Source organism: Malacoplasma penetrans HF-2 (genome assembly GCF_000011225.1).
In the GTDB taxonomy this organism is placed as follows: Bacteria; Bacillota_I; Bacilli_A; order Mycoplasmatales; family Mycoplasmoidaceae; genus Malacoplasma; species Malacoplasma penetrans.
In genome coordinates this window covers 1,038,087-1,095,757 of the sequence record NC_004432.1, presented here as the reverse complement: position 1 = coordinate 1,095,757, position 57,671 = coordinate 1,038,087, and the positions used below count along the sequence as shown (strand labels likewise).

At 26.3% G+C, this 57,671-nt stretch carries 39 protein-coding genes (2 of these 39 cut by a window edge); 34 read left to right on the top strand and 5 right to left on the bottom strand.

The window, feature by feature from the left end; all coding sequences use genetic code 4:
- The 17 genes from gap to proS all read left to right on the top strand — a co-directional run.
- A protein-coding gene (gap, locus tag MYPE_RS04215; RefSeq protein WP_011077639.1) for a type I glyceraldehyde-3-phosphate dehydrogenase crosses the window boundary here: on the top strand, window positions 1–731 show its 3' portion. 271 nt of this gene lie to the left of the window's left edge; 731 of the gene's 1,002 nt are visible here — the last part of the coding sequence; its start codon lies off the left edge, out of view; its stop codon occupies window positions 729–731.
- 22 nt (window positions 732–753) lie between these two features.
- On the top strand, window positions 754–2,169 hold the full coding sequence (locus MYPE_RS04210) for a phosphoglycerate kinase (protein ID WP_011077638.1): 1,416 nt from the start codon (window positions 754–756) through the stop codon (window positions 2,167–2,169).
- A gap of 183 nt (window positions 2,170–2,352) precedes the next feature.
- Entirely contained in the window at window positions 2,353–3,165 is an 813-nt protein-coding gene (locus MYPE_RS04205; RefSeq protein ID WP_129374570.1) for a Bax inhibitor-1/YccA family membrane protein, read from the top strand.
- A gap of 247 nt (window positions 3,166–3,412) precedes the next feature.
- A complete protein-coding gene (gene tmk, locus MYPE_RS04200; RefSeq protein WP_011077636.1) occupies window positions 3,413–4,057 on the top strand; it encodes a dTMP kinase in 645 nt (214 codons plus the stop codon).
- Between the two features lie 9 nt (window positions 4,058–4,066).
- Window positions 4,067–4,894: a DNA polymerase III subunit delta' gene (locus tag MYPE_RS04195; protein WP_011077635.1), complete on the top strand. Its 828-nt coding sequence runs from the start codon at window positions 4,067–4,069 to the stop codon at window positions 4,892–4,894.
- A gap of 2 nt (window positions 4,895–4,896) precedes the next feature.
- The gene (mnmE, locus tag MYPE_RS04190; RefSeq protein WP_011077634.1) at window positions 4,897–6,231 is read left to right on the top strand and encodes a tRNA uridine-5-carboxymethylaminomethyl(34) synthesis GTPase MnmE; all 1,335 of its coding nucleotides are present in this window, start codon (window positions 4,897–4,899) and stop codon (window positions 6,229–6,231) included.
- 10 nt (window positions 6,232–6,241) lie between these two features.
- The gene (locus tag MYPE_RS04185; protein WP_011077633.1) at window positions 6,242–7,024 is read left to right on the top strand and encodes a TatD family hydrolase; all 783 of its coding nucleotides are present in this window, start codon (window positions 6,242–6,244) and stop codon (window positions 7,022–7,024) included.
- Window positions 7,025–7,099: 75 nt separating this feature from the next.
- Window positions 7,100–7,753 carry a hypothetical protein gene (locus tag MYPE_RS04180; RefSeq protein ID WP_011077632.1) on the top strand — a complete coding sequence of 218 codons (654 nt, stop codon included), beginning with the start codon at window positions 7,100–7,102 and terminating at the stop codon, window positions 7,751–7,753.
- Window positions 7,746–8,459: a hypothetical protein gene (locus tag MYPE_RS04175; RefSeq protein WP_011077631.1), complete on the top strand. Its 714-nt coding sequence runs from the start codon at window positions 7,746–7,748 to the stop codon at window positions 8,457–8,459. The genes MYPE_RS04180 and MYPE_RS04175 overlap by 8 nt, the downstream gene beginning before the upstream one ends.
- 151 nt (window positions 8,460–8,610) lie before the next feature.
- Entirely contained in the window at window positions 8,611–11,025 is a 2,415-nt protein-coding gene (dnaX, locus tag MYPE_RS05460) for a DNA polymerase III subunit gamma/tau (protein ID WP_011077630.1), read from the top strand.
- A gap of 6 nt (window positions 11,026–11,031) precedes the next feature.
- Window positions 11,032–11,316, top strand: a complete 285-nt coding sequence (locus MYPE_RS04165) for a YbaB/EbfC family nucleoid-associated protein (RefSeq protein ID WP_011077629.1) — start codon at window positions 11,032–11,034, stop codon at window positions 11,314–11,316.
- A gap of 2 nt (window positions 11,317–11,318) precedes the next feature.
- Window positions 11,319–11,924, top strand: coding sequence for a toprim domain-containing protein (locus tag MYPE_RS04160; protein WP_011077628.1), 606 nt, complete (start codon window positions 11,319–11,321; stop codon window positions 11,922–11,924).
- A 158-nt stretch (window positions 11,925–12,082) separates the two neighbouring features.
- Window positions 12,083–14,251 (top strand): hypothetical protein, encoded by a 2,169-nt coding sequence (locus MYPE_RS04155; protein WP_044891300.1) that lies wholly within the window; start codon window positions 12,083–12,085, stop codon window positions 14,249–14,251.
- Between the two features lie 59 nt (window positions 14,252–14,310).
- Complete coding sequence (locus tag MYPE_RS04150) at window positions 14,311–15,015, top strand: LemA family protein (RefSeq protein WP_044891299.1); 705 nt, start codon at window positions 14,311–14,313, stop codon at window positions 15,013–15,015.
- 155 nt (window positions 15,016–15,170) lie between these two features.
- Complete coding sequence (locus tag MYPE_RS04145; RefSeq protein WP_011077625.1) at window positions 15,171–16,544, top strand: DEAD/DEAH box helicase; 1,374 nt, start codon at window positions 15,171–15,173, stop codon at window positions 16,542–16,544.
- Window position 16,545: 1 nt separating this feature from the next.
- A complete protein-coding gene (locus tag MYPE_RS04140; protein WP_011077624.1) occupies window positions 16,546–17,292 on the top strand; it encodes a YebC/PmpR family DNA-binding transcriptional regulator in 747 nt (248 codons plus the stop codon).
- A gap of 1 nt (window position 17,293) precedes the next feature.
- Window positions 17,294–18,706, top strand: coding sequence for a proline--tRNA ligase (gene proS, locus MYPE_RS04135; RefSeq protein ID WP_011077623.1), 1,413 nt, complete (start codon window positions 17,294–17,296; stop codon window positions 18,704–18,706).
- Between the two features lie 3 nt (window positions 18,707–18,709).
- On the opposite strand, the gene MYPE_RS04130 is transcribed toward proS, so the two are convergent.
- Genes MYPE_RS04130 through MYPE_RS04120 form a run of 3 tightly spaced genes read right to left on the bottom strand, consistent with a single transcriptional unit; the run spans window position 18,710 to window position 20,598 of the window.
- Window positions 18,710–19,375: a hypothetical protein gene (locus tag MYPE_RS04130; protein ID WP_011077622.1), complete on the bottom strand. Its 666-nt coding sequence runs from the start codon at window positions 19,373–19,375 to the stop codon at window positions 18,710–18,712.
- On the bottom strand, window positions 19,362–20,075 hold the full coding sequence (gene rsmG, locus MYPE_RS04125) for a 16S rRNA (guanine(527)-N(7))-methyltransferase RsmG (RefSeq protein WP_011077621.1): 714 nt from the start codon (window positions 20,073–20,075) through the stop codon (window positions 19,362–19,364). Before rsmG ends, MYPE_RS04130 begins: the two co-directional genes overlap by 14 nt.
- 4 nt (window positions 20,076–20,079) lie before the next feature.
- Window positions 20,080–20,598, bottom strand: a complete 519-nt coding sequence (locus MYPE_RS04120) for a hypothetical protein (RefSeq protein WP_011077620.1) — start codon at window positions 20,596–20,598, stop codon at window positions 20,080–20,082.
- A 275-nt stretch (window positions 20,599–20,873) separates the two neighbouring features.
- On the opposite strand from MYPE_RS04120, the gene MYPE_RS04115 reads away from it, so the two are divergent.
- Both MYPE_RS04115 and tyrS read left to right on the top strand, forming a co-directional pair.
- The gene (locus tag MYPE_RS04115; protein ID WP_011077619.1) at window positions 20,874–21,674 is read left to right on the top strand and encodes an aldo/keto reductase family protein; all 801 of its coding nucleotides are present in this window, start codon (window positions 20,874–20,876) and stop codon (window positions 21,672–21,674) included.
- 31 nt (window positions 21,675–21,705) lie between these two features.
- Entirely contained in the window at window positions 21,706–22,941 is a 1,236-nt protein-coding gene (gene tyrS, locus MYPE_RS04110; protein ID WP_011077618.1) for a tyrosine--tRNA ligase, read from the top strand.
- A gap of 68 nt (window positions 22,942–23,009) precedes the next feature.
- On the opposite strand, the gene MYPE_RS04105 is transcribed toward tyrS, so the two are convergent.
- The gene (locus MYPE_RS04105; protein ID WP_011077617.1) at window positions 23,010–23,789 is read right to left on the bottom strand and encodes a DUF6856 family protein; all 780 of its coding nucleotides are present in this window, start codon (window positions 23,787–23,789) and stop codon (window positions 23,010–23,012) included.
- A 134-nt stretch (window positions 23,790–23,923) separates the two neighbouring features.
- On the opposite strand from MYPE_RS04105, the gene miaB reads away from it, so the two are divergent.
- The 11 genes from miaB to pyrE all read left to right on the top strand — a co-directional run bounded on the left by miaB (window position 23,924) and on the right by pyrE (window position 42,640).
- The gene (gene miaB, locus MYPE_RS04100; RefSeq protein WP_044891298.1) at window positions 23,924–25,384 is read left to right on the top strand and encodes a tRNA (N6-isopentenyl adenosine(37)-C2)-methylthiotransferase MiaB; all 1,461 of its coding nucleotides are present in this window, start codon (window positions 23,924–23,926) and stop codon (window positions 25,382–25,384) included.
- Between the two features lie 169 nt (window positions 25,385–25,553).
- Window positions 25,554–29,141 carry a hypothetical protein gene (locus tag MYPE_RS04095; protein ID WP_011077615.1) on the top strand — a complete coding sequence of 1,196 codons (3,588 nt, stop codon included), beginning with the start codon at window positions 25,554–25,556 and terminating at the stop codon, window positions 29,139–29,141.
- 105 nt (window positions 29,142–29,246) lie between these two features.
- Window positions 29,247–32,771: a hypothetical protein gene (locus tag MYPE_RS04090; protein ID WP_011077614.1), complete on the top strand. Its 3,525-nt coding sequence runs from the start codon at window positions 29,247–29,249 to the stop codon at window positions 32,769–32,771.
- A 91-nt stretch (window positions 32,772–32,862) separates the two neighbouring features.
- Window positions 32,863–36,432, top strand: coding sequence for a hypothetical protein (locus tag MYPE_RS04085; RefSeq protein ID WP_044891297.1), 3,570 nt, complete (start codon window positions 32,863–32,865; stop codon window positions 36,430–36,432).
- A gap of 346 nt (window positions 36,433–36,778) precedes the next feature.
- Complete coding sequence (pyrR, locus tag MYPE_RS04080) at window positions 36,779–37,300, top strand: bifunctional pyr operon transcriptional regulator/uracil phosphoribosyltransferase PyrR (RefSeq protein WP_011077612.1); 522 nt, start codon at window positions 36,779–36,781, stop codon at window positions 37,298–37,300.
- A complete protein-coding gene (locus tag MYPE_RS04075) occupies window positions 37,300–38,202 on the top strand; it encodes an aspartate carbamoyltransferase catalytic subunit (RefSeq protein ID WP_011077611.1) in 903 nt (300 codons plus the stop codon). Before pyrR ends, MYPE_RS04075 begins: the two co-directional genes overlap by 1 nt.
- A gap of 8 nt (window positions 38,203–38,210) precedes the next feature.
- Window positions 38,211–39,491, top strand: a complete 1,281-nt coding sequence (locus MYPE_RS04070) for a dihydroorotase (RefSeq protein ID WP_011077610.1) — start codon at window positions 38,211–38,213, stop codon at window positions 39,489–39,491.
- Window positions 39,492–39,575: 84 nt separating this feature from the next.
- The gene (locus MYPE_RS04065; RefSeq protein WP_011077609.1) at window positions 39,576–40,373 is read left to right on the top strand and encodes a dihydroorotate dehydrogenase electron transfer subunit; all 798 of its coding nucleotides are present in this window, start codon (window positions 39,576–39,578) and stop codon (window positions 40,371–40,373) included.
- 3 nt (window positions 40,374–40,376) lie between these two features.
- Window positions 40,377–41,297 (top strand): dihydroorotate dehydrogenase, encoded by a 921-nt coding sequence (locus MYPE_RS04060; RefSeq protein WP_011077608.1) that lies wholly within the window; start codon window positions 40,377–40,379, stop codon window positions 41,295–41,297.
- 1 nt (window position 41,298) lies between these two features.
- The gene (gene pyrF / locus MYPE_RS04055; protein ID WP_011077607.1) at window positions 41,299–41,994 is read left to right on the top strand and encodes an orotidine-5'-phosphate decarboxylase; all 696 of its coding nucleotides are present in this window, start codon (window positions 41,299–41,301) and stop codon (window positions 41,992–41,994) included.
- 16 nt (window positions 41,995–42,010) lie between these two features.
- A complete protein-coding gene (pyrE, locus tag MYPE_RS04050; RefSeq protein WP_011077606.1) occupies window positions 42,011–42,640 on the top strand; it encodes an orotate phosphoribosyltransferase in 630 nt (209 codons plus the stop codon).
- A gap of 336 nt (window positions 42,641–42,976) precedes the next feature.
- On the opposite strand, the gene MYPE_RS04045 is transcribed toward pyrE, so the two are convergent.
- Complete coding sequence (locus tag MYPE_RS04045; RefSeq protein ID WP_011077605.1) at window positions 42,977–44,230, bottom strand: ATP-binding protein; 1,254 nt, start codon at window positions 44,228–44,230, stop codon at window positions 42,977–42,979.
- Window positions 44,231–44,512: 282 nt separating this feature from the next.
- On the opposite strand from MYPE_RS04045, the gene MYPE_RS05830 reads away from it, so the two are divergent.
- The 4 genes from MYPE_RS05830 to MYPE_RS04025 all read left to right on the top strand — a co-directional run.
- Window positions 44,513–44,914 carry a hypothetical protein gene (locus MYPE_RS05830; protein WP_011077604.1) on the top strand — a complete coding sequence of 134 codons (402 nt, stop codon included), beginning with the start codon at window positions 44,513–44,515 and terminating at the stop codon, window positions 44,912–44,914.
- A gap of 203 nt (window positions 44,915–45,117) precedes the next feature.
- Window positions 45,118–48,867 carry a lipoprotein 17-related variable surface protein gene (locus MYPE_RS04035; RefSeq protein WP_011077603.1) on the top strand — a complete coding sequence of 1,250 codons (3,750 nt, stop codon included), beginning with the start codon at window positions 45,118–45,120 and terminating at the stop codon, window positions 48,865–48,867.
- Between the two features lie 236 nt (window positions 48,868–49,103).
- A complete protein-coding gene (locus tag MYPE_RS04030; protein ID WP_011077602.1) occupies window positions 49,104–53,438 on the top strand; it encodes a lipoprotein 17-related variable surface protein in 4,335 nt (1,444 codons plus the stop codon).
- Between the two features lie 177 nt (window positions 53,439–53,615).
- A protein-coding gene (locus tag MYPE_RS04025; protein ID WP_044891295.1) for a lipoprotein 17-related variable surface protein crosses the window boundary here: on the top strand, window positions 53,616–57,671 show its 5' portion. It continues 288 nt past the right edge of the window; 4,056 of the gene's 4,344 nt are visible here — the first part of the coding sequence; its start codon is at window positions 53,616–53,618; the stop codon falls past the right edge of the window.

Below are 57,671 nucleotides of genomic sequence, written 5' to 3'. Positions count from 1 at the left end.
TTGATATTGTTGTAGAATCTACTGGTAGATTTGTTGATGAAGAAGGTGCATCTAAGCACTTAAAAGCTGGAGCTAAAAAAGTAATTATCTCTGCTCCTGCTAAAGGAAACATTCCTACAGTTGTTTACAACGTAAACCACCAAACACTTAAAGCTACTGACAAAATTGTTTCAGCAGCATCATGTACTACAAATGCATTAGCACCAGTTGCAAATGTATTAAGTAAAGAATTTGGTATTAAATGAGGATTCATGAACACAATCCACTCATATACTGCTGATCAAAGATTACAAGATGCACCTCACTCTGATTTAAGAAGAGCAAGAGCTGCTGCAATGTCTATTGTTCCAACATCTACTGGAGCTGCAAAAGCAATTGGTTTAGTTTTACCTGAACTTAACAAAAAAATGCATGGTATGGCATTAAGAGTTCCAACTATTACTGGTTCATTAGTAGACATTACTGTTGAATTAGAAAAAGATACAACTGTTGAAGAAATTCACAAGGCTATGAAAAAAGCTGCTAATGAAACATTAGAATATTGTGAAGATCCAATTGTTTCTACAGATATTATTGGAAATACTCATGGTTCAATTTTTGATCCAGGTTTATCAATGGAATTAGAAACTAATGGAAAGAAAACTTTCAAATTATTTACTTGATATGACAATGAATACTCTTATGTTGCTCAATTTGTAAGAGTATTAGAATACTTTGGGAATCTTAAATAATAATTTTTAGGGATATTTAATAATGGAATATAATAAAAAAATTGTTACTGACCTAACAGATTTAAAAGGTAAAAAAGTAATTTTAAGATGTGATTTCAATGTTCCAATTAATAAAACATCTGGAGAAATTACAGATTACACAAGAATTGATGCTGCTTTACAAACAATTAACTATTTATTAGATAAGGGTGTAAAACTAATTGTTTTATCTCACTTAAGTAGAGTAAAAACTCTTGAAGATATTTCAAGTGGTAAAAAAAGTTTAAAAGTTGTTCATAAAGCTTTAAAAAACAGATTACTTGGTAAAACTGTTTTATTTGAAGAAAATAATAGAAACAAAGACTTACCTAAAATTATTGATGGAATGGAAGAAGGTTCATTACTTCTTTTAGAAAACACAAGATATGCTGATGTTAATGAAAAAGGTGAAGTTGTAAAACTAGAATCTAAGAATGATCCATCTCTTGGTAAATTCTGAGCTTCATTAGCTGATATTTTTGTAAATGATGCTTTTGGAACAAGTCATAGAGCACATGCTTCAAATGTTGGAATTGCTAAAAACATTAAAGAATCTGCAATTGGGTTCTTAGTAAATAAAGAATTAGCAAAATTATCAAAAGCTGTTGTAAATCCTAGAAAACCAGTAGTGGCTATCTTTGGTGGTGCAAAAGTTTCAGATAAAGTTCCTTCAATTAAAAATATTGGAAAATTTGCAGACAAAATTTTAATTGGTGGTGGAATGGCTTTTATTTTCTTAAAAGCTAAAGGATTTGAAATTGGAAAATCTTTATATGAAGATGATCAATTAGAATTAACTAAAGAATTACTTTCTGAATTTGGTAACAAAATTGTTTTACCTGTAGATGCAGTTGTTGCTGATAGTATTAAAGCTGCTAAAGGTAAAAGATATGACATGGAACAATTCCCTGCTGATTTAGCTGGATTTGATGTTGGTAAAAAAACAATCAAATTATTTAAGAAAGAATTAAAACTTGCTGAAACTGTTATTTGAAATGGACCTTTAGGTGTATTTGAAAATGATGCTTTCAACAAAGGTACTTTAAAAGTTTGTAAGTACATTGCAAAAATCACTGCTAAAAAAGGATGTTATTCTGTAATTGGTGGTGGTGACTCTGCTGCAGCTGCTGCTAAGTGTGGAGTAACTCATAGCTTCTCTCACATTTCAACAGGTGGTGGAGCTTCATTAGAATTCTTCTCTGGTGTTGAATTACCAGGTGTTGCTTGTATTAAAAATAAAGGTGAAGAAGGAAAAGTAGAAGCTGTTAAAGAAAAAACAACTACAACAACAGAATCTGCTTCTAAAGAAAAATCTTCAACAGCTAAAACTGCAAGTAAACCTGCAACTTCAAAAACAACTGCTGCTAAAAAACCTGCTGAGAAAAAACCAGCAGCAAAGAAACCTGCAGCTAAAAAATAGTTGTTATACTTAAACAAATTACATAAATGAAATTGGAACTAAGGTTCCAATTTTTTTTATTTTTATAAATTAAAGTTTTTATTTGTTTAATGCTATATAAGCATTCAAATATCCTTGATAGTTTGATTAAAGTAATATAAGTTATATAATATAGATTATAAAAAAAGGAAGGGTTTTAACATGATGAATAAAGGTTATTTTGCATCATCTAACAATAATGCATATCATGTTGAAGGCTACAAAACCACTAAATTAAAATATAACAAAAAACAAATGTCAGTTTTAAACATTGGTATGCTAACTGCAGGTTTAGGATTTCTATATGTTGCTGCAATCGGTTTCATTTTAGAATATGCAGTCTTTCTACCATTGGGTAATGAAATTTCTCAAGTGATGTTATTAAGTTTTGCTTCAGTGGGAATTATTGTAGGTTCAATCATGTCTATGATTTGAGCTTTTAGAGTTCATAAAGCATCCTTAGCATTTGGTCTAATCACCATATTAATATATACAACTGCATATGGAATAGGGTTTGGATCTCTATTTGCATATTTACAACAACAATTTGAAAACCAAGGTTTATTACTAATTATGTCTGTGTTTGGAATAGTTGGTTTAATATTTATTGGTACATTTGCAGTTGTAAAATTAATGAGTTTAAAAGCATTTGTAACATTCTCAAAAATTGTAATGGTAGCAAGTATTTTTGGATTCATTGCTATGATGGGACTTATTATTGCAAGTATCTTCTTAGTTGGAGAAGCTTATAGAACAATTGCTATTGTAGTTTCAGTAATTGGAATTCTAATGGCTGTATTATTTTTAGCTTATGATTTATGATTAGCTCAAAATATGGACAAGTTCTATGTTGAAGAAGGTATGAATGCTAAAATGGGGTTATTTATAGGATTCCAAATCTTAATCAATCTAATTATGATGTTATTTTATTTACTAAGACTTGTAGCTTTACTAGCAGATAACAGAATTGGTAAATAATAAACATTAACAAAAAATAACAAGGGAACAAAAACATATATCTTAAATTAGGGTATCAAAAGAATTTTCATAATTCTTTATAGATATCCTAATTTTTTTATGTTGCTAATTTTTCTTTTAATTACTAAAAAAGCAAAAAAATTAATAAGTCTAAAAAATTTAAAAAGTATCTTTAATGATAAAGTAAACAATTTTATTTATATAATTTTATAAGACTAAAAATATTTATACATAATGGATTTTTTATATGCAATTAGATAAAGGATTATTTGTAGCATTTGAAGGACCAGATGCTTGTGGTAAATCTACAGTTAGCAAATTGGTTTACCAAAAATTAATAAATTTTTTTAATAACAAAGATTCTGTAATTTTGACTAGAGAACCAGGTGGTACTGAAGTTGGGGAAAAAATTAGAGAGATACTTGTCAATTATGATATTGATCCAAGAACTGAAGCTTTACTTTTTGCAGCTTCTAGAACTGAACATGTTTGAAATGTAATTTTAAAAGCAAAAGCAAATAAGAAAATTATTCTATGTGATCGTTTTATTCATTCTTCTTTAGTTTATCAAGGGATTGTAAAAAACTTAGGTTATAAAAACGTTTATAAAGTTAATCAATTTGGAATCTCTAAAATTAAACCTGACATTGTTTTTTACTTTTCAGCAAATCCTAAAGTGTTATTAGAGAGAAAAACAAAAGATAAAGACCGAGACATTTTTGATAGATTAGACAACCAATATGCACAAGAAGAAAACTTGAAAAAAATAATTGGAGGGTATTCTTCAATTCTTCAGTTTGATAACAGAAATGTGATTAGGTTGGATGCTTTAAAACCTGTAGAAGAATTAGCAAATAAAATTTGTGCAACTATTCTTGAAAGAGTGAGATAAATTTTAAATATGAACCATAATGAAAAGATTTTAAAAAGTTTAATAAAAAATAAACCAAGTCCACTTTTATTAGAAGAGTCAACTGCTAGTTTTACAATGAATTTTATTTATGATTTTATGAAATCAATTTGTTGTACTAAAGCAGAAAGTTTTTGTAATACTTGTGAATCTTGTTGAAAAATTACAAGAGGTAAATATTTTGATTTTCATTTAATAAACACTTATAAAGATTCAATTCATAAAGAAGACTTATTGAGTATTATTAATAAACTTTCATATCCTTCAGTTGAAAAATATGGAAATAAATTTTTAATAATTTATGGTATTGAAAATGTAAATAAGCAAATTGCTAATATGCTTTTAAAAAATATTGAAAACCCTAGTAAAAATACTTATTACATTTTTGTTACAAGAAATCACAACAACATTATTAACACAATTAAAAGTAGATGTGTTTTCTATAAGATTATTAGTGAAGAAAAAAGGTTTATTAAAGAATTGGAAAGCAACAAGATTGACCAAAGATATTTTTCTTATTTCTTACTAAACTTTTATTCAATTGATGAAGTTTTAGATTTTTATAATAATGAAACTTTTTCTAAGATTGTTAATGTTTATGAAACTTTAATTAATGACAAAAATAAATTAATCTCTATTCATAAATCTTTAATAAGCTTTAAAACTTTTTCATATTATGAAATTGCTAAATTATTATTTTTGCTAGAACCTAAAGTTTCTCCTGAAAATAAAGAAAAAATTTATCATTTAATTAGTAGTCTAAAATACAATTTAAATAAAACTTTAGTATTTAATGAAATACTTTCTATGTTGAAATAATTATGAATGACACAATAACTGCAATTGCTACACCAAATATTAATTCTGCAATTTCTATAATTAGAATTTCAGGTCCTAATACTTATGAAATAGTAAGTAAAATTACAAAAAAAGAAATTACTAAAACTGGTTATACTTTTGTTAAAGAATTTATTTACCAAAATGACTTGATCATTGATGAAGTCATTATTTTAAAATATGTAGCACCTAAAAGTTTTACAGGTGAAGATTTAATAGAAATTAATTGTCATGGTGGTGTTTTAATTACTAATAAAATACTAGATTTAATTCTAGAATCTGGTGCTAGATTAGCTGAGAATGGTGAATTTACTAAACGTGCTTTTTTAAATAATAAATTAACTTTAAGACAAGCGAACTCTATTAATAATTTGATCTTCTCTAAAACTGATATTGCAACTAATTTGTCATCAAATGGAATCATTAATAGTAACAATGATTTCTTTTTAGATATTAAAGAAAAAATCTTTTACTTAATTGGAAAAATAGAAGTAAACATAGATTATCCAGAATATGAAGATGTAGAACAAGTAACTGCTAAAGAATTTAATTTAGAAGTTAAAGAGATCATAGATAAATTAAATAAAACTATCAATGACTTTAATAAAGTAAGTTATTTATACAATGGTTTAAATGTAGTAATTGTTGGTAAACCAAATGTTGGTAAATCATCTCTTTTGAATTCATTAATTAAAAAGAATAAAGCAATAGTTTCTGATATTAAAGGAACTACAAGAGACTTAGTAACTGAATCTATTAATTTAGAAGGATTATTATTAAACTTTATAGATACTGCTGGAATTAGAGAATCAAAAAATAAAATAGAAAATATTGGTATTAAAAAAACAATGGCATCTATTAAAGAAGCAGATTTGATTTTGTTTTTAATTGATGACTCCAAAAAAATAGATAAGAAAGAAAAAGAAATTTTAAATTTAATAAAAAATAAAAATTACATAATTGTAAAAAATAAATCTGATTTAAAAGTAAATGCTAATAGTGAATTAAAAGGTATTAGTATTTCAGCATTAAAAAAAGATGTTAAACCTTTAGTTAATGAAATAAAAACTAATTTAAAACAAGGTGATTTTAATATTGCAAATAATTTAGCAATATGTTCAGATAATGAATTAAAAATAATTAAACAAGTTTTATTAGTATTAAAAAAATCTTATGCTAATTCTTTATCAGGATTTCCTTTAGATTTATTAGTTGAAGATTTAAAAGTAGCATATGAAAAAATATGTACAATAATGGGATTATCAGAAGATTTAAATATAATAGATAAAATGTTTAAAAATTTCTGTTTAGGAAAATAAGGATTTTAATATGATCAAATATTATGATACTCACAGCCATTTAAACATGGATGTTTATGACAATGAAATTGAAGAATGTATTAAGCAATTAAAAGAAAACCAAACATTTACTAACTGTGTAGCTTATGATTTTAACAGTTCAGTAAAAGCAGTTGAATTATCTAAAAAATATAGTGATTGTATGAAAGCTTGTGTTGGGATTCACCCAAATGATATTGAACAATATTTTGGTGATAAAGATATTTTTAACAAGTTAGATAATTTAATAACAAACAATAGAAACCATATTGTTGGAATTGGTGAAATTGGTTTAGATTTTTATTACAGCAGTGAACTTAAAAAAGAACAAATTCATTTTTGTATAGAGCAAATTAAATTGGGGGTTAAACATAATCTTCCAATTATGTTTCATTTAAGAAATGCTTTTGAAGATATCAAACCAATTATTGAAAATTTTAAAGATATCAAAAAATTAATTCATTGTTTTTCTTCTAACTTAGAAGAAGCAAAATATTATGTTAGTCAAAAGTGTTTTATATCAATTCCAGGAATTGTTACTTTTAAAAATGCTTTATCTTTAAAAGAAGCAGTACAATGAATAGATATTAATTGTATGGTTACAGAAACTGATTCTCCTTATTTGACACCTGTTCCTTTTAGGGGCAAACAAAATTATCCTCATTATGTAAAACACACAGTAGAAGAAATTGCAAAATTAAAAAATCTTGAAGTTGATGTAGTGTCTGAAAAAGTATTAAATAATGCTAAAAATTTTTTTGGAATTAATTTTTAAATTAAGTTTTATATATAATTAATTAAAAAGTGAGTTTTAAAAAAAGACATCATTTTTATAGAAAGTTTATATCCTATGATTGATTTAAGTAATAAGGCACTAGAAAGAAAAGATGATTCTGTTAGAAGAAAAACAGAAAATCAAAAGTCTAAAAATTTAACTACCAAAAGAATTGAAAATACTGCTACTAGAAGAATAGAAATAAAAAAATCACCAATTAACAAAAAAGAATTTACTTCTAATTTTGTTTATTCACGTAGGTTTCCAATTTTTATAGTTTCATCAGTTTTATTTCTTTTATCTTTTGGGTTAATCATTTTTGCAACTACTAGCATCCCACAAGAGAATCACTTAAACAACTTAATCTTCTTTTCTATTATTACAGCTATTAATTTAATTATTTGTATTGTTTTAGGCATTGATCTATTTAGATTAATTCCTAATCATGATTTAAATATGGATGATGAAGATGACAGAAGTAACTACACTTATGTAAGAATATTTTGCTTAACTAAGTTTATTGCTGCTTCATTTGCTTTAGTGGTTTTATTATCAATAACTATTTCATTAGGTCTTTTGAATAGTCAGTTATCTTCACTTCATTTAACAAATAAAACTATTTATTATAGTGCTGCAATTTTATCAATGATATTTAACTTTGTTTCAGTGTTTACAAATATTCTTTCATTTGTAGAATCAAAATTTAGTAGAGGAATTTTAAATGAATAATAATAGACCTTGAAATAATCCATCAAATAACAACACCAATAAATCACAAGGAACCTTTAAACCAGTTAATATAACTAATACTGTAAAGGTTACTAGAGATTCTAATAGTGAAAATACTCCAACTACTGGATTGGACAGTGAAAACCAAAGATTATTAGATTCTGTAATTGGTAAAGTTAGAGAATACAAACCAATGTCATTAGATAAATGACTTATAGTTTCTAAAATAATGTTGGTATCAATTATTGCTTTATTCATATTAAATCTATTAGTCTTTGCATTGATGCTTTTTTATTCAATGTTTCAATTATCAATAAAAATGGATTTTAGTAATAGCATTGGTGTTTGAAAAGACTATTATTATTTTGGAATTTTCTCTCCACTCTCAATAGCTTCAGTAGCAATCACTTTAATCAATTTAGGTTTATCAATGGGATTCCATTTTATCTGTTTAAAATACGATGATAATCCAGATAATAGTTTAAATGTGGTAGTTGGAAGATTATCATATTACAACAAATGAAATCTGTTACTATTTATATTCTTTATCTCCCTTTATGCTTTTATGCTTGTTGGGTTTTATGCAGCTTTTTTTGATTATGGAATTCCTTTAATTATTATTACTGCTGTTTTAATATTTGGAATATTTGTTGCTAGATTTATTTTTATAGTTCTAATGGGAATTTATTTCTTTAAAAAACACTAACTTATAAATCATAGAAATTCTAGAAAGTTATTTCTAGAATTTTTTATTTTATGAAATAGCTATAATTATCAGATTTTGATAATTTAAAACTTTAATTAATAGTTATTAATTTGTAAATTATAATTAACATATTGAAAATAACTATATAAATATGAACAATAAAATAGCTTTCTATCGTAAATATAGACCTAATTCATTTAATGAAATAATTGGTCAAAAATTTATTATCAAAACTCTTTCAAATTCAATTATTAAAAACAAACAAAGTCATGCTTATATCTTTTCTGGTCCTAAAGGGGTTGGAAAAACTTCAATAGCTAAAATCTTTTCTAAAGTATTAAATTGTTTAAATCTTAAAGATGGAGATTGTTGTAATAATTGTAATAACTGTAATCTGATTAATCAAAATCAAGCTGTTGATATTGTTGAATTAGATGCAGCTTCTAACAATGGGGTTGGAGAAGTTAGAAATATTATTGATACTATCAATTATTTACCAAGTGTTTTGAAATACAAAGTTTATATAATTGATGAAGCTCATATGCTTTCTAATGCTGCATGAAACACTTTTTTAAAATTAATAGAAGATCCACCAAAGTATTTAGTTTTCATTTTTGCAACAACTGAATCTTATAAATTTCCACCAACTATTATTTCAAGATGTCAAAGATATAATTTCTTAAAACTAAATAATAGTGAATTAAAAGAATGTTTGAAATCAATTGCAAAAAAAGAAAAAATTAAAGTTGAAGATAATGCTTTAAATAAGATTGCAGAACTTGCAGATGGTTCATTAAGAGATGCATGTTCATTAATTGATCAACTAGATTCTTATACAAACTCTGATATCAAAATAGAAGATATTTATAATGTTTTTGGAATCTTAGATGTAAATGAAAAAATCAATTTACTTAAATCTGTTTGAAATAGTAATGTAGAACAAATAATAAATAAAATTAATGAATATGAAGTTAAAGGAATTGATTTTTATCAATTATCAATTGATCTAATAAATCTTTTATATGACAAACTAGTTTATGAAAGAACTAAAAATGTTTCATTACTTAAATACCTTCCAAGTGAACAAACTAATTTTTTGGAACTACAACCTAAATTTATTATTAAATGCTTAGAAGTATGACAAGATAATTTAAATAAAATAAAAACTTCTTCTAATCCTAAATTCTACTTTCAATTATCTTGTTTTGAATCTTGTAAGTTATTTGAATTTGAGTTTGATACTAATCTAACAGCTAATTCATATGTAGTTAAAAATGAAACAGAACTTAAAGAACAATTAGAACAAAAAGTTAAACCAACTAAGAAAGAAACTGTAAAAGTTGAGTTAACAGAAAAAAACAAACCAGATAAATTAAAAGAAGAAATAAAAGCAGAAGAAATAAAAGTTAAACCAAGTAAAAAAGAAGAAATAGTAGAAGAAAAAGTTATAGAGCAAGAAAAAGAAAATAATTCTGCTCAAGAACCTATTTTAGATACTAGTAACTTCAAACAAGTTAAATTATCTGAAAGTATGAAAGTAGTTCAGATTAAAGGTAAACCTGAAGGGAAAAAAGAGGTTATTGAACCTCAAAATAAAAAAATAAATATTGTTGATAATTTTGTAGATAACTTTGTTCAAGTAGATCATTTAGATAAAGATTCAGATATTTTTGATGAGTTTGGTATAGTTGGTAAAAAATCAAAAGCTAAAACAAATAAAGCTAATAAACCTAAAGAGGTTATAAAAGAAGAAGTTATTGAAAAAGAAATTGTTAAAGCACCTGAAGTGGTTGTAGAAAAAACTGAAAAGAAAAAACCCAAAACAAAATCAATTGAATCTTCTTCAGAGCAACTTTCACTTTTTTCTTTTGATAATATTGAAGCTGATTCACCAACTGATTACTTAGAAGAACAATTTGAATCTATTGAAGAAGAAAACATAACAGAAGACTCAAATGTAAATACTAAAAAGGGCAATGTTGATCCAACTAAAGAACCTATAGAATTACCTAAAGATAAAAAAGAAAATAAAGTTGAGAAAAAAGAAGAAATTGCTAAACCAATTACACAAAGTGTTAATAAAGTAAAAGAGGAAGAATCTTTTAAAGAAATTGATATTGATGAAGCTTTTTTAAAGATTGCAGTTAATAGTAACAATAGTGAAAAAGAAAAAGTTAATAACTTCTTTAAAAGTATTAAAGACTCAATGCCTTCAAATTCATTTGAATCATCTATTAAACAAATGGATAGACTTATTGTGGTTTCTAATAATGGAATAGCATTTTCATCAGCAGATGATTTAGAAATTGAAAACATTAATAAAATTAATCAATCATTAGAGTTTTTAGAATATTTAAAAAATAAACTTAATAAAGTTTATTTAGTTATAGCAATAACTAAAGACCAAGCAATTAAAGTTGGGAATGAAATTAGAAATAATAAACTAAGTCCATCTAATACAAAAGATGTAGATATTGAATTTTTAAATACTAAAATTAAATCTAAACCAACAGCAAAAGATTTAGTTGAAAGTATGTTAAGTGAATTAATAATTGATGAGGAGTAATTAATTATGAATATGCAAAAAATGTTGCAACAAGCAAAAGCTTTACAAAGCAAAATGGAAAAGAAGATAAAAGAGTTTGAACAAGAAGAGTTTGAATTTGTTTATCAAAAATCTATTACTATTCAAATTAAAGGAAATTATGAAATTATCAAAATGGATATTAATAAAGAATTAATAGATCCTGAAGATAAAACGATGTTAGAGGAAATGATTTCAGAAGCTATTAATGAAGCAATTTCTGCAATTACTGAAGAAAAAGAAAAGATTACTAAAGGTGCAATGCCATTTTAATTATGAAACCAAAAGAATTTGAATATTTTGTAGAAGCACTAAAAAGTTTACCTACTATTTCAAATAAAAATGCTTCAAAAATTGCTTATTTCTTTTTAGAAGCAGATGAAGTTTTTTATAGTCAATTTTTAGATAGACTAACTAGTTTGAAATCAAATATTAAATTTTGTTTAAATTGTAATAATCTAACTTCTGATTCTCTATACTGTGATATTTGTAATACTGATAGCAGGGATAAAAATAAATTATGTATTGTTTCATATTTAGAAGACTTAGAAAAAATTGAAGCTTCTAATAGTTTTAGTGGATTGTATTTTGTTTTAAATACAGAAATAAAACATAAGGATTTAAAAACTGCTAAAAAAATAAATTTAGAGAAGTTAGAAAACATGATTAATAAATTCCATGTGAGAGAAATTCTGATTTGTACTAACATGACAATTGATGGTGAATTAACTTCTTCTTACATTAAAAATTTTATTAAAGAAAAAAACTACAATATTGATTTATATCGGTTAGCATTAGGTATTCCAATGAATGCTTCAATTGAATATATTGATTGAGAATCATTAAAATACTCAATTGAAAACAAAAGAAAAATTGACTAAGTGATTTATCATATTTAATACATTAACTTTCTTTGCTTACTTAGTTAAGTAATGCATTAAGAAAGTTTTTATTTGTTTAACTTTATCAATAAAGGTTTATGATATTACTAACTAAATCAAAATTTATATTTTTATTTTTTATATTAAAAGGGAAAAAAATGAATTCTGAAAAAGATAAAATTTTATTAAGTGAAACTAAAGAAGTAAATAATGAATTAGAAAAAGTTGCTTATCAAGCTGAGCAAATTACAGAACTTGATAATGGTCCTGTAAAACAAACTGAAGCTCAACCTAATCTTAATAACAATAATATTAGCAATGCTGCAATTGCAGGTGCTGCTATGAATATGGTTCAAAATTTTATTGTTAATCCAAATGAGAAAAATAATCAAAATGGGTTAAATAAAAATTCTTCTGCAAGTCCAATTAAAGAAAGAAATCTTACAATTAACTATTCAGCAGTTACTAACAATCCTATTGAGATGTTTTACAATCACATCAACAACACAATTGGAACCGTGTTTGATGATTATTTTGCTATTAAGTTTAATCAATATAAGGGTGTTGTAAAAAAGACATATGAATTAGACTTACAAATTACTGATTTAGAAGGTTCAATCATTAATAAGAAAAAAGAACTTCAATACACAAAAAGAAAATGAATACATGCATTATTCATAATTAGTTTTGTATTTATAATTGGTTTATTTTTCTTTAAAAAATATAAAGCTAATTTAGCTATGATTAATCAATTTAAAGAATTTAAAAATCAACAAGAAAATAATATTTTAGACACTTCTAATAATAGATTTGCATTAATGCATTCATTACTATCTACAATTACTTTATATGACTTGTATAAATATACATTTGAAAGATATGGGTTTAAAATTTCTGAATTAATTCCAACTACTAGAATTTTAAAATTATTAGATAACAAAAATAATATAGATGTTAAATGTGGTATTTCTGGTTTATATAAAAATACACCTTTCTATGATGTTTTAGTTAGAAGTTTAGCTTGAAGAGAAGTTACAACTAGTAGATCTGAATCTTTCCCTTATACTTCATATGAAACAGTAACAGATTCAAATGGTAAAAGAAGAACAGTTGCAGTTACTAAATATGAAACCTTAACAGCTTACCACCACGAAAATACTCCATTTATTGATGCTGATAATGTTTTAGTATTTATGACTCATTATGAACCACAATTACTTTTTTCCACTAACAACAAAAAACCAAACAAATATATTGAATTAGAAAATAAGAACTTTGTAAAACTTTATGGTTTAGATGTTTCTGGTGATGCTAAAAATGATATTTCTATTCAGCAAAGAGTTAATCAATTCTTTACTATTAAAGCACAAGAAGATTATTTAAAATGATTGGACTTAAATGGTAAATATACTTTTGACTTCTTCAAACTAAAAGACTCTTTCAATATATTTAATACTTCTCATGATATTTTTCCATTAGAGGCTGCAAATCACTTTATTGAAGATATTAATATCTTAGAAAATAATGCAGAAGTTAACTTAGATGTTTTATGTAACAGAATTAAAGATATAGCATTTAACTACTTTAACAAGATTATTAAAATGTTACAGTTACCTTTATTATCTCCTGCAATCAATCGTGAATGATATAAACACAATTCAAATAACTATACAATTGGTAACAATTTGAGTGAAGTATATGATGATGTAGATAATATTTCTAACTTTGATTCAAACTATAATGCTTTAAGATTTTTAGATCCTAAGTTCTTTTGATTCAATACAAACAAAAAACCTACTAAACCAATTTGATTTAGATTAAATGAATCAGTAAAAAATAAAAAAGATATTATTCACTTTCACTACAATATGAATTCTTATTGATCTGAAACTTTAATAGATTATGTAACAGTAGTTGGGATGCATGTTGGTACAAAAGTAATTGGTGTACCATATGAAAAATTCTATTTCTTTACTGAAGAAAAATTCTTATCTAACTTATTTGCTAATAATAAAAATGTTCCAAGAATTTATATTACTCCAAATGTTAGACACCTTATTGGTAAAGGGACATATGAAAACCAAGAATTTGTTAATCTAATGATTCAAAAAGGAATTTGATGTAGTAACCCAAATTGATTAGAAAATTTCTCAAGAACTAAACAATTAGTAACTATCTCAGATAAATTAAATGAATATAACAAAGATGCTCAATCTTCAATTGTAATTGATCAATATGGGTTCTACTTTATATCAAATAATAAAGATACTAAAAATGAATTTGTTGAATCTATTTTATTAGAACTTAAATCGATATTTAGTATGTAACTATTTATTAAAAATTAATATAATAATATTGTTTCTATAAATCTATGAAAGGAATAAAAATGCTAGTAGATACAAGAATACCACAAAATCCACAAGGGTTTAATTTAAACGTTGATAATACTCAAAGAGTAGCTAAAGCTTCTGCTGCTCAAAAATTTGGATGAATTCTATTAATCATTCTAACTTTTTCAGTAATTTACTGAATTAGTATTTCTTGAAAAAACCAATTCATTGATTCTCAAATGAGAATTAATGAAGCATCAAGTGCAATCCAAGTAAACGAAGCAAAAAGAAGAGATACATTAATTAAACTTTTAGAACAAACTAAAGGTTATATGAAACATGAAAGAGAAACATTAGAATTAGTTACAAAATATAGAGGTGGTGTAGCTAATAGTAATGAAACTTCAAAATTAGATAACCAATTATCTCAATTCATGATGAATTTAAATGTTCAATATGAACAATACCCACAATTAAAAGCTGATGCTATTATTACAGAATTAATGAGTACATCTCAATACTTAGAAACTGAAATTGCTGCTTCTAGAAGACTATATAACCAAAAAGTAACTTCTTTTAATGCTGAAATCTTCATGTTCCCTAAAATTGCTGTAGCTAGTAAAATTGGATTAGCAACATTCCCTATGTTCCAAGCTTCTGCAGTTCAAAGACAAGATGTTGATATGTCTAGTTTAACAAGTTACAACACTCCAACACCTGCACCTGCAAATGGTGGTTCAACTCCAGCTGTTGTTCAATAATATTTAAAGAATTTTAAAAATCAAATTAATGCTTAAAAGTATTAATTTGATTTTTTTATTTGTCTTTAACATAGATATTGTAAAATTTATTTTTGGTTTAAAAATTAATCAATATCTTAACTTATAAATTATTATTTTATAGATAGGTTTAAATCATGATAAAAGAATTTAAAGATTTTATACAAACTACACTGACTAGTGAGATGGATATTAAAGAATTGAATGTTTTACAAACAGAATCAATTCCAATAATTAATAAAGACAAAAATGTTGTATTAGTTTCTCAAACTGGGACTGGTAAAACATTATGTTATTTACTACCTATTTTAGAAAATATAAATTTAGATTCAAAAGAACTTCAAGCAGTTATAGTAGTTCCAACAAAAGAATTGATTAGACAAATCACTAAGATTCTTTCTTTTTTTAAAAAGCATAATAACAAACTATCTTATTTATCTATTGTTAATAATGCTTCAAATGTAGATTTTGCTTTAGAGTCTAAATCACCTAATCATCAAATCATAGTTTGTTCACCAAGTAAATTTAATGAATTAACAAAGTATAAAACTTACGTTAGATCTTTACAATACATAGTTCTAGATGAAGCAGATATGACTTTAGATCTAGGTTTTTTTGGATTAGTTAATCAGGCATTTAGTTCACTTAAACATATTAATAACATAAAAAAGATTGCAACTTCTGCAACATTACATGAAAGCTTATCTGTTCAAGTTTCTAAATTTTTCAAAAACTCTATCATCATAGATAAAAGCAAAAATATTTGAGAAAACCCAAATATTAAACATTATGTAATTCATTACAACCACAATGAAGATAAAAATAAAATGTTGTTAAACATTATTAAGAAATTAAATCCATTTTTTGGAATTGTGTTTTGTAATACTAAAAAAGAAGTTGATGCTTTATATGATTATATTTATCAAAATAAAATCCCAGTTTTAAAATTACATAGTGGTTTAGAAAATAGACAAAGAAAAAACATCTTTAGAGAAATTAAAGAAAACAATATTAACCTTTTAATAGCAACAGACCTTGCATCTCGTGGTGTGGATATTGAAGGTGCTAGCCATGTTATTTCATATGATTTACCAAAAGAAGATTTGTGATATGTTCATAGAGCTGGAAGAAGTGGTAGAAAATCATATAAAGGTGCTTCTTATGTATTTAATGACAGTAATTCAATTTATCAAATTGAAAGATTAAGTAGAAAAGGAATTAGATGAAATCATTTAAAATACTACAAACACAATTTAAATGAGTATCAATTCAAATTTAAAACTAGAGTTAAAAAAGAAACTAAAGTTGATTTACAAATCAGAGATGTAATCAACAAAGCTAGTAAAAAAGTTAAACCAAATTATAAGAAGAAAATAAAACTTCAAATTCAAGAAATTAAAAGAAAAGCAAAAAGAGAAAGAATTGAAGAATTAGTAAATCAACAAAGATTAAAAAAATATAAAATGGAAAGTGCTAGAAAAACAAGATTAAAAAAGGAAAGAGGATATTAATATGCCTAGAAAACATTTAATTGCATCTGGAATTAACAAGAAACAACAAACACAAGCAAAGTTAGGTAACAAGCTTGCTAAAGAAATTAAAGCAGCTGCTAAAGTTGGTGGACCAAACCCTGAAGCAAACCCAAGATTAAAAGCAGCAATTGATAAAGCCTTACAAAATAATTTATCTAAAGAATCAATTGAAAAAAACATTAATGGTTCTATTAAAGATCCATCATCTTTAACTGATGCTGAATATGAAGGATATGGTCCAAATGGTTTAAGAATAATTATTAAAACATTATCTGATAATGATAATAGAACCATTAGTTCATTAAGAGGATATTTTAGTAAATTAAAAGGTGAAATAGCAAAACCTAATAGTGTAAAAAATTCTTTTATTTATGGTGGTGAAATTATCATTTCTAACAAAGATTTAACTGAAGATGATTTAATGGAAAAGATTTTATTATCATTAGAAAAAATTGAAGTTACAGACAATGATGAACCAATCCAAGAAACAAACCAGCATGAGGACTGTTTCCAAATTATTGTTATGCCTAAGTATTTCTATAAAATCAGACAAGAACTTGAAACATTAGGTTTAAAAATAATTGAAAGTGAAATTAAATACATTCCAACTGACTATGTTGATTTAAACAAAGAAGACTATGCAAGATTGGAAAGATTTTTAGATAGTTGTAATGAAGATGATGATGTTCAATGGGTTATTAGTAATTTTGGAGAAGTTATAGAATAATATGTCAAAAATTGTTAAACAAGAAGAAAATTTTTCAAAGTGATATACATCTATTATTGAAAATGCTAATCTAGTTGACTATGGATTAGTAAAAGGAACAATAATGTTTAAACCTTATGGGTTTGCAATTTGAAAAAGAATTCAAGAAGAATTTAATAAGATATTAGTTAGTTTAAACACTGCTGAAGTTTGTTTTCCTATGTTAATTCCATATTCAGAGTTTATGAAGGAAAAAGAACATGTGGAAGGTTTTAATCCAGAATTATTTAAAGTGTCACATTTAGGTGAAAAGAAATTAGAAGATGAATTAGTAATTAGACCAACATCAGAAATTTCTTTCTGTAATTATTTTAAAAAGAACATTAAATCTTATAATGATTTACCTTGTATTTTAAATCAGTGAGGAAGTGTTTTTAGAGTAGAAAAAAATACTAGACCTTTTTTAAGAACATCAGAATTTTTATGACAAGAACAACATGCTGTTTTTGCTGATAAAAAAGAAGCATTTGATTTTTCAATTACAATGGTTAATGAATACAAGAAGTTTGTAAATGATTATTTATCAATTGCAGTTTTAATGGGTGAAAAAACTGAGAATGAAAGATTTGCAGGGGCAGATAATACTTTTACTATTGAAGCATTAATGCCAGATGGCCAAGTGCTTCAATCAGCCACTTCTCACTATCTAGGAACTAATTTTGCTAAAAGCTATGATTTAAAATATCAAACAAAAAACAATAACTATGATTTAATGTTTCAAACATCTGCAGGACTTTCTACTAGAATTATTGGTGCTATTATCATGAGTCACTCAGATAATAATGGATTGGTATTACCTTTTAAAATTGCACCTATTCAGTTTGCAATTGTAACTTCTAATGAAGTGAATAAAGATAGTGATGAATTAAAAGCAATTTATAAAAACTTATTTGGTTATAAATACCAAACATATTTTGTTGAAAAATCTCTTGGTCTTCAACTACAAGAAAATGAGATTAAAGGAATTCCTTTCCAATTAATTTTAGGTAAAAAAGAAATTGAAAATAATACTATAACAATCTATAGAAGAGACACTAGAGAAAAACAAAATATTAGCTTTAAAGAATTTAACCAAAACTTTATTGAAAACTTAATTAAAGAATATTCTTCAAATTTATTTAATAAAACTGAGAAGAGATTAAATTCATCAATTGAATTTGTAAATAATATAGATGAATTTAAAAAAGCATTAGACAATAAAAAAATCATCTCTGCTTACTGATCTGGAAATGCAGAAGATGAAAAAAAACTAAAAGAATTAACTACAGCAACACCAAGATGTTTTGATTGAAATCAAAAAATTGATAAAACTAAAAAATGTTTTTTTACTAATAAACCCAATGCAAAGCTAGTTTACTTTGCAAGAGCTTACTAATAATTATTTGATTTCTATTTTATTTTTTATTTCTTCAAATACCAAATTGTACTGATTAAGCAATTTGGTATTTTTTGCTAAATCACTATATTTTTTAAACTCACAATAAGGAATAGGGATATCAAATAATATAGATGATAATTGTTTTCTAAGTCTTAACATTTCATTCATGTTAATAGTATTGTTATTTGAAAGCAGTGGTAAGAATTTAAAGTTAGATGAATTTATTGAATTACTTAAAAATAAATTTAGCACTTTATTTTTAAAACTTAAGATATCTTGGCCAATTTTAAAAGGTGAAATAATAAAGTTTGAATTATGGATTACATTTATATTAATTGAAGGTAATGCAACTAGATTATCTATTAGTATTACTTCATAAGAATTAGAAAGATATTCAATTAGGTTTTCTAAATTATCTTGTAGATCTGGATTGATATTTAAATCCATTAAATCTAAGTTAGTATTTACTGGCATTAATTTTATAGTTTTGTTATTTCATTCAAGTTTTTTAGTTACTAAATTTTTCTTTAAGAATAATCCATACTTGCTAAATAGATCAATATTTAAGATTAATGTTTTATTTTTTTTTGAAAAGAATTTAGCTAACAAAAAACAAGAAAGTGATTTTCCACCATCTTTTAAACCAATAAAATTAATTTTTATCATTGTTTAATATTTCCTTTCAAGTTCTTGGGAAAATATTATTTACTTTATTTTTTTTAATGTATTTTAAGCTGACAAAAGTTTTGCCATCATATTCAATTGTTTCTATTTTTGGTTCTTCTTCTATTTTTAATTTTGAACTTATGTTTTTTGCATTATCTAATTCAACAAGATAATTATTAGATTTTAGAAAAAAACCAATACCATTAATTTTTAATCCAGGAAAACTTAATTCTAATAAAATTCTTAATTCCGCAACTGCTCTACAAGTTATCAAATCAAAAAATTCAATTTTATCTTTGATGTAATCTTCACACCTTTGGTTTGAAATAAAAACATTTTCTAATTCCAATTTATCTACTAAGTTATTTAGGAAATTAACTTTTTTAGTGTTTGATTCAACAATATATAAATTAATATGAGGAAATAATATTTTTAAAAATATTCCAGGAACACCAGAACCACTTCCAATATCCAATAGATTTATATTTTTGTTATCAAATAAATCATTGTGAAAATTTAAAATAGATTCATAAAAATACTTTTGATAAATTTCTTCTTCTTTATCAAGTCTAGTAAGATTATGAATCTTATTTTCTTGTTGTAAATAATTTTTATAAATAGTTATTTTAGATTCAACTTCATTTGAATCTATTTGTGGGAATTTTACTTCTAATAATTTAATTAAATCTTTTAGGTTCATTTTATTAATTGTTTTTTAAAAAATCATTTCTCTTAATACTTTTTTCTTCAAACTCTGGAGCTTTTACTATTTGTAAATTTGGTTCATTTGGTAAGTCGCCAATTTTAGAAGGAACATATTGATCTAAATCACTATTGTAAATTTTTCCTTGGTATACAAAAGCATTTGGGTATTTATTATAAAAATCTACTTGAGCATAATAATTAATAAAATCTTGTTCAGTTCATGAAGATGTATCAATGTATTCAGCATTCTCATTTTGTGGAGTTTGTTGAATATTTTGATCAAACTGAGTTTGAACATATTCTACAGGTTGTTGAAATTGTTGATCTTGAACATATTCTACAGGTTGCTCAAATTGTTGATCTTGAACATATTCTACTGGTTGTTCAAATTGTTGATCATGAATTGATTCAATTGGTTGATAATACTGAACAGTATCTACATACTCTTGTGGGTAAAAAAGGTTTTGATCATAAGATTGGTCAAATTCAAATTGATCAAATTCATTAGGTTCAACCATTTCACAACTTCTTGATTTAATTGATCATTATTTTTTTTATGGAACAATTTACCTAATTTTTTAGATGATTTTTTAGTTTTCATAAAGATCCTATTTAATATAGTCTATTTATATATTTTATATTTTTAAAATTTCTATGTAAATATAGGCAAAACTAAACTATGAAATATGAATTACTAAAAGAACATAAAATTTCTTAAAATTATTCATCAAATTCATAAAAGACATTATTAATAAATATAATTAATTTGATATCTAAATTTAGGAGTTATTTTATGAAAAAAAGAATAGGATATGGATCATTTGAAGTGAATGATGTACCAACACTAAAAAAATGTATTAAACAAGCAGTATTAAGTGGATATGACTTTGTTGATACTGCATATTATTATCAAAATGAAGAAGCAATTGGTAAAGCTATTAAAGAATTAAGAGAAGAAGGTTTTGATAAACCAATTCTTGTACAAACTAAAATTTGACCAGAACATTATGGAAATGTAAGAGATGCAGTTTTATTGTCTTGTCAAAAATTACAAACAAATAAATTAGATATGTGTTTATTACACAGAAGACACTTTAATTTAAATATGGATTTAAGTGCATGAGAACAATTAATTGAATGTCAAAAAGAAGGGTTAGTGGGAGAAATTGGAGTATCTAACTTTGATAGAGATGCACTTGAAATTATGAGACAAAGAACTGGTGTTTACCCATTATCAAATCAAATTGAGTTATCAGTTAACAACTTAAGAGAAGATAGAGTAGTTTATAACCACTCAAAAGGGATTGAAGTTCAAGCTTGAAGTCCATTAGGGGATCTTGAAAATAATCTTAAAAATCCAGTATTAATTGAAATGGCTAAAAAGTACAACACAGATGTTGCTGGAGTTCTAATTGCTTATGTAGGTTCATTAAACTGTAGCATTATTGTAAAAACTAGTAATCCTGATAGAGTTGTTTCAAACTATAAAGCTTTCCAAATTATTTTAGAAGAATCAGATGTTGAAAAACTAAAGAAATTAAATACATATAAGATTAAATATTCTGAATCTTTTATATATGATATTGATAACTAAAAATATTGGTTTTGTTAGATAATTATTAAGTATGAAAAATAAGAACATTTTAGAATTTTTAAAAAAAAGAGGATACATCTACCAAGGATCTAATTTTGATTTAATTGAAAAAGAATTAATCAAAGGAACTTCTTTTTATATAGGATTTGATCCAACTGCAGATAGTTTACATGTTGGACACTTTCTAACTATGATGGCAGTAAAACATTTACAAAAAGCAGGAAATAATCCTGTTATTGTAGTAGGTGGTGGAACAGGTTCTGTAGGTGATCCATCTGGTAGAAGTGAAATTAGAAAAATATTAGATAGAAAAACAATTGATTACAATTGTGAATGTTTAAAAAAGCAAATGTCTAAGTTTATTAGCTTTGAAGGTAAAAACAAAGCAGTAATGGTTAACAATGCTGACTGATTATTAAAAATTAATTGAATTGAATTTTTAAGAGAATTTGGGGTTTGTTTTTCAGTTAATAAAATGTTAGCAGCAGAAGCATTTAAAGTTAGATTTGAACAAGAAAGTGGATTATCATTTTTAGAATTTAACTACATGCTTATGCAAGCTTATGACTTTTATTACTTAAACCAAAATTACAATGTAAACATTCAATTAGGTGGAAGTGATCAATGATCTAACATTCTTGCTGGTGTTGATTTAATTAGAAGAAAATCAAGTAAAGAAGCTTTTGCTTTAACTTTAAACTTATTAACTAAGCATGATGGAACTAAGATGGGTAAAACTGCAACTGGTGCTATCTGATTAGATAAAAACAAAACTTCTCCTTATGAGTTTTATCAATATTGATTAAATATTGATGACCAAGATGTAGAAAGATTCTTGTTATTATTAACTGAACTTGATGACAAAACAATTTCAGACCTTTGTAAAGAAAAAGGTAAAAAAATAGTTGAAGCTAAAAAAGTATTAGCTAGTGAATTAACTAAAATGATTCATGGTCAAGAAGAACTTGATAAAGCTATTGAACAATCTAAAGCAGCCTTTGAAAATGCAAGTGATAATTTACCAACTTATGAATTAAAAGCAAGTGATTTAAATAATGATTATTCAATTGCTAATATCTTAGTTGTTACAAAGTTGTCACCATCAAAAGCAGAATCTAGAAGATTGATTACATCAAATGCTGTATCTGTTAATGAAACTAAAATTACTGATGTTAATACAAAATTAGAAGATTTAAAAATAGATCAAACTAATTTTACTTTACACAAAGGTAAAAAGAATCATATTAAAGTAATTATTAATAAGTAGTTTAAATAAATACAAATAAAAAAATCTAAGTTCAATACTTAGATTTTTTTATCACACTAATAATTTGATTATTCATCATCTGCGCTTGGTGTGTAGTAACTTGTTAGATCAGATATAGTAGAAGATGTTGAGAATGCTGCAGGATTTTTACCTTTTTTGAAAGCTATGATTCCACTATTTTCTGGACCTGAAACACTTGGTCTTACAGTTTTTACATATTGAACAAACTCTCTATAAGTAACTGCTTCTTTGTTACCTCTCATGTAGTTTCCAACTTTTAATTGATAACTTAATGGAAGAGTTTCTGCAGTATATCGTCCTACAGCTGCACCTTCATTAGCTTCTTTTAAAACATTATCTAATGTATATTGTTCTGTTGGAGAATCATATCCAGTTTCACCAGCACTATTGTCAGTTACATCACCATTGTATGGGGGGGTATCAATATATAGTAATAGGCTTACATTTCCAAAAACACTACTAGTTGATAATTCACTACTAAAAAAACTTTTTAAAAATGTACTGTTTTCAAAACTTTTTTCTTCAGTAGCTGAAGCACCACTTGATCCATATAAGAAAGTTGCAAAAGAACTATCTGCTAATGTTCCTCATATAAATATATAGTTTCCACTGTTGAAACTTGATCCAAATGTTGCTGATTCTAAACTTGTATTACTACTTGATAATTCAGAGTATTTAACATTTCCATTATTTCAATTAGAAGCATTTAATACTTTTGTTTTTGTAGTTACAGTTGAAGAACAAGAAGAAACCACTGATGGAACAACTGCTACTGCAACTAAAGGTAAACCAAATTTAAATAATCTTGAGAATAATTTCTTTTTCATAGTTTTCTGATTTTACTTAATTTCTTTAAATATAAGAGTATTCAAATATTTAATAATTTTCACTATTAAATAATTATAATATAATACATAAAATATTAAATATTTATGTTTTAAATTTATTGAAATCACATATTATGGACAGTAAAAGTACTAAAAAAAGAGATTTATCAAAATATTTTTTACCTGATATTAGACAAGCTAGAAAAAGAATTAAAAAAGCTGACATCATTAAAGATGGGTTTGAAATCCCTGCAAACATAATTAATTATGGAGAAGGTAAAACTTATCATATTAAAACCTTTGGTTGTCAATCGAATTTAAGAGATACTGAAGTAATGATGGGAATGTTAGAACTAATTGGTTATGAATACAATGAAGATGTAAACACATCTGATTTAGTTTTATTAAATACTTGTGCAGTAAGAGAACATGCTGAATCTAAAGTTTTTGCAGATATTGGAATCTTAGACAGAATTAAAAAATCTAATCCAAATTTTATTTTTGGTGTCTGTGGTTGTATGGCTCAAGAAGAAGCTGTAGTTAACAGAATTTTAAAATCAAACTTTAATGTAGATTTTATTTTTGGAACTCATAATGTCCATAGAATCTTAAACTTATTAGAACAAGTTATATTTGAAAAGAACTTAGTTGTAGAAGTTTGATCACATGAAGGGAATGTTATTGAAAACTTACCTTCTAAAAGAACTAACAATCTAAAAGGATTTGTTAATGTAATGTATGGATGTGACAAATTCTGTACTTACTGTATTGTTCCAATGACTAGAGGAAAAATCAGAAGTAGAAGAAAAGAAGATATTTTAGATGAAGTTCATCAAATGATTTCTGAAGGATATAAAGAAGTTACTCTTATTGGTCAAAATGTAAATTCATATGGAATAGATTTTGATAATGGAGAAAATTACTTATTTAACAACCTTTTAGAAGATGTGGCTAAAACAGGGATTGAAAGAGTAAGATTTACAACTAGTAACCCATGAAACTTTACTAGAAGCATTGTAGATACAATGAAAAAATATCCAAATATTATGCCTCATATTCATTTACCAATTCAAAGTGGGGATGAAACTATTTTAAAGAAAATGAATCGTCCAATGAAAATTGGAGATTACATTGATTTAGTAGATTATATTAGAGCTAATATTCCAAATTGTTCGATTACAACAGATTTAATTGTTGGATTTCCAAATGAAACAAAAGAACAATTTAATAAAACTTTAGAATTATATAAAAGAATAGAATTTGATAATGCCTTTACATTTATCTACTCTAAAAGAGATGGAACAGTTGCAGCTATTATCCCTGATGAAATTCCATTATCAGAGAAGAAAGAAAGACTTCAAGAATTAAATGAAATGGTAAAAACTTTTTCTAAAAAGAACAATGAAAAATATGTTAATAAAGTTTTAGATGTTTTAGTTGATGGACCATCTAAAAAAGATAAAACTGTAATTTCAGGATATTCTCCTCAGTGAAAAGTTGTTAACTTTACAGGTAGTGCAAAATCAGGAGAAATTGTTAAAGTATTAATTACTAGTGCTTCAAGATTCACCCTTAATGGGAAAATGATAGATTAAATTTTTTTATAAGATTTTATTAATAGAAAAAAAGACAATTTATTAAGTTGTCTTTTTTCTTTTTTATCAAATGGACTAATAATTCAATTTTGATAAAATTTATATGTAAAGATATCTAACTTTATATAAATAACATGATTCATATTTTATTAGTTTTTGGAGATAAGTAATGATAAGTCGCAAATCTTTGCACAGAATTATTTTTTCACTTTTAACAACAACTATAGCTAGTTCTTTTGCTGGATTTATGGTTGGTTTCAACAACTTAAATAAAAGTATTAGTTCACATAATTTGAATGCTAATTCAAATAGTGTAGTTTCTTCTTCTAGCAATACAAGAGCATCAGGTACATGAAATGATGAATCATTAATTGCTAAGAATGATTATTTATCAAATGTTAATATGCCAAATGGATATTTAACAATTTCTGAAACTGATAAAACAATTAATTTAATTACGTGATTTGGTACTCAATCTTGATCTTATAATGTTGCTAATTCTCCCTTTTTAGCACAAGGAATTACTGGTTATAATGCTGCTAATAGTACACTGGTTATTCATGTTTATTATTTGGCAAATTATGACAGAGTGTTGGTTTATGGAACAGTTAACTCAACAACAACTTATGTTTTCCAATTAAATTCTGATGGAACTGAATACTATGTTAATAATGATGATAGTAATAAAGTTAGAAACTCTTCTTTAATTTCTGGAAGAGATACAGGTGTAATTGGTTCTGCTTACTCTATAAACTTATTAAATGATAATAGTGCTATTATTCTTCCTAAGAATTTTGATAAGAATGTTAGTACTATAAGTGCAACTAAATTTACATTTAATAGTTTTACTGCAACTCCAATTAACTATGATTTAACTGGATGAAGTACTAGTACTGATAGAGTTCCATCAACTGCATACTCAACTTGAACTTTTGGTTCAATTATAGGTGTTTCAGAATCTAGTGATGGTTCTACTTCTTACTTAATTACTAAAGCATCTTCTGCAAATGGTTCTACAGGTCAAACTCTTGTTCATTTGGTATATTTTAAATTTACAAATAATGTTTATGAAACAATGATAAGTAAAACCATTTCTCATCTTACTACTTCTACAGTTGATTTAGAAAAAGCATATTTTAAGATGCTAACAACCGTTAGAGATAGTGTTCCATATTCTTATGTTGCATTAGTTAATAATATTAGTGATCCAAATTCAGTTAAGCTAGGAGCTTATAGTGGAGCAACTAGTTCTCCTTTAGATGACAACAATACTACATTATTTGAATTTGCTCCAAATAGTGGAACTATTAGTAATTTCTTTGTGATGAAAAAAGCAGCTGCTTCTATTATGGATATTTTTATTAATCCATACAATTCAAGACCTTATGCAGTAATAAAAAACTACAATGCAAATAACTTTTATTTTTCAGATTTATTAAATAACAAAGCAAATGCTGCTAATGGCCCAGACAATTATTTATTGTCAGTTAAAAAATGAAGTAACTTTCCTTCAGTTACTTCAAGTTCAGATAATTCTAGAATTGATTTAATATGAAGACCAATTTTTGAATCTGGTGTAACCACTCCAAGAACAGTTAATGGTATTGTTTCAGTATTAAGATATGCAGATGATGCTACAACTACTGTTAGTTCATCTATAACTTATAGATTTGGTGTAACTGATTTTACAACAGCAAGTCAAACTACAACATTTATAGTGTTTAATGCTAGTGTTATTAACTCTTATCAAAATTTGACTAGTCAATATTATTACCTATTACCACAAGATATAACTAATGATATTTTTGAAAAATTCATTTATTTAACTAATGCAGATGGGTCTGGAACTTCAGCAAACAGACCATTCAATTCAAATATTACAATTCCAAACAATAGCTTAACTATAAACAATACTAATGGGACATTAAGCGGAACTATAAATTTAAATATAACTAAGTGATGATTAACTTCAGCTGCAGGTACAGGGACTTCAAATATTTATACTATTCCAGTTAGTGTAAATCTTACAGGTTTAGCAACTAATAGTTCATTGAATTTTCAAATAGTAAATAGTAAAGATATTAATACAACAAAATATAATAAGATTCTTGAGTTCCAAAGAACTAAATACCCTAATGAAATTACTGCTCAAGAAATATTAGATAACTTTATAGTGTTTGGAAATTCTTTAAGATTAACTACTGCTAATGTTTTAATGATTAATGCTAATTCAAATAGTGGAAATACTACTCCACAAAGTGATCAATATATTACAGTTACTGCAAACAATGATGATGGAACACTTGCAATATCATGAAATTTAACAAGTATAATTTCACCTAGTATCACAGTAAAAAGTGGATCATATACATTTAATAACTTTAAACATTTAAATGCTTGAAATCAAATTACTTTAAATGATAGAGTGTGAAATACTTTAAAGACTTCTAAAAGTCCTTTCCAAATAAATGTTGAAGATATAATTTCTGCTTTAAATTTATCATCTGGTTATGTTAATGATCCATCTTATTGAACTTGATCACCAACTTATAGTGAGTCAAATAACAAAGTTAATTATGTTAAACAAAGTGTTGATGGTAACTTTACTGGAACTATTACATATAACAGAGATAAAGCTGGTGTACCAAGTACAGTTCCAGAAAGTTACACAAAATTTGAAATCACATCAACTCATGGAACAGGTTTTCTAACAATTGATAAACTATTAGGAAGTCATTTTGAAACTACACTTTATTACAATGAAAATGCTGCTAGTAAATTGGCTTCATCATATGATTTGAGTAAAGTAGAAAGTGATTTTGCAAACATCTTAGAAAACTCATTAGTTTTCTATAATGGTTGAACTACATCTTCTAGTGTTAACTATCAAATTACATCAACTAACAACAGTCAAATAGTTTTTAGTTTATCTTATAAAGATAATATTGAAACTAATTTGAAAAAAGCTGATGGTACAAATCTTGTTTTAGATTCAGAATGGATTAATGGAATTCAAAGCTCAAATAATAATGTATTGAATTTAGCATCTTCTTATTCTTTTGCTTATAACTTAACTTCAGTAGAATACAACTATAACTTAACTACAGTTGATAATAAGATAGATATTAAATCAGTTTTGAATTCTTCTACAACATCTAGTATTGATTACACTGGAATGAAAGCTAGTAAATTTATAAGTAGTTTTTATAATGGTCAAACTAATAGTTATGATAACTTTTTAAAAGCGTTTGATTTAGTAAAACTACCAACTAATACATCTGCAATTAATTATTACTATATAAGTGATGTTCAATTAACAAGTGATGATGTTAATGGAACAGTAACTATATATTACACATTCACATTCCCAAATGCTGGAGATGTAGAAGGTAGCTCATCTACTTCTTCAATTATCTTAAGTGGCTTTTTAACTAATCAATCTTTTTCAAATAATTGATTAATAATCTGTTCAGCAATTGTAGGAATTATTCTATTAATGTTAGCTTCTGGTTCTACTTCTATTTTTGTTTATAAAAAAAGAATGAACAAGAAAAGAATTAATTATGGTTTAGGTTCAAAAGATTATGAATTAAATTTAGAAAAAGTTCAAAGAAATTTTTCTAAATCAGACATTCATAAACATAGAGTTAGAAATACAATAAATAGCTATCACTATGGAAATCAAAATTCTAGAGCAAATAGAGATTTAAAAACTTATAGTAAAAAGTTAGAAGAAGTTAAAAAAATGAAAAAATAGTGGAAACACATTTTTTCATTTTTTATTTATCTTTATTTGCTCGATATGTCTTTACAATTTTTATTTTGTTAAAATAGATTTAGGTTTGTTATGGGGTTATAAAAAATGTTTCATGGCAAAAAATCAATTATGAAAGTTTTACTTTCATCATTTGCAACTGCTTTAACTGGATCAATGATTGGTTTTGCAGTAGGTTTTTCTAATATTAATAATTTAGCTTCCAGTGAAATTGCAAGCAACTATAATGCTGCTAATTCTACTAGAGCAAGTGATACTTGAACTGATGATTCATTAATTGGGGCAAATGATCTTTTATCCAATCCTAATACTCCAAATGGGTATTTAGTAACAAATGGAACAACTATTAATATGATCACATGATTTGGATCTCAATCTTGATCTTATAATTTATCTAGTTCCCCTTTTCTTACTCAAATTTCGGGATTTAACACTTCAAAACCTATTACATCTCATGTTTATTATTTAGCAAAATATGACAGGATATTAGTTTATGGAACATATGATACTTCTACAACTTATGTGTTTCAGTTAAATTCTGATGGTTCTGAATATTATGTAAATAAAGATGACACTAATAAGGTTAGCAACTCTTCTTTAATATCTAGCTCTAATAGCAGTGTAATAGGAAGTGTTGGTTCAATTAATTTATTGAGTACTGAATCTGCTATTATTTTGCCTAAAACTATAGATACTTCAACTTATAAATTGCAAGCCACTAAGTTCAATTTAGAAAATTTTTCTACTGTTGCTGCAACTTATGATGCATCTGATTTGAAAACTAGTAGTGATGCTGGAGCAACTTCAATAAAAACAGGATATACAATTTCTGAAATCATAGGTTTAACAGAATCTTCTGATGGGAAAATTTCTCATTTAATTATGAAAGGTTATTCTAATGGTACTGCAGCTAGTACCAAAACAGTTTCTATTGCTTGAATTAAATTAACAAATAATGTTTTTACTAGTGCAGGGAAAATAGATATTGCTACTGTATCAGAAACAGGATTTAATATTGATAATGCTAAATTTAAATTAGTTAATACTTTTCCAACTAGTGGTCCTGTTTCATATGTTAGTTCAATAAATGATATTAGTAATGAAAATTCTATTAAACCAGGAGTTGCATCTGATTCATCTCAAAATGCAAATCAAGTTATTGAAATTAATAATAACTCTTCAAATATGATTAAGTTCTTTACTGAGTCTTCAAAACAAGGATCAGTATTAGATATTTTTAACAATCCATATAATAATAGACCATATGTATTATTAAAACATCATCAATATAATCAACTTTATTTTTCTGATTTATTAGCAAATAAAAACAACTCTGGAAATGCTCAAGATTATTTAATCAACATTAAAGAATGAAGTAATTTTCCTGGGATTAACACAAGTAATGATACATCTAGAATAGGTTTAATATGAAAACCAATTTTTGAAAATACAAGTAATGTTCCTACAGTTATCAAAGGGTTAGTTTCATCTTTAACTTATGCAAATGGATCAGCTACACCCAATACAAAGTTAACAAGAAAATTTACTATTACAAATTTTACAACTAGCACACAGCAAACTTCTTCATATGAGGATTTTCATGCAACAATACTTAATAGCTATACAAGTTTAGCAACTGAAAATTCTCACTTGTTACCCCAAGATATTGATAATGCAATATTTCAAAAATATATCTACTTAAAAAGTGTTAATGGAAGCACAACTAATAGTCCCTACACTTCAACAATAATTATTCCTAAAGATGGATTAACAATTTCAAATGATAATGGAACAATTAAAGGTACAGTTAATTTAAATATTAACAAATGATGATTAGCATCAGGAGTTTATACTATTCCAATATCTATTGATATTAGTGGACTTGCAACAAACTCTACATCAAATTTCAAAATTGTGAACAATAGTGAAATAAACCCAAATAAATACAAAAAAATATTAGAATTACAAAAAAGCAAATATCCTTCTAATATTACAGCTAAAGAAATTTTAGATAATTTCTTAGAATTTGGATCATCAATTAAACTTACGGAAGCAAATATTTCAATTGTAAATAAAACCAAAAATGCTTCATCTAACACTAATACAAATACAGGAACAGACAAATATATAACTGTAACTACAAATGATGATGATGGAACTTTATCCATTAGTTGAAACCTCACTCAAATAATGTCTCCAAGTGTAACTAATAGAAATGGATCTTATGTTTTTGATAATTTTTTAAATTTAAATGCTTGAAGTAAGATTACTTTAAATGAAAAAGCTTGAAGTACTTTAAAGACATCTAAAAGTCCTTTCCAAGTAAGTGTTGCTGACATAATTAATAGTTTAAATTTATCTTCAGGATACAAAACTGAACCACAATACTGAATTTGAGAACCAACAGTAAGTATTGCCTCTAATAAAGAGGCATATGTTAAACAAAGTATTGATGGCAATCTAACTGGAAAAATTAAATATAACAAAACAGAAGCTGGTAATGTTACTGGCAATGTTCAAGATACAGATTTAGAATTCACAATAGATAGTAGCAAAGGTTCAGGATTTTTAACTATTGCTAAACTGTTAGGTGGAAACTCTACAACTACACTTTACTATAATGAAAATGGAGCAAGTAAACTTGCATCTTCATATGACTTATCAAAAGTTGAAAGTGATTTCTCTAACATTCTAGCAAACTCATTAGTGTTCTATAATAGTTGAACAACATCTGAAAGTATGAAATATACTATTACTTCTAATGTTGATAGCAAAATAGTTTTTACTTTAGATTATAAAGATTCAATTCAAACTAATTTAGAAACTGGAGATGGTTCTAAATTAGTATTAGATGCTGAATGAATAAGTGCTATAAAAACATCAAATGAAAATGTTTTAGCTTTATCAAGTAGTTATTCATTTAGTTATAATTTAACTTCAGTTCAGTACAACAACAACTTAAACTCTACAAATAATAGTATTGGTATTACTGCAATTGATGAATCAAATCAAACTTATAAAAAGTATTCAGAAATGAAACCAAGCAAGTTTATAAATAGTTTTTATGATAAACAAACTAATAGTTACAGAAGCTTTTTAGATTCATTTGATTTAGTAAAATTACCAACTGATACTAAAGCAATTAATTACTACTATGTTAATGATATTCAATTAACTAGTAATGATGCAGAAGGAACAGTAACTGTATATTATACATTTGTATTCCCTAATGCTGGAGATATTGAAGGAAGTTCTTCAACTTCTTCAATAATCTTAAAAGGGTTTGCAACTAATCAAACATTATCTAATAATTGATTAATGATTTGTTCAATTGCAGTTGCAGTTATATTGTTGTTATTGGCTTCTGGATTAGGTTCTGTATTTTTCTATAAAAAGAAAATTAATACAAAAAGAATTAATTATGGAATTGGTTCTAAAAATCAAGAATTAAATCTAGCAGTTTCTCAAAGACAATTAGGAATCTTTAATGTTCATAAAAATAAAATTAGAAACACAATCAATGGTAATAATGTTGTTAATACTAAAACAGGTAATGCAAAAGCTAAACAATATATGAAGCTATTAAAGGAAATGAAGAAGTCAGAAAGATAATTTGAAATTATCTTTCTTTTTTTTATCCCACAACATAAATTGATATTTTTATTTTGGTAAAATTTATATAGATTTTTAATAGGTGATTTTAGTGTTTGCTAATAAAAAAAGATTATTTAAAACTATTTTATTATCTGTTTCTTTTTCAATAATTGGATCAATGGTTGGTTTATCTATTGGATTAAAAAATATTAACAACATTGTTCAAAATAATGTTAGTGAAAACTCTAATTTGTATTCTTCTTCATCTAGCAATTTAAATAGCAAAACTACTAATTGAAATGATGAATCACTTATTTCTAATAATGATTACAAATCAAATCCAAATACACCTAATGGGTATTTAACTGTTACTGATAAAACTATAAATATGATTTCATGATTTGGTTCTAAATCATGATCTTATGATGTTTCTAATTCTGTTTTTCTTACACAAGCAAATATTACTGGATACAATCCTTCTTCTTCTACAATTTCTATCCATGTTTATTATTTGGCAAATTATGACAGAATCTTAGTTTATGGAACTGTTAATTCTAATGTTACTTATGTTTTCCAATTGAATTCAGATGGTACTGAATATTATGTAAATGATAGTGATACTAATAAGGTCGCTAACTCTTCTTTAACATCAACTAGAAATTCTAATGTTATATCTAGTGTTAATTCTATTAATTTATTAAGTAGTGATTCAGCTATTATTTTGCCATCTAATATAAATACAACTAACTATCAATTAGAAGCAACTAAGTTTTCTCTTGTTAATTTTTCTGCTGTAAAAACAACTTATGATGCATCTGAGTGAACTATTAATACTGATGCTACTCTTACAAACATTAGAACTAGTTATACATTGTCAGGTATTATTGGATTATTACAATCTTATGATGCTACAACATCTTATTTGATATTAAGTGGTCATAAGCAAGGTACTAATGCTAATCTAAAATATGTTTCTATAATTTGTGTAAAACTAGTAAACAATACATTCAGTACTGCTAATGAAATTATTTTCTCTGAGGTTTCAGCAACTAACTTTAATATCAATAATGCAACTTTTAAAATTGTTAATTCATTTGCAAATAATATACCAGTAGCTTATGTTTCATTAGTTAATGATATTAGTAATCCTAATGGTATAAAAACAGGTCCTGATTCATCTGCAACCAGTTCTTGAGGGAATAGTAAGAACATAAATCAAGTTATTGAATTTAATGGGAATGATGGTGTACAAAATAATTATTATGTATCACCTACAACAGGTGGAACTATTTTAGATATTTACATTAATCCATATAATAGCAATCCTTATGCATTGATTAAAAATAAAAGTGAAAACACATTTTATTTTTCTGATTTATTAACTAGTAAGGTTGCAGGTAAAACTGACCAGTTAATAAGAATTAGTAACTATAGATTTTTTCCAAATGTAACTTCAGTAAGTGATACAACAAGAATTAATTTAATATGAAGACCAATTTTTGAAGAAGGTATTGGAAATGTTACAGTTCTAAAAGGATTAGTGTCTTCATTAACTTATTCTGATGCAACTTCAACTACACCTAATTCTACTAATACTAAAAGATTCACTATTGTTAACTTTACACCAGGAAGAAACCAAAATGTTACTTTTGATGATTTCTATGCAACAACAATTAATTCATATGAAAATTTAGTAACTAATTATTATTACTTATTACCTCAAGATGTAAGTACTACAATACTTGAAGAATTTATATATTTGAAAAACATTTCAAATAATAATAAGGTGTTTACTTCATCAATTGTAATTCCTACCAATGGGTTAACAGTGTTGAATGACAAAGGTACAGTTCAAGGGACTGTAAATTTAAATGTAACTAAATGATGATTAACAGGTACAGCAACTAGTGATACATCAAATTTCTTTACTATTCCAATTTCAATTAATATATCAGGTCTTGCAACAAACTCTACTTTAAGTTTTAAAGTAGTAAATAATAATGAAGTAAATTCAACTAAATATCAAAATATTTTAAATTTAAGAAAAACTAAATATCCTTCAGCTATTACAGCTGCAGAAATTTTAAGTACTTTCTTAGATTTTGGTAGTTCTATAAAATTAACTGAAGCAAATATTTTAATGAAAAATAATACTTCAACAAATGATAATACAACTCCAAGTGACACCCAATATATAACAGTAGTTGCAAATGATAATGATGGTACTTTATCAATTACATGAAACTTAAATTCAATTATTTCTCCAAGTGTTTTAGAAAGAAGTGGATCTTATACATTTAACAATTTCTTATACTTAAATGCATGAAGTAAATTGAGTTTAGATGATAAAGCTTGAAATACATTAAAGGCATCTAAAAGTCCTTTTCAAGTTACAATCACAGATATTATTGATAGTTTAAATCTATCATCTGGTTATTCTAAAGATCCTTCATATTGAACTTGAACTCCAACATATTCACTAACTTCAAATAAAACTCAATATATTAACCAAAGCTTAGAGGGTAATTTAACAGGAACTATTAAATACAATAGAAGCTTAGGACAAGTATCTTCTAGTGTTCCAGATTCTGATTTGCAATTTACAATCGATTCAACTAAAGGAGCAGGATTTTTAACACTTTCTAGATTATTAGGATCTGTTTCAACATCAACTCTTTATTACAATCAAAACTCAGCAAGTAAACTTGCTTCATCATATGATTTAGCAAAAGTAGAAAGTGATTTTAATAACATCTTATTTAATTCATTATCTTTTTATAATGACTGAACTACATTTGAAAACATGAATTACAACATAATTTCAAGCAGTAACAATACAATAATTTTTAATCTATCTTATAAAGACAACATTTCTACAAATTTAAAAACTGCAGATGGATCTAACTTAGTATTAGATTCAGATTGAATTAATGCAATAAAAGCATCAAGCAATAATGTCTTAAACTTAGATGCTTCATATTCTTTTAGTTATAGTTTAACTTCAATTGAATATAACTATAGTTTAACTTCAACAGAAAATACAATTAGTATTGAGTCAGTTGTTAAATCAAGCTCATCACTAAATTTAGATTATTCAAAAATTAAAGCCAGTAAATTTGTAAATGAATTTTATAATTCTCAAACTAATAACTATTCAGACTTTTTAAAAACATTTGATTTAATAAAATTACCAACTGATACTACTGCAATCAATTATTATTATATAAGTGATGTGCAATTAACTAGTGATGATGTAAATGGTACAGTGACTGTATATTATACATTCACTTTTCCAAATGCTGGTGATGTGGTGGGTAGTTCTTTAACTTCTTCTGTTGTTTTAAATGGTTTTGTTACTAACCAAGCGATATCAAATAATTGATTAATCATATGTTCAATTATTGTTGGAATAATTCTTTTAATGATAGCAAGTGGTTCAACTTCTATTTTTGTTTATAAGAAAAGAATAAACTCAAAAAGAAATAAATATGGATTAGGTTCCCAAGAACAGGATCTAAATCTAGAATATGTCCCAAGAAAAATTCAACATTCTGCTAGACCTAAAAGAGTTAGAAATACAATTAATGGGCATTGTTTAAGTAATAAAAACAGGACTTCAAATTATATTAATAACTATAGTAAATTAATGAAGCAAATGAAAAAGCAAAAAAGAAAATAAGTTTAGATAATATTAAGCATTAAAATTTAAAAGATTTTAATGCTTTTTATTTTTAATTTAAATATCTTTTTTGGCTAATATAAACCATTACAAATACCAATAATCAATTTTTATATATTTGGATTAATAAAAATTAATTGTGAATTTTCTAAAACTTAATATTAAATTTATTTTTTTATATATAATTTTCTTTGAATAAAAATCCTTTTAATTTTGTCCTGTGAGGCAAGCAAAGGAATAACAAATTCATTTAAATAAAATTTAACTATGTATTTTTGTTATACCTAAGCCTTACAGAAAAAGAGGTTTAGGTATTTTTATTTGGGTTTAAAGCAAAGGAGTAATTGTGAAAGTTTTATTAGATGAATCTGGGATTAAAAAATCTACAATGCGGATTTCTTATGAAATCATTGAAAAAAATAAAGACATTAAAAATATAGTACTGGTTGGAATAAAAAAGAGAGGAGATGTATTAGCTACTAGAATTCAAAAAAACATTTTTGAATTAGAAAAAGTAATGTTACCTCTAGAAACACTTGATGTAACTTTTTATAGAGATGACCAAAAAGATCGTAATTTTAGTAAGGCAATAGAATCTACTAATTTTGAAACAGATCTAAATAATAAAACAGTCATCATAGTAGATGATGTTTTATATACAGGAAGAACTATAAGAGCAGCATTAGAAGCTATATTAATAAACTCTAGACCTTCAAAAATTCAACTGGCTTGTTTAATAGACAGAGGACATAGAGAGCTACCTATTAGGGGTGATTTTATAGGCAAAAATATTCCTACAAGTAGTGATGAACAAATCCAAGTTTTTTTAAATGAAATAGATAACAAAGAAGGAGTTGAAATTTTATAATGGCTTTATATGAATTAACAAATTTACTATCAATTGATGATTTAACAAATGAACAAATTTTAAATCTTATTAAAAGAGCAATTGATATCAAAGAAAATAACAATCAAATTAAAAGAGATGATTTATATGTAGCTAATTTATTTTTTGAAAACTCAACAAGAACCAAAATGAGTTTTGTTGTAGCACAAAATAAACTAGGCTTAAAATCAATAGATTTTGAAGTTTCAACTTCTTCAGTTAATAAAGGTGAAACTTTATATGATACTTGTAAAACATTAGAAATGATTGGTGTTAATATGTTGGTTATTAGACATAGTCAAAAACAATACTATAAAGAGTTAGAAAACTTAGAAATACCAATTATTAATGGTGGTGATGGAAGTGGTGAACACCCAACACAATGTCTATTAGATTTAATGACAATTTATGAAAAGTTTAAATCATTTGAAGGGTTAAAAATAGCAATTGTTGGAGATATTAAAAATTCTAGAGTTGCTAAAAGTAACTATAAAGCTTTAACAAAATTAGGAGCAATTGTACATTTTGTAGCCCCAGATAAATTCAAAGATGATGAATTTAACAATTATAAAGAGTTTGATGAAATCATAAATGAAATAGATGTTTGTATGTTACTAAGAGTACAACATGAAAGACACGAGAGCCAAGACAAAACCCAAGAATTTATAAATATCTATCATCAACAACATGGACTTTCACTACCTCGTTATAACAAACTAAAAGAAAATGCTATTGTAATGCATCCAGCACCAGTAAACAGAGGAGTTGAAATTGATACAACATTAGTAGAATCTGATAAATCTGTAATCTTTTTACAAATGAAAAATGGAATGTTTATGAGACAAGCAGTTTTAGAATATATCATTGCAGAGAATAACTTATAGGCTTAATTATGTTGTTAAAAAACTGTTCAATATTAAAAAATAATAAGTTAATAAAATCCGATATTTTAATTAAAAATAACAGGATTATAAAAATAGCAAAAAAGATAGAAAATAAAAATAACGAAGAAGAGATTGATATCAAATCTAATTTAGTAATCCCAGGATTAATTGATGTTCATGTCCACTTCAGAGAACCAGGTTTTATTCATAAAGAAACTATAAAAACAGGTTCAATGTCTGCTGCAAAAGGTGGATTTACTACAGTTATGACTATGCCAAATTTAAACCCAGTACCGCACAATTTAGAAAACCTTAATGTTCAATTAGATTTAATTAAAAGGCATTCAGTTATTAGATGTATTCCATATGGTTCGATATCGGTTGATGAAAATGGTGAACAATTATCAGATGTTGAAAATTTATCTAAATATGTTTTTGGTTTTAGTGATGATGGCAAAGGAATACAAAATAATAATCTAATGTATCAAGCAATGCTATTAGCAAAAAAACATAATAAACCAATCTGTGCACATTGTGAAGATAATTCTTTAGCAAATAAAGGTGTTATTAATGAAGGTGTTGCTAGTGAAAAACTTAATTTAAAAGGAATTAATCCATTGGCTGAAACCATTCAAATAGCAAGAGATTTAGTGTTAGCAAAAGCAACTAAATGCCATTACCATGTTTGTCATGTTTCTACCAAAGAATCATTAGAACTAATTAAAGAAGCAAAAAAGAAAAAGATTAATGTTACTTGTGAAGTAACACCACATCATTTACTTAGTATTGATCAAGATATATTAAATGACAATGGTAAATGAAAAATGAATCCACCATTAAGATCAATACAAGATCAAAAGGCTTTAATAAAAGCAGTTAAAAATAAATTGATTGATATTATAGCAACTGATCATGCACCACACAGTAAACAAGAAAAAAATTGTAGCTTTAATGATGCAGCTTTTGGAATTATAGGAAGTGAGTTTGCTTTCAGTTTGCTATATACAAAATTTGTGAAAACAAAAGTCTTTTCACTTCAACTATTAGTTGATCTATTTACAAAAAATGTAGCAAAAATATTTAAACTACCTTATGGTGTATTAGAAGAAAACAAAATTGCTGATTTAGCAGTTTTTGATTTAAATAAATCTTTTGAAATTAAAGAGGATGAAATATTAAGTAAATCAAAAAATACTCCTTACTTAAATCAAAAAGTTTATGGAGTTTCATTGTTAACTATTTCAAATGGAAAAATAGTTTATTTAAATGAAAAAGAATTATCAGTATAAACCATATAGCAATATTTTTAAAAAATAAAGTAAATATTAATGCTATTAAAACCACAATTTAAAAATTAACCACAAGGAACAAAAATGAAAAAAGTAACAGAATGTAGGATTTTAAAAAACATTCAACTAACCAATGATATTTATCAAATGGTTTTAGAATCAGATCTTACAAAACTAATTAAATGACCTGGACAATTTGTTAATCTTTTAATCCAGAGAAATGGAGATAAACCTTTATTAAGAAGACCAATATCCATTAGTAGTTATGACTATGAAAATAACCAATTTACTTTAATTTATAAAGTAGTTGGAGAAGGTACAAAAATTTTATCTACTTATAAAGCAGATGAATTTATTAATGTTTTTGGGCCACTTGGAAATGGTTATGACATTAATTCATTAGAAAAAAATCAAACTGCAGTACTAATAGGTGGAGGTGTAGGAATACCACCACTTTTTGAATTAGCTAAACAGTTTAATAATAAAGGTATAAATGTTATTACTCTTTTAGGTTTTAACAAAATAGAGGATATCTTTTTAAAAGAGGAATTTGAAAAGATAAGCAAAGTTTATATAGCTACAAATGATAAAAAAACTAAGTATTGTGGAAATGTTATTCAACTATTAAATTATTTAATAAAAAGTGAATTAATTAACTTTGATAAATACTATGCTTGTGGTCCAAATAAGATGCTTAAAGCATTAATTGAATTAATGGAAAACAAACAAGGATATATCTCATTAGAAGAAAGAATGGGTTGTGGAATGGGTGCTTGTTATGCATGTGTTGCTAAAACCAAAAAACCAACTATAGATGGTAAAAATTATAAAAAAATATGCAGTGATGGTCCTGTATTTGAAAGTAATGAAGTAGAGTTTTAAAATATGAAAAATAATAACCGTTTAAAAATAAATTTACCAGGATTTGAATTAAAAAATCCCATTATGCCTGCATCTGGTTGTTTTGGTTTTGGAAAAGAATTTAGTGAACTATATGATCTTTCAAGATTAGGGGCAATCATAATAAAAGCAGCAACAAAAAATGAAAAATTTGGAAACCCTACTCCTAGAGTTGCAGAAACTAGTAGTGGAATGTTAAATGCCATTGGTTTACAAAATCCAGGAGTAGATCACATCATAAACCATGAGTTAAAAGAACTGGAAAAATATGATGTACCTATTATTGCAAATGTAGCAGGAGATGATATTGATGATTATGTTTATGTTGCTAAAAGAATTAGTCAAGCAAAAAATGTAGTAGCACTTGAATTAAATATCTCTTGCCCAAATGTTAAAAATGGTGGAATTCAATTTGGGACAGATTGTAATGTTGCTTACAATTTAACAAAAAAAGTAAAAAAAGTGAGTAGCAAACCAGTTTATGTTAAACTATCTCCTAATGTTAGTGATATAGTTGGAATGGCTAAAGCAATTGAAGAAGCAAAAGCTGATGGTTTAAGTTTAATAAACACATTAATAGGAATGGCATTAGATCCTAAATCTGGTAAACCTATTTTAGCAAATAAAACTGGAGGATTATCAGGTCCAGCTATTAAACCAGTTGCTATAAGAATGATTTATCAAGTTTCTCAAGCTGTTAATATTCCTATTATTGGAATGGGTGGAATCAGTAATGTTCAAGATGTAATAGATTTTATAAGTGCAGGTGCATCTGCAGTTGCAATAGGAACAGCAAATTTCATTAATCCTTATATTTGTGTAGAAATTATTGATCAATTAGAAAGTAAATTAGATGAATTAAATGTAAATCATATATGAGATTTAAAAGGTAGGAGTTATAGATAAAATGAGTAATAGAGAAGTTATTATTGCTTTAGATTTTGATAGTTTAGATAAAACTTGTAAATTCTTAAATTTATTTGAGAATCAAAATTTATTTGTAAAAATAGGAATGGAATTGTTTTATCAAAATGGTTTACAAGTATTACATGAAATCAAAAATAGAGGTCATAAAATCTTTTTAGATTTAAAACTACATGATATTCCAAATACTGTTTATCATGCAGTTAAAGGACTAATGAAATTTGATGTTGATATTATAACTGTTCACTGTGCAGGTGGTCTTACAATGTTAAACCAAGCAAAGCAAGCAGTTTTTGATCAAAACAAAAATACTAAAATAATTGGAATAACTCAACTAACTTCTACAAGTGAAACAGAAATGCAAACTCAGCAAAAGATTTCAACTTCATTACAAGATTCAGTTTTAAATTATGCGAAATTAGCTAAAGAAGCAAATATAGATGGGGTTGTAAGTTCAGTATGAGAAACTAAAAAAATTAAAGAACAAAATGGTAATAATTTTTTAGTTATCAATCCCGGAATAAGGTTAGAAAAAGATGATAGTGGAGATCAAAAAAGAGTAGCAAGTCCACTAGATGCTAAAAATCAATTAGCTGATTTTATAGTGGTTGGTAGACCAATTACAAAAGATAACAACCCATTAGAAAAATATTTAGAAATTAAAAGAATGTTTGTTTAGGAAAGAGATTATTTATATGAGTATTGAAAATAATATTATTAAATCATTATTAGAAATAAAAGCGATTGAAGTAAGAAAAGATAAAGAAAAATGATTCACTTGAACCTCAGGAATTAAATCACCAATTTATTGTGATAATCGCTTAACTATTTCTTATCCAAAAGTTAGGAATGAAATAGCATTATCATTTAAAGAATTAATTGACACTAATTTTAAAGATGTACAAGTAATTGCAGGTACTGCAACTGCTGGAATCCCTCATGCTGCTTGAGTAAGTTCTTTAATGAATTTACCTATGGTATATGTTAGAAACAGCAGTAAACAACATGGTAAAACTAATCAAATTGAAGGGCTAATAACAAAAGGTTCAAATGTTGTTATTATAGAAGATTTAATATCTACTGGTAAATCTTCAATTAATGTAGCTAGATGTTTAAGAGAACATGGAGTAAATGTTCTTGGTATTGTAGCTATTTTTAGCTATAATTTAGAAATTGCTAAAGATGCTTTTATGCAAGAAAATATAAAACTATTTAGCTTATCAAATTATGATGAACTAATTAATTATATGAATGAAATTAATCAGTTAAATAATAATGAAAACCAACTATTAATTGATTGAAGAAATGGTTTAAATAACAAATAATACTATAACTGCAATATGAAATTTATTAAATACACTAATCTGAGAACTAGTTGAAAATATTTTAGTTTCAGCATTATAAATCTAAATTAACAATTAAAAAAACAAATTTTATTATTCAAAATACAGACTTAATGTATAATGTTATTGTTGTGAGATTGCTCCTTACTTGCAATAAATCCATAACTTTGGGTCTATATGGATTTTAAATTCAAGGAGATAATATAATTAGATTTTTATTTCCATTTTAGAAGTTTGATTACTTCTATTTTTGTATAAAAAGCAAAAGGATCTTCAAATTTATATTTGAAGGTCTTTTTGTTTTTACTTTTATATATGTTAAATAGCAGTAATTGGTAAAACTATAGTTGTTCCATTTAAACGATATGGTTCATCAGTTAAACAAATAATTGTTTGACCACTAATTTCATAATTTGTGGTTTGCAATTGTTTAAATCCTTTAATATCTTTTAAACCATAATTAGTTCCAGATTTACACTCTATTAAATTTAAACTACCTTTATCATAGTTAAAAATAATCAAATCTATTTCATTCTGATTTGAATCTCTATAATAGCTAAAATCATATACAACTCCATTGTTTAAATATGATTTTTTTATTTCATTAAAAATATAAGTTTCTACTAATTTTCCTTTATTTTTGTTTGTTATATTTCTTTGACTAGAAATATTTAATAGATAACAAACAAGACCTGTATCATTAAAATAAATTCTTTTCTTTTTAGATACTCTTTTACTCATTGATTGTTCATTATAAGGTTCTAGTAAAGAAATGATATCCCCTGCTTCTAATATTGATGTTCATGAACTAATAGTTTTCTTATCTACTCCAATATCATTTGCTAGTTTTTCAGGAATAAAATCATTTGCAGTGCTGCTAGCTAATAACTTGATAAAACTATTGAATTTATTTTTATCTTTTAAGTTAATTAATTGACTTACATCTCTTTCTAAATATGTTTTTAAGTAGTTTTTATAAAATACACTAGGTTTAATTTTTTGGTCAGTTCAGTTGATGGGGTAAAAACCATTGATAATACTTTCAAATAAATCTTCTTGATTTATCTTATATTCATAAGAAGATCTTTTTATTATTGGTTCAATTGATTGTGAATCAATAAAAAAGGGATTTTCAATTTGATTATTTATTTCACTTTGACTAAGTGGTGGCATTTCTATAATTGCAACTCTTCCAGCCATTGATTCAGTTACATTTTTCATTGAATGATACTTTAATGAACTTGTTAATATAAACATCCCATTAGCTTCTTTATTGCCTTTAGTTCTTCTTGTTTCATTAACAATACTAGTAATATGGTCAAAAAGATTAGTTGCTTTTTGTACTTCATCTATTATTAAAGGTGGAGAAAAATCTCTTAATAATTTAACTGGGTCTTTTATTGCTAATTCTAAAATTTCTTTATCATCTAAAGAAATATATTTATAATTACTTTCTTTTTGGAATTGAGAAACTAATGTAGTTTTTCCAACTTGTCTTGCACCTGTAAGTAAAATAATTGGATATAGTTCCAATAAATTTTTCACTGTATTTAATATGTTTCTTTTTATCATATTTTTACCTTAACTCCCATTTTGCATAAAATTATGCAAAACGGGAGCTGTTAATTTATAAGTATTTTTACTTAAATTTTAATATTTAGTTTTTTATTAAAAATATTAAAAACTAAAACTTTTTAATCATTATTTTTAATTGGGTTTATAATTAAAATTTATCAAAAAATTACTAAAATCTTAAAATCAAGTCTTGTTTTTTTTTTTTTTTTGCTGTCAAATTAATATATATAGTGTCTTTTATATAGTTTTTTATCATTTAAGGAATTGGTATTTTAAATTATGAGTTTGATTAAAAAATCTAAAGTTTTAAAAACCATGATATGTGCTGGTGCTTCTGTTTTAACAGCAGCAAGTTTATCTATTGGACTAAATGTAAATAATGATAATGTGTCTAGAGCATCATCTTTAGCACAAAATTCATCAACTGGTGCTTCTACTAGAGGTGCTGATAGTGCACAAAAACAAACTGCTACAAGTGGGATGAGTTCAACAGATTCTACTAATGATTTTTTGCCAAACACTAATACAAATATAGATCATAGTAAAATGGTTATTTATCCTTTTGATATGAACCAACAAGGTGGTAATTATCAAACTGAAACATATAGCATACCATCTATAATACAAAATACAGCAAATGATGATACCACTACACCTGGAGCTGGATATGCAACTTTGTAAAATATGACAATAAGGAATCAGTAGCCAAATTTTTATCTGTAAAAGAACAGTCTACATCATCTGGTGGCCAATCTACAGCTAAAAATCCCGGAGAAACACAATGAGTTGTAACATCAGATGATTTAATAAAATTAGCTCACAAACAGGTAAAAGGAACAGATTTATCTTCAGTAACTGCTGATTACAAATTAACTTTTAGGGCTATGCTACATTCATCTGGTGGTAATTCTTCTCCTGCATCGCTTTTTGTTCTAGCTAAAATAGAAAACACAAGTTCTACAGACATTAATGGAAGTTATTTATTTCAAATAAATTGAAATGCTTTAGAAGATTCAAATACAAACATTACCGGTGATAAAAAAGCTGGAAGTTATAGGCTGGCTGCAGTTTTATCAAAAGATACAACTGATGTAATTGACTACAACTTTTTAGTAATGGATGGTGTTTCTACTAACTCTATGGAAGTTCTTCAATTGGGAGATATGACAACTAATGGTGGTAGTACTGACTATAGTGGAAATTATGTAAATGTTTCAAACTCTTTATTTGAAAGTTCTAATGCAACTGCAACCTCACACAGCATTACAGTAAGTAATTCAGTGATGTCTTCAGTTTTAACAACAGGTCAAACTTATAAACCAATTTATGTTAATAACATTAATTCAAGATTCTTCTTTATTTTTCAAAATTCAAGTAGCAGCACTGCAATAGATAGTAAATCTTTAGTTCTAATTAGATCTGATTTATTAACAAACCATGTTGATACAGACATTACAATAAATCAAGCTGATAATTTAAAAAATATTGATTTTTCAACTATTGGCTTAACTAACAGCAGTAATAAATTATTTAACACTTTAATTTATTACAACTCTAAATTATCTTCTACAACTGCAGTTATTAATATTGTTGTAAGTATCCCAGGTCAAACTAAATATGGATATGCTTCATTTGATGCTATTTCTTTCAATCAAGTTACTGCACCAGTTGCATATGAATATAGTGGATTTTCTACATCTGGATTTATTTCACAAATTATTCCATATTACTCATTAAATGATTACCAAAATGTTTATGGTTACTATGCATTAACTTCAACTAACCAAGTTTTAAAATTAGATGCAACTTTTAAATATGTTAGTGAAATGTATGACTTTAGCAGTTCTATTTATAATGTTGGTACAGTTTACAACATATACACATTAGCAGGAACAGATTTATCTTCTGTTTGATATGCTCAAATGACTAATGGTAATTTTGTTAAAATGAATGACAGCAATTTAGTTGGTCAATGAGATTCACTATATACTAGTGAGTCATATGAAAAAGCTGGAGACTTTATTTTCAAATCACAAGATGAAGTGGATTCTTCAGTTTTATTCAAAAGAGTGGTTGATACAGGTGGTACTTCTTTTGCAGCAGATTTTATTTCTTATATAAGTTCATCTACTGCTTGAAAAGATTTCTTAACTGTTGTTTCAACTGATGGACAAATTACTACTGATCCTAGCATTACTGTTTCTATTTATAATTACAGTTCTACAGGAAGTAATGATTATTATTTTGGTACTAATGCTCAAAATAAACTTAATGCTAACACTAACAACTCTATAACTTTAGTTTTTACTCAAAATTTAAGAAAAATAAATGCAGGTGGAACTGTTACCCAAGATTTCACAACAATGGTAATTGGCTCTTATACTTATACTTTCTATTATGGTGAAGGTAAAATTAACAACCAAAATGAAGGTACTAATGCATATGCTGATTATGATATCTATAGACAGCAAACAAATTTAACCATCCCTCAATATGTACTGGACATGTACCCTTCTCAAATTGTGAGTTTAATTAACAGTTCTTCTTCTGGTGATTCTGATAACTACAATTTCATTACAACTTTCTTAAATATGCAAAACATTGTAAACCCTACAATTACTGCATCTGGTGATGATATTTCAGGAACATTAACAATAAATGTTGCTGTTCCATATTATTGAAGAAATGGGGTATTATCATCTTCAGGTACTTGAATTTTCACTTATGGAACTTCAACAAGTCCATTCTTCAAACATAACAGATTTGGGTTTGCAAGTGATGGAAGTTCAAATGCTTCAGTTACTCCAGTGGATTCAACTTATGCATCTAATACAAGTAATGCAGCAAAAGTTAAATCATTAACTGATAAATACTCAACTAAATTACCATCTCAAATTACAGCTAAAAACTACTATGATGATTTCTTAGTTTTAGGTTCAGCATTCTTAAATAGTTCAAATATTGCAAATGGTTCTATTGTGTTACCAAGTTTCAATGAAGATGGAAGTAGTGAAAATGTAACTATTGTTCCAAATGATAAAGAAGGAAATGCATTTGTAAGTATAACTTTCCCAAGAATTGATCCAACTGATAACTATACAGTTTCATTTACTACACCTAGTATTTTTATGAAAGATGCATCAGCATCTCAAAGTGTATACTTTGGATGAAAATCAGCTAGTCAAGTTACTCAAATTGATAACAAAAGCATTTCAGATATTCTTCCTTCTAATATTGCTAATACATTTAATGGAATTAACTCAAAAGATAAAATATCAATGCTTCAACACTTTGCAGTTTTCTCAGATTATTATGCAAATTTAATAGTTCAAAAGAAATTAGATGTTAAAGCAACTTATGATGATAAATCAGGATTCTTAACATTAACTTTAACAGTTAAAGATAGCACAATTTCAATCCCAGGAATTAGTTCAACTAAATTATCTACAACATTTACTGGATTTAAAATAGATGCAAATAATGGAACTAATAACATTTTAACAAGTGAACAAACTACAAATTTTAGTTTTGGAACTTATTCAGCTGATTCTTCAAAATTACCATCTTCAATTACACAATCTGAAATTTTATCTAGTTCATTATTAAGAGATAACAGCAACTTATCAAGTTGAATTGATAGTGGATTAGCAACAATTACATTAACACCATCTAATGTAAACGGTATTTTAGAAGTTGAAGTAGTATTAAAAAACTATAGTGAAAATTCTACTATATCATCTACAAGAACATTTACTAGAGCAATTGGTGGATTTGCAACTGGTGATCAAAGTTCAAACATGATTGTTTGAAAAACAAATACCAACTCAGCATTCCTAAATAACAACAGTGCAAAATTACCAAGTGCATTAGTAACAACTGCAACTTCTGGAGAGTTTGATGATACTGGAAGTAGCTCAACAGCAACTCAAGCATTATATAGAAGATTAACTTACTTTGCAGATTTATCAAGTGACTTAAATGCAGAACTTGAAGCTGATCCAAGTTTAGTAAAAGCTGTAACTTTACAAGCTGATGATACTTTAGGAACATTAGTTGTAACTGCAGTTATCTTACAAAAAGGTCAGTTAGTAGAATACTCAACTACAATCTCAGGTTTAGGAACAACTTCATTATTACAACCTACAATTACATTTAATGCAGAAGATGGAACAAGCAACAATGCTGCTTTAACAGCATTAAGACAATTAATTCCTTCTGAAGCTGCTCAAAATAATACATTACTTACTCAGTTATTCAGTATTACAAACTCATCTGATAACTACAAAATTGAAACAAGTTATTCATATGACAACTATACAGGAACATTAACTTTAAATGTTTCAGTATTAGATCCAACTACAAATACAGTGTTACAAGAAAGTTCTAAAACTTATACAGGATTTGCTAGAGTAATTGATACTTCTGTTGGAACTAATTGAGCAGTAGTTGCAGCATCTGCAATTGTTCCAATGGTTCTATTAATTATTCCAGTAGTAGTATTTGGATATATTCAACAAAGAAGAGATATGAAAACTATTGCTAAAAAACTTTCTACTAGACTTCAAGAAGAACAAGAAAGAAAGAGAAGAATGCAAAGAAGACAGCAACTTCTTGTGAAAACTAAAAACTTTTAATCTTAGAAAATGATAGTTAAATGACTATCATTTTTTATTTACACATATTTGAAATCACCTATTTTTACTATGTTTTAGTACTGATTTAGTTATTTATTTAATTTAAAATTTTTAGTAAAAAATTTAAAAATTGTTATATACTAATTAGTTTGCTTATTTGATTTTGTCTCTTTTTTATTGTTTAATAAAGATATTGTGCTAAGTTTAATCTTTTTTAGAGGGTTGGTGTTTTTGATATGAGTATATTCAAAAAATCTAAAATATTAAAGGCTACTATTTTTGCTGGAGCTGCAGTTTTAACTGCTTCTTCAGTCAGTTTTGCTATAAATAATGACAAAATTTTGTCAAATTCAAGTAGTTTTTCACAAAATTCTAGTATTAGAGCTATAAGTTCTGCTAATAAAGAAACTGCAGTTAGTGGTATGTCAGATTCTGATAGTGCTAATGATTTTGAAAAAAATAATAATTCTATAAATAATTCAAACATGGAAATTTATCCTTTTGATATGACTCAAAGTAGTGGAAGTTATGAAACTTCAACTTTTTCATTTCCCTCTATAATCCAACACACTGCAATAGATGATTCAACTAGTTCAGGAGCTGGTTATGCAACTTTTGTAAAATACAATAACAAAGAATCGGTTGCTAAATTTTTATCTACACAAGTTACATCTACAACAAGTGGTCAAACACAACCAACTGTAACTAATCCAGGGTCAACACAGTGAGTTGTTACTTCTGATGATTTGATAAAATTAGCTCACAAAAAAGTTAAAAATAGTGATCTTAATGACAGTGATGTAGCTAAGTACAGTTTAAAATACAAAGCAATGTTACATTCAGCAGGAGGAAATTCTTCTCCTCCCTCACTTTTCGTTCTTGCCTCAATAGAAGATGCAACTGGACAGTCAAATAGTCAGGATTTAAAGGGTAGTTATTTATTCCAAATAAATTGGAATCAGGTAACAAGTAATGATATTACAGGTGATAAGGATGCAGGTAGTTATAGACTTGCAGCAATTTTATCAAAAGATACATCTGATATAATAGATTACAATTTTTTAGTCATGGATGGTGTGTCTACAAACTCTATGGAAGTAATAGAGTTAGGAGAAATATCTTCAGACAGTGGTTATGAAGGTCACTATGTTAATGTTTCTAATTCATTATTTAATAGTAATTCAGAATCTCAATCTTCTCATACTATATCTCTTAGCGGATACTCTAATTTTATTCAAACAATGAGTAATCAATCCCCTAAATACAAACCAATTTATGTTAATAACATTAACTCAAGATTTTTCTTTATTTTCCAAAGTGATAATACATCATCAATTGATGATAAATCATTGCTTTTAGTAAGATCAGATTTATTAACAAATAATGTTAACACTAATATTACAATTTCAAATACTAGCAATTTTACAAATCTTAATTTCTCTAATTTAGGTCTTGAAAACAATAGTAAGTTATTTAATACATTAATTTATTACAACTCTAAACTATCATCTACAACTGCTGTTATTAATATTGTTGTAAGTATTCCAGGACAAACTAAATATGGGTATGCATCTTTTGATGCAATTGCTTTTAGTCAAGTAACTGCGCCAGTAGCATATGAATACAGTGGATTTTCTACTTCTGGATTTATTTCACAAATTGTTCCATATTATTCATTAAATGATTATCAGAATATTTATGGTTATTATGCCTTGACTTCAACTAACCAGGTTTTAAAATTAGATGCTAATTTTAAATATGTTAGTGAAATGTATGATTTTAGTAGCTCTATTTATAATGTTGGTTCAGTTTACAATATTTACACACTATCTGGAAGTGATTTATCTTCTGTTTGATATGCACAAATGAAAGATGGTAAATTTGTAAAAATGAATGATAGTAATTTAGTAGGACAATGAGATTCATTGTATACTAGTGAATCATATGAAAAGGCTGGTGATTTTATTTTTAAATCTCAAGATGAAGTTGATTCTTCTGTTTTATTCAAGAGAATTGTAGATAGTGATACTGCTACTGATTTCAACACAGATTTTAATACTTATATCAATTCAACTACATCTTGAAAAGACTTTTTAACTGTAGTTTCAAAAGATGGTCAAATTACAACAGATCCTAGTGTTACTGTATCTATTTATAATTATGCTAATAAAGATTCTTATTATTTTGGGCAAAATGCAACCAATAAACTTACAGCATCAGGAAACAATTCAATTACTTTAGTCTTTACTCAAAATTTAAGAAAAATAAACGCTGGTGGAACTGTAACTGATGAATTCACAACAATGATTATTGGATCATACACTTATACCTTTTATTATGGTGAAGGGAAAATTAACAACCAAAATGAAGGTACAAATGCATATGCAGACTACAACACTTATAGTCAATTAACTGGGTTAACTATTCCTCAATATGTACTTGATATGTATCCTTCTCAAATTGTGAGTTTAATTAATAGTTCTTCTTCTGGGGATTCTGACAACTACAATTTCATCACAACATTCTTAAATATGCAAAACATTGTAAACCCTACAATTACTGCATCTGGTGATGATATTTCCGGAACATTAACTATAAATGTTGCTGTTCCTTATTACTGAAGAAGTGGTGCATTATCAGCATCATCTGGTACTTGAATTTTTACTTATGGAAATTCAACTAGCCCTTTCTTTAAATACAACTGATTTGGGTTTTCAAGTGATGGAAGTTCAAATGCTTCAGTTACTCCAGTTGATTCAACTTATGCTACAAATTCAAGCAATGCTGCAAAAGTTAAATCTTTAACTGATAAATATTCAACTAAGTTACCATCTCAAGTTACAGCTAAAAACTACTATGATGATTTCTTGGTTTTAGGTTCAGCATTCTTAAATACATCTAATATTTCAAGTGGTTCAATTCAACTTCCTACTTTTAATGAAGATGGAAGTAGTGAAAATGTAACTATTGTTCCAAACGATAAAGATGGGAATGCTTTTGTAAGCATAACTTTCCCTAAAATTGATCCAGCTGAAGATTACACAGTATCTTTCACAACTCCAAGTATTTTCATGAAAGATGCTTCTGCATCTCAAAGTGTTTACTTTGGATGAAAATCGACTAGCCAAGTTACTCAAATAGATTCAAACAATATAAACAATGTATCTGCCTCTGGTATTGCTTCTATTTTTAATGGAAGTAATGTTAGAGATAAAATATCAACACTTCAAAATTTTGCAGTTTTCTCTGATTACTATGCTAATTTATTAATACAAAAACAACTAAATATTAAAGCAACTTATGATGATAAATCAGGATTCTTAACATTGACTTTATCTGCAAAAGATAACACTGTTTCACTTCCTGGAATTAGTTCAACTAGCTTATCTACAACATTTACAGGATTTAAAACTGATACTGCTAATGGATCTACAAATATTACTTCTAGTGAACAAACAAGTAATTTTACTTTTGGATCTTATCAAGCAGATTCAACTAGATTACCTTCATCAGTTACTGAAAGTGAAATTTTATCTAGTTCATTATTAAGTAGTTCTAACTTATCAACTTGAATTGCTAATGGATTAGCAACAATTACTTTAACGCCTTCAAATGTTAATGGTATTTTAGAAGTTGAAGTAGTTTTAAAAAACTATAGTGAAAGTGGTTCAATATCATCTACAAGAACATTCACTAGAGCAATTGGTGGATTTGCAACTGGTGATCAAAGTTCAAACATGATTGTTTGAAAAACAAATACTAACTCAGCATTCTTAAATAACAACAGTGCAAAATTACCAAGTGCATTAGTAACAACTGCAACTTCTGGAGAGTTTGATGATACTAGTGGTTCAAACGCAGAACAAGCACTATATAGGAGATTAACTTACTTTGCAGATCTATCAAGTGATTTAAATGCAGAACTTGAAGCTGATCCAAGTTTAGTAAAAGCTGTAACTTTACAAGCTGATGATACTTTAGGAACATTAGTTGTAACTGCAGTTATCTTACAAAAAGGACAACTAGTAGAATACTCAACTACAATCTCAGGTCTAGGAACAACTTCATTACTACAACCTACAATTACATTTAATGCAGAAGATGGAACTAGTAACAATACTGCTTTAACAGCATTAAGACAATTAATTCCTTCTGAAGCTGCTCAAAATAATGCATTACTTACTCAGTTATTCAGTATCTCTAACTCATCTGATAACTACAAAATTGAAACAAGTTATTCATATGACAACTATACTGGGACATTAACTTTAAATGTTTCAGTATTAGATCCAACTACAAATACTGTATTGCAAGAAAGTTCAAAAACTTATACAGGATTTGCTAGAGTAATTGATACTTCTGTTGGAACTAATTGAGCTGTAGTTGCAGCTTCAGCAATTGTTCCAATGATTCTATTAATTATTCCAGTAGTATTATTTGGATATATTCAACAAAGAAGAGATATGAAAACTATTGCTAAAAAACTTTCTACTAGACTTCAAGAAGAGCAAGAAAGAAAGAGAAGAATGCAAAGAAGACAGCAACTTCTTGTTAAAACTAAAAACTTTTAATTTTAGAAAATGATAGTTAAATGACTATCATTTTTTTATTTACTCTTATTTAAAAAATAAAAATTTAATATAAATAAATGTAAAAAATTGGCATTTTGAAATTTGATTTTGACTATTTTTTATTATTTAATAATAGTAATTAGGTCAAACCTAAGTCTTTTTTCTGGGTTGGTATTTATGGGTGCATTTAAAAAATCTAAATTATTAAAAGCAACTATGATTACTGGAGCATCAATTTTAGCAGGAGCATCTGCTACCTTTGTTATTAATAATGATAAAACTTTGTCAAAATCAAAGGATTTTTCACAAAATAATATTAGTTCTAGGACTATTTCATTAGCTACTCAAAACACTGCCGTTAGTGGTATGGGAGATAATGATAATAATAATGATTTTGTTGCCAATGGTAATACTGTTGATAATACCAAATTAACAGTTTATCCATTTGATATGACTATGCAAAATGGGCAATCAAATTATGACACTTCAACTGTTTCAATTCCTTCTATTGTTCAGCATACTGCAGTAGATGACTCTACTAGTTCAGGTGCTGGATACGCTACTTTTGTAAAATATGATAATAAGGATGCTGTTGCTAAATTTTTGTCTACTCAAGTTACAACCACTAATGGAAATACATCAACCACAACTAATCCTGGTACAACTCAATGGGTTGTAACTTCTGATGACTTAATTAAATTAGTGACTAAGCAAGTTACTGGAACAGAAGCAAGTAACACTACAGGTATAACTTTAAATTTTAAAGCAATGTTACACTCTGCTGGTGGTAATTCTTCACCACCTTCACTTTTTGTTTTGGCTTCTATTGATGGGACTTCAGGTAGTGAAAATTTAAAAGGGAGTTACTTATTCCAAATTAATTGAAACCTAGTAACTACTAATGATATTACTGGAGATAAAAATTCAGGAAGTTATAGATTAGCAGCTATTTTATCTAAAGACTCTACTAATATAAATGATTATAATTTCCTAGTTATGGATGGGGTTTCTACTAACTCTATGGAAGTTCTTCAGTTAGGAGATATAAATAATAGTACTAGTGATTATACTGGGAACTATGTTAATGTTTCTAACTCATTATTTAATAGTAAAACAGAAACTGCTACTTCACATACTATTACATTTAGCAATTTTTCTAGTTTTGTACAGTCTATGGATGGAGCTAGTTCTTCACCAGTATACAAACCAATTTATGTTAATAACATTAACTCAAGATTTTTCTTTATCTTCCAAAGTAATAGTACAACACTTGATGGTAAATCCCTATTATTAGTTAGATCTGATTTATTAACAAACAATGTTAATACAAATATTGCTATTAGTCAGGCAAGCAATTATCAAAATATTGATTTCTCAAGTATTGGTTTAACAACTGGATCTAAACTGTTTAATACTCTAATTTATTACAACTCTAAATTATCATCTACAACTGCAGTTATTAATATTGTTGTAAGTATTCCTAATCAAACTAAATATGGATATGCATCTTTTGATGCAATTGCTTTTAGTCAAGTTACAGCACCAGTTGCATATGAATATAGTGGATTTTCTACATCTGGATTCATTTCACAAATTGTTCCATATTACTCATTAAATGATTACCAAAATGTTTATGGTTACTATGCATTAACTTCAACTAACCAAGTTTTGAAATTAGATGCTAATTTTAAATATGTTAGTGAAATGTATGATTTTAGTAGCTCTATTTATAATGTTGGTACAGTTTACAATATTTACACATTATCTGGAAGTGACTTATCTTCTGTTTGATATGCGCAAATGACAGATGGTAAATTTGTTAAGATGAATGATAGTAATTTAGTGGGACAATGAGATTCATTATATTCATCAGATTCTTATGAAAAAGCTGGAGACTTTATTTTTAAATCTCAAAATGAAGTTGATTCTTCTGTTTTATTCAAAAGAGTAGTTAATAGTAATGGTGGTTCTTTTGATACAGATTTCATTTCTTATATTAACTCAACTACATCATGAAAAGATTTTTTAACTGTAGTTTCAACTGATGGCCAAATAACAACTGACCCTAGTGTTACTGTATCAATTTACAATTATGATAGTTCTAATCCAAGTAATAACAATTATTATTTTGGTGATAGTGCTACTAATCCATTAAATCCAAACACTAACAACACAATAACTTTAGTATTTACACAAAACTTAAGAAAAATAAGTGCTGGTGGTAATGTTACTCAAGAATATACAACAATGGTGATAGGATCATACACTTATACTTTCTACTATGGTGTAGGAACTATTAATAACCAAAATGAAGGTACTAATGCATATACAGATTATGATAGTTATACACAACTTACAAAACTAACAATACCTCAATATGTATTAGACATGTATCCTTCTCAAATTGTTAGTTTGATTAATAGTTCTTCATCAGGAGACTCTGATAACTATAATTTCATTACAACATTCTTAAATATGCAAAACATTGTAAATCCTACAATTACTGCATCAGGTGATGATATTTCTGGAACATTAACTATAAATGTTGCTGTTCCTTATTACTGAAGAAATAATGCATTATCAGCATCATCAGGTACTTGAATTTTCACTTATGGAAATTCTACTAGTCCATTCTTTAAATACAATAGATTTGGGTTTGCAAGTGATGGAAGTTCAAATGCTTCAGTTACTCCAGTAGATTCAACTTATGCTGCAAATTCAAGCAACTCAGCAAAAGTTAAATCTTTAACTGACAAATACTCAACTAAACTACCATCTCAAATTACAGCTAAAAACTACTATGATGATTTCTTGGTTTTAGGATCAGCATTTTTAAACTCATCAAATGTTGCAAATGGTTCAATAGTATTACCGACTTTTAATGAAGATGGAAGTAGTGATAATGTAACAATTGTTCCAAATGATAAAGATGGGAATGCTTTTGTAAGTATAACTTTCCCTAAAATTGATCCAAATGAAGATTACACAGTTTCATTTACTACACCTAGTATTTTCATGAAAGATGCTTCTGCATCTCAAAGTGTTTACTTTGGATGAAAATCAGCTAGCCAAGTAACTCAAATAGATACAAAAGATATATCAAGCTTATCTGCTTCAAGTATTGCAAATACATTTAATGGAAATACAAAAGATAAAATTGCAATGCTTCAACATTTTGCGGTCTTTTCAGATTACTATTCTAATTTAATAGTTCAAAAGAAATTAGATGTTAAAGCAACTTATGATGATAGATCAGGTTTCTTAACTTTAAGTTTATCAACAACTGATACTAATACTTCTCTTCCTGGAATTAGTTCTACAAATTTATCTGCAACATTTACAGGATTCCAACAAAACACATCAACTGGATCTACAAACATAAGTACAAATAACCAAACAAGTAGTTTTAGTTTTGGAACAGGATATTCAGCTGATGCAAACAGATTGCCTTCATCAGTTACACAAAGTGAAATTATATCTAGTGCATTGTTGAGTAATAATGCCAACTTATCAACTTGAGTTGCTAATGGATTAGCAACAATAACTTTAACACCTTCAAATGTGAATGGTATTTTAGAAGTTGAAGTAGTGTTAAAAAACTACAGTGAAAATGGTTCAATATCATCTACTAAAACATTCACTAGAGCAATTGGTGGATTTGCAACTGGTGATCAAAGTTCAAACATGATTGTTTGAAAAACAAATACAAATTCAGCCTTCTTAAATAACAATAGTGCAAAATTACCAAGTGCATTAGTAACAACAGCAACTTCTGGGGAGTTTGATGATACTGGAACAAGTTCAAGTACTCGTGAAGCACTATATAGAAGATTAACTTACTTTGCAGATCTATCGAGTGACTTAAATGCAGAACTTGAAGCAGATCCAAGTTTAGTAAAAGCTGTAACTTTACAAGCTGATGATACATTAGGAACATTAGTTGTAACTGCAGTTATTTTACAGAAAGGTCAATTGGTAGAATACTCAACTACAATCTCAGGACTTGGAACTACTTCATTATTACAACCTACAATTACATTTAATGCAGAAGATGGAACTAGTAATAATGCTGCTTTAACAGCATTAAGACAATTAATTCCTTCTGAAGCTGCTCAAAATAATGCATTACTTACTCAACTATTCAGTATCTCAAACTCATCTGATAACTATAAAATTAAAACAAGTTATTCATATGATAACTATACAGGAACATTAACTTTAAATGTTTCAGTA